Here is a 54,205-nt window from a genome sequence, read left to right on the forward strand (position 1 = left end):
CTGAGCCAGGATCAAACTCTCATGTTAATATCCTTTGCAAGATGATGCTTGCGTTTTGAAATCTTTTATACAATTCTTTAAGAATTGATGGGTTTGGTTTGTGCTGTTTAGTTTTCAAGGATCAACGTATAATTTTTCATTCTATCGTTTTCGCGACAGCAAAAATTATTATATCAAATCATTTTACATCTGTCAACATCTTTTACAAATAAAAAAAATATTTGGCGGAGAAGGAGGGATTTGAACCCTCGCGCCGATTGCTCGACCTATACCCTTAGCAGGGGCACCTCTTCAGCCACTTGAGTACTTCTCCTTGCTCACAAGCGCAAGAGTTATTATACTAAAGGGCTAATCAAAAGTCAATATGTTTTTATATGTAAATAAATGTAAAAGGAAGGCAGGTATAGGAACCTGCCCCTTATATAATAATTTTTAGTTAATATATGAAATTGCCTGTCTACCCATTTGGTTCCATGCCTCTTTAAAATCCTTTATATTGACCTTTATATTCTTTTTCGAATAAAAAGGATCATTAAAGTAAATATATTCTTTATCATATCCTGTAAGTAAAAATGCATGGAGCTTATAAGTTATTTCTACAGGCCCTGTTGGAGTTATCCAAACATCAAATTTATCCTCATCTAACTTTCTATAGGTAGTATTAGCAATAACCCAAACTGGAATTTCATTTGAAATAAAATGAAACAAGTCTTCGAATTCGCAACCAGTCAGATTTATAGTTTTACCTGGCATATATTCTTCCATTAATTTTTCAATGGGACCGTCGTAAACCCCGTATCCAGGATTATTTAATGAATACATATCCCCTACAAATCCATCATTAGGATTTCCAAAATAGACTCTCCCATCTTTAATTTCAAAAGCAGTAGTATCCTTTGCAATCTTTTCTGCAAGTTCCATTTTCCCAGATTTTATGCCTGCATAGTTAAGAAGCATTGCTAGGCTTGTTACCTCACACCCTCTTGGAAGTTCAGGTTTTTGTAAAATAACGGGAGCATCTAATATAATACTTTCTTTAATGGACTTACTATTAGACCATATGATATTTTTATTAGATTTATAGTAAATCCTTGAGTTCTCTCTTTCTTTGGCGAAAAAAATTGCTTCTGAAAAATTGGTATAATCGTTAATAAACCTATCCTCTTCATATAAAATGAATGCATCAAAATTATTCCAAATCCATTCATCTTTATCTGTTTTCTTCACATAGGTATATTTATATTCTCTAGCATATTTAATTGCATCTTCTTCTGTATTAAAGGATTTAAGTATACTATTTTTGTAATAAACATCAAACTTTACTGATTCTTGGATATTTGACTTTCTACCCATCATATTGATATTTTTCGATATTTCTATCCATTGTCTAGTATACCTAATAAACCAAACTAATGCCATGGACACTACCAAGATTCCTATCCAAAATAGAATGGTTTTTCTTTTTTTCATGTTTCTAATTCCTTTTTTATATTATTCTTCTTCTTCTTCTATTACCTTAGCAACTGATACAACTGATTCTTCATTTTCAAGATTCATTAATTTAACCCCTTGGGTAACTCGTCCCGTTTTTGAAATTTGAGATGCATGCATTCGAATAATAATTCCTTCTGATGTAATAAGTAATATCTCTTCATCCTCTGATACCATCTTTATTCCTATAATAGTACCTGTTTTTTCTGCTAAACGGTAGGTTTTAACCCCTTTTCCACCTCTTTTTTGAATATTAAATTCTTTTATATCGGTCCTCTTTCCAAGACCCTTTGAGGTAACAAATAAGATATCCCTACCTTCAGAAGATAATCCAGCGCCTATAACTTCATCGCCTCTATTTAGGTTCATAGCTTTGACTCCCATACCGGTTCTTCCTATAGCTCTTACATCTTTTACTGAAAATACTATTCCTTGCCCATTTCTTGTTCCAACGAAGATGCTCTCATCACCTTCAATGTTTTTAACTTGAATCAGTTCATCTTCTTCCCTTAGGTGAATAGCATTAAGTCCACCTTTTCTAATGTTTTGATATTCCATAATACTTGTTTTCTTTATAATCCCTTCCTTTGTAACCATCAGGAGGTAAGTTCCCTCTTTGTATTCCTTTACAGGAATAGCCGCTGTAACCTTTTCATTCCCATCTAATTGGAGTAGGTTGATTATAGCTGTCCCCCTAGCTGTTCTTGAAGACTCTGGAATTTCATAAGTCTTTATACGATATACCTTTCCTTTATTAGTAAAGAATAAGATATAATTATGGGTAGATGTAATAAATAAGTCTTCCACAAAATCTTCTTCCCTTGTTTGCATACCTATTATACCTCTTCCACCTCTATTTTGGCTTCTATAAGTATTTAAGGGCAATCTTTTTATATAACCTAGATGAGTCATGGTAATGACATTGGTCTCTTCGGTGATAAGATCTTCTAGATCTATTTCTCCCTCATCTATTTCAAATTTGGTTCTTCTTTCATCACCGTATTTTTGTAAAACAATAAGTATCTCCTCTTTTATTACACCATATAATCTTTTTTCATCCCCTAGGATTGCTCTAAGTTCTTTGATGATTTCTTGAAGTTCCCTATATTCTTCTTCTATTTTTTCTCTTTCTAACCCAGTCAAACTCCTAAGCCTCATATCGACAATTGCTTGGGATTGCTTTTCTGATAGGGAAAAAGAATCCATAAGCCTTTGTTTTGCCTCTTGAGTATTAGGAGAATTTCTTATAATAGAAATCACTTCGTCTATATTGTCTAGGGCTATCCTTAAACCCTCTAATATGTGGGATCTTTCCTCAGCTTTTCTAAGGTCAAACTGAGTTCTTCTTGTGATTACATCCTTTTGGTGATTTAAATAATGAATCAACATTTCTTTAAGATTTAAAGTCTTAGCTTCATTATTGACTAAGGCTAACATATTAATCCCAAACACATCTTGCATTTGGGTGTATTTATATAATTGATTTAATACAACATTGCCATTATGGTCTTTTTTTATTTCTATAACAATCCGCATTCCAGTACGGTCTGATTCATCTCTAAGATCGGATATTCCTTCAATTTTCTTATCTTTTACTAAATCTGCTATTTTTTCTATTAATCTAGCTTTATTAACCATATAAGGGATTTCAGTAACAATGATTCTTTGCTTATTGCTAGACATCTGCTCAATTTCTGCAATTGCCCTTACCTTAATTCTTCCTCTTCCTGTCCTATAAGCCTCTTCAATTCCCTTTCTACCTAATATGGATGCACCAGTTGGAAAGTCAGGCCCCTTTATAATGTCCAGTAATTCTTCTATATCCGTCTCTCTATCTTCATTTACATAATTATCAATTATCTTGACTACTCCATTAATTACTTCCCTTAAATTATGAGGTGGTATATTTGTTGCCATCCCAACTGCAATACCAGAAGAACCATTAACAAGTAAATTTGGAAACCTTGATGGTAATACTACGGGTTCATTCAAAGACTCATCAAAGTTTGGTCTATAATCTATGGTTTCTCTTTCAATATCTGATAAAAGCTCCATAGAAATTTTACTTAATCTTGCCTCAGTATATCTCATTGCAGCAGCACTATCTCCATCTACGGAACCAAAGTTTCCATGGCCATCTACTAAGGGATATCTAATAGAGAAATCCTGTGCCATTCTAACCATTGCATCATATATAGAGCTATCTCCATGGGGATGATACTTACCCATGGTTTCCCCCACTATACGGGCAGATTTCTTATAAGACTTATCAGGGCTTAAACGAAGTTCATTCATAGCATATAATATTCTTCTATGAACTGGCTTTAATCCATCCCTAACATCAGGAATGGCCCTTGATACGATAACACTCATGGCATATTCAATATAAGATTTTTTCATTTCTTCTTGAATCTCTATAGGGATAATTTTATCTAATTCTCTTTCTTCCATTTTACCTTCCTCTATTCTTATTAAATATCAAGATTTTTAACATATTTTCCGTACTCCTGTATAAACTCTCTCCTTGGTTCTACCTTATCTCCCATCAAAGCTGTAAATATTTCATCAGCAGCGGCAGCGTCCTCTAATTCTATCTTAACCAATATTCTAGTCTCTGGATTCATAGTAGTATCCCAAAGTTGCTCTGGATTCATTTCCCCTAGACCCTTATATCTTTGCATATTAATGCCATCTCTTCCTATCTCACTGAATAATTTTTCTAATTCTTTATCATTGTACACATAATAAGACTTTTTGCTTTTTTCAACCTTGTATAAAGGGGGCTGGGCAATGTACACATGGCCCTTCTCTATCAATTCTCTAAGATACCTATACATAAATGTAAGAAGTAATGTCCTAATATGAGCCCCGTCTACATCGGCATCAGTCATTATAATGATTTTACCGTAACGGAGTTTTTCTATGTCAAAATCTTCTGCAATCCCCGCCCCAAAAGCCGTTATCATCGCTCTTATTTCTTCATTTCCAAGTATTCTATCCAATCTCGCTTTTTCTACATTTAATATTTTACCTCTTAATGGAAGTATTGCTTGAGTTTGCCTTGATCTCGCAGATTTTGCAGAACCTCCAGCAGAATCCCCTTCTACTATATATATTTCACAAAGACTTGCATCCTTTTCAGAACAATCTGCTAGCTTTCCTGGTAAACTATTACTTTCTAACACATTTTTTCTTCTCGTTAAATCTCTGGCCTTTCTTGCTGCCTCCCTTGCTCTTGCAGCCATCAGCCCCTTTTGTAAAATAATTTTCCCAATGGACGGCTTTTGTTCTAAAAAGTACATGAGTTCTTCTGAAAAAACCGATTCCACTACCCCTCTTACTTCACTATTTCCAAGTTTTGTTTTAGTTTGACCTTCAAATTGAGGATCGCCTACCTTTACGCTAATAACCGCTGTTATACCTTCCCTTACATCATCTCCCGAAAGGTTTTTTTCATTTTCTTTGATTATATTAAATTTTCTCCCATAGTCGTTGATGGTTTTTGTAATAGCCGCCTTAAAACCACTAAGATGGGTACCTCCCTCAGTGGTATTAATATTATTAACAAAACTAAATATATTTTCTACATAACTATCATTATGTTGGAAGGCTATTTCTACTTCTACACCGTCTTTTTGTCCCTCGCAGTAAAATGCCTCATTGTACAATACTGTTTTATGTTTATTAATGTGGGAAACAAATTCCTTTATTCCCCCTTCATAATGAAAAACTTTTTCCTTTTCCTGACCTTCCCTTAAATCTTTTAAGATAATTCTTAAACCCTTTGTTAAAAATGCCATTTCCCGAAGCCTTTGCCTTAATATATCATATTGATATTGGATTTCTTCAAATATCAAGGGATCGGGTTTAAAATGTACTAAAGTACCCCTTTTCTCCGTTTCCCCAATTACTTTTAGAGATTGCTTTACCTTTCCTCTTTCATATATTTGTTCATAAATCTTACCTTCCGTAAATATTTGGACCTTTAGCCATTCTGATAGAGCATTTACAACAGAGGCTCCTACTCCATGAAGTCCTCCGGATACCTTATATCCACTACCCCCAAATTTTCCTCCTGCATGAAGGATAGTAAATACAACCTCAACTGCCGGAATATTTTTTTGGGGATGCATTCCTATTGGAATCCCTCTTCCATTATCCACTACGGTAATTGAATTATCCTCATTAATATTTATCAGTATCTCATCACAAAATCCCGCTAAAGCTTCATCCACAGCGTTATCTACTATTTCATATACTAAATGGTGAAGCCCCCTAGAGGAAGTACTTCCAATATACATACCTGGTCTTTTTCTTACAGCTTCTAAGCCTTCTAGTATCTGTATCTGGCTTTCATTATAATCTGGGGTCATTAAAAACTCACTCCTTTTCAAAATACTTTTATCCTTTTATAATTGATAACCTGCCTATTAAACTAATTCTTTTCTGTAAAGTAGCTGAAGAAATCGGGGATAAGTAAATTTTATTTTTACCCCCTGCCTCCACAAGTACAATAGATTTTATATCATCTCCCGAAACAAGAAAAATAAAATCCTCTTCTTTAGCTACATCTAAAAATTCTTTATTTACCTGTGAGCTTTCCATTACTCCTATATCAAAAATTCCTATTAAATTTTTAACCGATATTTCTATATCTGCACCGATATGCAGAAACATATATTTTCCTCCTTAATAGACCCTATACAATAATTATATTTTAGCCCATTTAAACTTTCCTTACAAGATTCCGCTGTCCATAGGGGTAACTTTCCCATTTGTGACATGAAAAAGAGAACCTTTATGGACCTTTTTTAGTATATTATCTTCGATGCCCGTACAAGTTAAAATAGTTTGTATTTCACCTATATGCCAAAGTAAATCCCTTTGCCTATTTTCATCTAATTCGGAAAGCACATCATCTAAAAGAAGTATGGGGTTTTGCCCTATTTCTTTTTTTATTAAATCAATTTCAGCCAGCTTTAAAGATAAAACTGCACTTCTTTGCTGGCCTTGAGATCCATATACCTTAACATCCGTATTATTTATTTTAAATAAAATATCATCCCTATGTGGTCCTATGGAACTATTTCCAGTTTGAATATCTTTTAATAAAACATCTTTTAGCCTTAGTTTAAAACTTTCTTTATCTATGTTTGGGGAATACTCTATTTTTAGGTCTTCTTTATTTTCTGTGATATTGTTATGAATGATAGAGGCGAGTTTACCTATTTTTTTAACAAATTCTTTTCTTGATTGTATTATTTTCTCTCCAAAAGAAATTAATTGTTCATCCCAAATGTCTAGCATGGATTTATCTGATTTATGCATATTTATATTTTTAAGAACATAATTTCTTTGTTTTAAAACCTTATAATATTGTTGAAGATTGTAAAAATATATTTTATCTAATTGACAAAGTTCAATATCTATAAATCTTCTTCTTTCTTTAGGGCTGCTTTTGATTAATTGTAAATCTTCTGGAGAAAAAATAATTACATTCATTATTCCTAATAAATCACCTAGCTTTTGTATAGGAATTCCATTGAGTGCAGCTGACTTTTTACCGTTTTTAGCTAAATGAAAGTCTATTTTATCTATTCTTTTATTTTTATGGAGCATTAATCTAATATGAGCCTCTTCTTCATTCCAGTTTATAACTTCCCTTTCATGGGAAGTTCGATGTGATCTTGCTGTTGCACATAAATAAAGAGCCTCTAGTATATTAGTTTTTCCCTGAGCATTTTTTCCATATAAAATATTTAAATGTGGATTAAGGACTAAATTAAGCCTTTTATAGTTTCTAAATTGATATAAATCTACCTCACTAATATACATTATTCCCACTCCGTTAGTTGATTATAATATATATTTTTCCGCCAACTTCCACATTATCTCCATTTTTTAGCTTTTTTCCCCTTTGATTTACTATTTCATTATTAACTTTTATTTCATTTTGGGATATGAAATATTTAGCTTCTGAACCAGAGCTTACTATGCTTGTATATTTTAGAAATTGGTCTAGTTTAATATATTCCGTATTAATTTTTACCTTTTCCAAATTTATCACCTTTCTTTGTAATATAGAAAAAGTGCGAAAAACCTCGCACTTTTTATTATAACATAGTTAAAAAAATATTACCTGTAAATTATTTTCAATAAATTTAATTATTTAATCGTATTGGTAAAATAAGATATTTATAATCATCACCATCAATTGGTCTAATGATACATGGATTTAGGGAGGATATAAATTGGATTTTTATCTCCTCATCATCTATAGCCTTTAGGGCATCTATCAAATATTTTGGATTAAAAGCTATTACTAAATCTTTACCTTCTAGATGTATTGGCAGCTCTTCTCTTGCAGTTCCCAGTTCTGTATTACATGTGATTATTATTTTATCTGGATTTATTTCGATTTTTACGGGATTCTTTTTTCCTTCCCTTGAAATCAGGGCTGCTCTTTCGATACTCATAAGTAAATCCCTACGGTTTATTTGAATTATTGTTTCGTAATCCTTATAAAAACTACTCTCATATCTTAAAAAGTCTCCTTCAAGAAGCCTTGAAACCACTGTACTGTCCCTTAAATCAAACAAGATATGTTTATCTGTGAAATATATGGATACATCATCATCTTCAGAGGATAAAACTTTACTAATTTCTCCTAATGTCTTTCCTGGAACGACGACTTCGTTTTTTTCATTATCAATTGATAATGGTGTTTTTCTATAAGATACCCTGTATCCATCTACAGATACCATATGTAAAGCACTATCTTTGATTTGAATTAATTCTCCAGTAAGTATGGGCCTTGTTTCCTCCGTAGCCACTGAAAAAATAGTTTGCCGTATAATATCTTTTAAGGTACCTTGTTTTAATGCAAAAGACTTATCTTTTTCAACCTTAGGCAATTCGGGAAAATCTGTCCCTGGTTGTCCTGCAATTTTAAACTCTGAATTGGCACATTTAATAGTAGTCATAAACTCTGAATCTACTATAATCCTAACTTCATCTTCAGGTAACTTTCTTACAATTTCAGAAAAAATCTTAGCTTCTAAGGCTATACATCCTGTTTTTTCTATATTAGCGGGTATGGTACTTTCAATGCCAAGTTCTAAATCATTTCCTGTTAATTTAAGAAGATTTCCTTCTGTTTCTAGCAAAATACATTCTAAAATTGGCAAAGTAGTTCTATTGGAAATAGCTTTTAAAACAATATTAACACTGTCTAATAAATCATTTTTCATACAGGATACTTTCATTTTGTGAATAACTCCTTTCCTCTTATAAGAGATAAATAATAAAAAGGGTTGAGTAATCATAGTAGTAGGGGGTGTGGAAATGTGGAAAAGTATAAATACCGTGAGAATTAAGGGAAAAAAGTAATCTTATAAGGTTGTGGATATAATTATTAAAATAAAAAACTTATCCCCATTTATCACAAAAAAAATTCAACAAATCAATTATTCACATTTTATCCACCGTACCTTAACAAGGGGTTGTGAGTTTATTATTTACCCGTAATTTTTTTCTCCAGTTCAATGATAGATTGTCTTAAATCACTATCCTTTTCAATCTCATTGCTAATCTTTTCGAAACCATGAATAATAGTGGTATGATCCCTTCCACCGAACTTTTCACCTATTTTGGGAAGGGAAAGGTCGGTCAATCTTCTACAAAGATACATAGCAATTTGTCTAGGAAATGCAACATTTCTAGTTCTTTTTTTAGATCTTAGTTCCTCTGGTTTTAGATTGTAATAGGAGGCCACTATTTCTTGAATTAATTCAGTTGTGATGATTTTTGGTTTATCTGCACCTATTAAATCTTTAAGGGCTTCGCTAGCAAGTTCAATGGTTATAGTTTCATTTGCCAATGTTGAATAAGCAATAATTCTATTTAGGGCTCCTTCTAGTTCACGTATATTAGAAATAATGGATTTTGCTATAAATAAAATAACATCATTGGGGACACTAAGCCTTTCCAACTCAGCTTTTTTTCTTAATATAGCAATCCTAGTTTCTAAATCAGGGGGCTGAATATCTGCAATAAGCCCCCATTCAAATCTCGAACGAAGCCTGTCCTCTAAAGTTTTAATTTCTTTAGGGGGTCTATCACTGGAAATTATAATTTGTTTGCTGTCCTCATGAAGTGTATTGAAGGTATGGAAAAATTCTTCCTCTGTTCTTTCTTTTCCTGCAATAAATTGAATATCGTCTATTAAAAGGACATCAATATTTCTGTATTTATTTCTAAAAGCCTGATTTTTATCATCCTTAATAGAGTTTATCAATTCATTAGTAAATTTTTCCGATGAAGCATACAATACTTTTGCATTTGGATTCTGGGATAAAATATAATGGCCGATGGAGTGCATTAAATGGGTCTTTCCAAGTCCCACTCCTCCATAGATAAAAAGAGGATTATATGCCTTTGCTGGCGCTTCTGCTACGGCTAGGGCAGCAGCATGGGCCATTCTATTGCTATTACCTACTACAAAAGTATCAAAAACATATCTAGGAATTAAATTACTTTGGGTATCAAGGGGGTCAGGAGTTTCTTCCCTTGAAGGTAGCGATTTTGGAATTTGTTGAAATTCATTAGAAGTCACTATATTTACTTCATACTCATAATGGACAATTTGGGCTATAGCATTTTGAATAAGACGAGTATATCGATTTTTTAGAATATCTTTAGAAAAATCATCTAATGTTTCGATTACTAAGGTATTGTCATTAAGAGTTATGGGTTTTAAATTTTTAAACCAAGTTTGAAAACTAACAGGAGAAGTTTCTGCTTCTAGAATTTTTAATATATTTGGCCATTGTTTTATTAGTTGGTTTTCCATTAGAGATTCCTCCTATAAATATAAATAAAAAAATTATATTTTTCCATATACACAGATTATCCACAACTGTGTATAAAGTTAAACAAAAATAAACAAGATGTGTATAATGATAAAAAGACAACCTACCATATAAGTAATAAAAAATATTATTAACAAGTTGTTTATAAAGTTCTAAACAGTAAAAGAAGCTGAAAAAAAATAAAAATCAGGTAATAATAATAATTATGCACAAGGTTATCCACAGATTGTGAATAAGTTGTTTATGCAAGTAAGTTATTCACAATTCATTTTTATCATAACAAAATTCTTGTGGATAATCAATAATAAAAATATTTATCCACAGTGAATAATCAACAAATATGTTTTTATATGAAGAAATAGGTTCTTGACGAGGAAATGGTTATTTAATATAATTGTAATAGTGCTTACAAATAAATGTGTGTGGGCCCATATCGACTTATGTTGATTCGTGTGTAGACAAAAAGGAGGTGCTGAGAATGAAAATGACTTTTCAGCCAAAAAAAAGGCAAAGAAAAAGAGAACATGGATTCCGCAAAAGGATGAGAACAGTAGGTGGAAGAGCTGTGTTAGCAAGGAGAAGAGCTAGAGGTAGAAAAAAATTATCAGCATAAACAAGGCCGCATCATTGTGGCCTTGTTATACTATAGGCTTTTTATTATTTCCTCCAAGGTTTTAAAACATCAATTATTTAGGAGGAGCTTTATGAAATATACTGAATCACTAAAAAAGAATTATGAATTTAGAATTGTATATAATAAGGGAACTTCCATTGCAAATCGATTTTTAGTTATGTATAGATTAAAAAATGGAAAGGATATAAATAGATTAGGAATTTCAGTTAGTAAAAAAGTAGGTAATAGCGTTATTAGAAATAGAATCACCCGATTAATTAAAGAAAGTTATAGATTACAAGAAAATAAAATTAAAAGAGGCTGGGATATAGTTATTATTGCTAGGGTTCCATCTAAGGATTTAGATTATAAGGAGATATATAAGTCTCTCACTCATTTATTAAAAAGAAGTGGAGTATATGATTAAATATATATTTTCTATCAAATTATAAAAAAGGGAAGGAATGAAAATCTATTTTGAAAAGAATTTTTCTTTTATGTATTTCATTTTACAGACGGTTCATTTCCCCTAATAAACTCCCTACATGTCGATTTTACCCTAGTTGTTCATCATATACTTATCAGGCAATAGAAAAATACGGATCAATAAAGGGATGCTATCTTGGAATAAGAAGACTATTGAGATGCCACCCCCTTCATCCAGGTGGATATGATCCAGTCCCGTAATTTACTTATTAAGGAGGAAGCAAGTTGATAGATTCTTTAGCTAAGATATTAGGAGTCGTGTTAAATCAAGTTTTCGATGTTATATATGGGTTAAGTCCTGTTGGTTCTTTGGGTATTACCATAATTTTGTTTACTATTTTTGTAAAGGTTTTAATGCTTCCCCTTATGCTTAACCAGCAAAAATCTATGAAGCGTATGCAAAAGGTTCAACCAGAAATCCAAAAAATTCAAGATAAATATAAGAATAAAAAAGATCCTGAATCACAAAAGCAAATGAATCAAGAATTAGGGGAATTTTATCAAAACAACAAGATAAATCCTTTAGGTGGTTGCCTACCTTTAATCATTCAAATGCCCATTTTTCTTGCATTATTTAGGGTACTTCAACGAGCAGGTACATATATTACAAAACTTCATGATTTATATTACCTAATAGCAACTAAAATAACCACTGTACAAGGTTATGAGGTGCTTTTAAAAGAAATAGTAAAAGACAATCCAAGAATTAAATTAAGTGAAGATACATTAAAAACAGTAGAAGGAATACAATCTATTTTGCCCCAATTAACTACAAATGCATGGCATACGATAACAAGTAAATTTCCAGGAATTCCAGCCGATACCATTGTTAATAAGGAAAACATAGAGTATTTCTTAGGCATTAGTTTGGTTGATAGCCCCAGTGATTTGATGGGACAAGGAGTTATAGTTGCTGTGGTTTTATTTGTTTTTATATCGGGCTTTACAACATTCCTTTCATCTAAAGTAATGACTATGGGAAATAAGCAACAGCAAAATGATCAGGCACTTCAGACTCAGAAAACCATGAATATGATTTTTCCACTTTTGACAGCATGGATGACTTATTCTTTACCAGCAGGGTTAGGAATATACTGGATAACAAGCAACATATTCCAAATTGTTCAGCAAATAGGCATTAATAAATATATGGAAAAAGTGGGGGAAGGTGAATAAGATATGGATTTTATTGAAAAGATAGGTAGGACGGTAGAAGAAGCAATAACTGAGGGCTTAATTGAATTAGGTGTGACGAGAGATAACGCAGAGATTGAGATACTGGATAAAGGGTCTAAAGGATTCTTAGGATTAGTAGGTTTTAAGATGGCAAAGGTTCGCTTAAGGAAAAAATCAGATTCTATGGATAAGGCAATTGATTTCTTAAAAGGTATTTTCGAAAAGATGGATCTTGAAGCAGAAATAAATGTAAAAGAAAGAGATAAGGATAATTATCTGATGGATTTAAAGGGAGAAAATATGGGAATCTTAATAGGAAAAAGAGGTCAAACCCTAGATTCTCTTCAATATTTAGTAAATCTTGTTATAAACAAAGAAAAAACTAAATTCGTAAGAATTACCCTTGATACAGAAAATTATAGGGAAAGAAGGAAAGAAACCCTAGAAAACCTAGCAAAGAATCTAGCAAAGAAAGTAAATACAACTAAACGAAATGTTGTCTTAGAACCAATGAACCCTTATGAAAGAAGAATAATTCATTCTACATTACAAAATGATAAATCTGTTAAGACCCACAGTGAAGGTGATGAACCATATAGAAAAGTAGTAATTACCCCAGTTAATAACGGAAAAAACCCAGTCTAAACTGGGTTTTTTAAAATTAAAATATAATGGAGGAAAATATGATAGAAGATACAATTGCTGCTATTTCAACTCCACTGGGAACCGGTGGAATTGGAATCATTAGAATAAGTGGTAAAGATGCTTTTGCTATTACAAATAATATATTTAAAGGAAAAAAGTTTAAAGATTTGTCCCAAGCTAGGACTCATACTATTCATTATGGGCATATTTTTGATAAAGATAAAGTAATAGATGAAGTACTAATTATGGTTATGAAGTCTCCTAATACTTATACAAGGGAGGATATAATAGAAATAAATTGCCATGGTGGATTAGTTTCTATTAGGAAGGTTTTGGATGTAGTTTTAAAGATGGGAGCAAGGTTGGCGGAACCTGGGGAATTTACGAAAAGAGCTTTTTTAAATGGGAGAATTGATCTTTCACAGGCGGAAGCAGTTATTGATGTGATTACTGCAAAAACAGAGACATCTTTAAATACTGCTATGAATCAGTTAGAGGGAAACCTATCTATAAGGATAAATGAACTAAGAAATGAGTTATTAGAACTAATGGCACATATAGAGGCTTCTATTGATTATCCTGAATATGATATAGAAGAATTAGGACAAAAAAGGCTGAAGGAAAGTATCGAAGATATAAGGATAAAGATAAATCACTTATTAAAAACTGCAGATTCAGGAAAAATTTTGAGAGAAGGGGTTAAAACAGTAATAGTTGGAAAGCCTAATGTTGGAAAGTCCTCCCTCCTAAATGCTCTTTTAAGAGAACAAAGGGCAATTGTCACAGATATTCCAGGAACAACTAGGGATGTCCTTGAAGAATATATCAATATTTCAGGTATTCCCTTTAAAATTATAGATACGGCGGGGATTAGAGAAACAGAGGATTTAGTAGAAAAAATAGGAGTAAATCGCTCTAAGGATTTACTAGATAGGGCAGATTTGGTTATATTAATACTAGATTTATCAATTAATCTAGAAGATGAAGATAGAGCTATAATGGATTTGGTGAAAAATAAAAAAGTATTAATAGTACTTAATAAGACAGATTTACCCCCTATTATAGACAAAAAGGAAATTTATAATAGATTTTCAGCCAATAAAGTAATTGAAATGTCTACAAAGGATAGAAATGATATAGAAAAACTAGAAAAAGCCCTAAAAGAAATGTTTTATACAGGGCAAATTAGTATGGATGATTCTGTTATAATAACTAATGTAAGGCATAAAAATTCCCTAGAAAAGGCGGATATAAGCCTAAAAAGTGTATTGGAAAGCATAGATATGGGTATGCCTGAAGATTGTTTATCTATAGATTTAACCAATGCCTATAAGGATTTAGGGGAAATAACAGGTCAATCCGTACAGGAAGATTTAATTAAAAAGATATTCAGTCAATTTTGCTTAGGAAAATAAAAAGAAATAGGTGATTATATGAGCTACATTGCTTCAGATATAGATGTTGCAGTAATAGGGGGAGGTCATGCAGGATGTGAAGCTGCCCTATGTACTGCAAGGCTGGGTCTTAGCACTGTTATGTTTGCAATTAGTCTAGATAGCATTGCTATGATGCCCTGTAACCCCAATATAGGAGGTACCTCCAAGGGGCATCTTGTAAGGGAAATAGATGCCTTAGGGGGGGAGATGGGGAAAAATATAGATAAAACCTTTATTCAATCTAGAATGCTTAATACAGGAAAAGGTCCTGCAGTCCATTCCCTTAGGGCGCAGGCAGATAAACAGCGTTATTCAAATGAGATGAAGAAAGTCCTAGAAAAAACCCAAAATCTTTCAATAAAACAAGCTGAAATTGTAAAAATCCATGTGGAAAATAAAAAAGTTAGGGCGGTAGAAACTTCTAATGGGGCAATCTATAACTGTAAGGCTATTATTATAGCAACAGGAACATACCTTAGGGCCTGTTGTTATGTGGGGGAAGTTGCTGAACACACAGGACCTAATGGATTAAAGGCAGCAGACAAGCTAACAGATAACCTAAAAGAATTGGGGGTTGAACTATTAAGATTTAAAACAGGAACCCCTTCAAGGATTGACAAAAGAAGCATTGATTTTTCAAAAATGGAAGAGCAGCCGGGGGATAGAAAAATCATACCTTTTTCATTTACAACAAATCCCGAGAGTATAGAAAGAGAACAGATATCTTGTTGGCTTACTTATACTAATAATAATACCCATGAAGTTATAAGGAATAACCTTCATAGATCCCCTTTATATGGAGGAGAGATTAAAGGAATAGGACCTAGATATTGTCCTTCCATAGAAGATAAAGTAGTTCGGTTTGCAGATAAGGAAAGACATCAGGTTTTCCTAGAACCTGAGGGGGAAGAAACCACAGAAATGTATGTTCAAGGAATGTCTTCCTCCCTCCCAGAGGATGTACAGGTTTCTATGTTAAGGACCCTTCCCGGTTTGGAAAATTGTGAAATAATGAGAATTGGTTATGCTATAGAATACGATTGTATAAACCCAACCCAGTTAAAACATACCTTAGAATTTAAAGAAATAGAAGGTTTATTTAGTGCCGGGCAATTTAATGGGAGTTCAGGTTATGAAGAAGCCGCGGCCCAAGGCCTTATAGCAGGTATTAATGCAGTATCTAATATACTAAAAAGAGAGGTTTTTACAGTAGATAGATCGGAAGGATATATAGGTGTCCTTATTGATGACTTGGTTACTAAGGGAGTAAAAGAGCCATATAGAATGATGACTTCTAGAGCAGAATACAGATTGCTTTTAAGACAAGATAATGCAGATATTCGTTTAATGGAAAGAGGATATAGAGTAGGGCTTATTTCCAAAGACAGATATGAAAGGCTTTTAGAAAAAAAGCAATTGATTGAAGAAGAAATAAAAAGGATGAAGGAAACAATAGTGGGAGTTACACCACAGGTTCAAGAATTACTTAAGGTTAATAATAGTACCCCATTAAGATCGGGAATGCCACTTGCAGAACTTATTAAAAGACCTGAACTTGATTATTATAAGATTAGGGCAATCGATAAAAGGCCTATAGAACTTCCGGAAGATGTTAAAGAACAAGTTAATATTCAGCTAAAATATGAAGGTTACATTAAACGCCAAATGATTCAGGTAGAACAATTTAAAAAACTTGAAAGAAAACTTCTAAAAAAAGATATAAATTATAAAAATATTAAGGGGCTTAGAATCGAGGCGGCACAAAAACTAGATGAAATAAAGCCCGTATCCATTGGACAGGCTTCTAGGGTATCAGGAGTTTCACCAGCGGATGTATCTGTTTTATTAGTATATCTTGAACAACAAAAAAGAAATAAAAATCATAAAAATTAGGAGTAGTAACATGGAATTAGTAGAGTACTTAGAAAAAGGAAGCAAATCTTTTGGAAATAGTTTAAATAATAATCAAATTAAACAGTTTCTAGATTACAAAGGGTTACTTTTGGAATGGAATGAAAAAATGAATTTAACTGCCATTACAGAAGAAAAAGAAATAATCATAAAGCATTTTTTGGATTCGATTTCCGTAGGAGGTCTCTTTGACTTTTCATCTAAAGTTAAAGTAATAGACATAGGAACAGGGGCTGGGTTTCCTGGCATTCCCCTAAAAATTACATATCCAAATATTGATATTACATTACTGGACTCCTTAAATAAAAGAATAGAGTTCTTAAAAGAAGTTGTATCTAGACTTTCCCTTATGGATGTTAATGCTATCCATGGAAGGGCAGAGGAATTGGGGCAAGATAAAGACCATAGGCATAGCTATGATATTTGTGTGTCTAGGGCAGTTGCTCATCTATCAGTATTAGCAGAATATACCCTTCCTTTTATTAAGATAGGGGGAATGTTCATTTCAATGAAAAGTACCAATATAGACGAAGAGTTAAGGGATTCCAAAAAGGCAATACAAGTATTGGGAGGAGAATTAATAGATATAAAAGATATTGACATACCCTTTAGTGATATAAGACATAGGGTTCTTTTTATAAGAAAAGAACGACCAACCCCGACAAAATATCCTAGAAAACCAGGAAAACCAAGTAAAAGCCCTATAAGATAAATGGTTTATTGTAGAAATAAGCATTATTTAGACATAAAAAATTTTTTCGTTTGATAACATACTATGCTATAATACGACTAATAGCTACTTTTCGGATTGAATTATGGGGGGAGTTAATAAATAATGCAAACATATCAGTCGAAAGAATTAAAAATACAATGGATTTCTATTGATAAAATACGTCCTAATCCATATCAACCAAGAAAAACCTTTGATAAAACATCCATAGAAGAATTAACAAATTCTATTAAACAATATGGAGTAATGCAGCCTATTAGTGTTCGTATGATAGGTCATTCAAATTACGAATTGGTTGCAGGAGAAAGAAGACTTAGGGCATGTAAAAATGCAGGGCTTAAGGAGATTCCCGCAGTACTAATAGATGTAAATGATAAGGACAGTGCCATATTGTCCCTTATAGAAAATCTCCAAAGAGAAAATCTTAATTTTTTAGAAGAGTCGGAAGCCTACCATAATCTAATGCAAGATCACGGGTTTACCCAGGAGGAATTAGCAAGAAGCCTAGGAAAAAGCCAATCGACGATAGCAAATAAGCTTAGACTATTAAGATTATCCCCTGCAATTAAAAAGGATATACTAGAAAATAATCTTTCAGAGAGGCATGCAAGGGCTCTTCTTAAACTTCCGGAAGAAGATATGCAGATAGAGGCATTACAAAAGGTTATCATCCAAGGTTTAAATGTTAAAAAAACAGAAGAACTAATAAATCAAATGATTGAAAGAATTATCCATCAGTCAGAAGAAAAAAAAGAACAAAAAATGAAAAGGGTTTTAAGGGATATACGACTATTTACAAATACAATTCAACAAGCGGTGGATTTAATTCAGCAATCAGGGCTAGAAGCTAAGTATACAATGGAAGAAATAAATGATTTTTATGAAATAAAAATCAAAATACCTATGAATTAAGGTGGTACCTAAGGTACCACCTTTTTAATTTTCTAAAAAGCTTATACAGGTTTCATTAAAATGGAGGGTTTCTTCTTCGTGGGGCATGGATTTTGATTTATTGAATATATAAGAAGAAATAGACGGTTTAATAAGCAACCATTCATCCAATAAGGATGGGGGGACCAATTCATTTTCCTTTCCCCATATAATTAAAATATCAGAAGTTAATTGATTAAGGGCATTTTTAACATTTACATTCATATATCCCCCCATGAAGGAAGCTATAGGGTATCTTGAAGAGGGACCGTTTAAATGTGCCGCACCACTATAGTTATTTAAGAGGGAAGAAGATATAAGGGTAAAAGATTTATAGAGATATCTCTTCATAAAATAAAATATATATGGCTTAGATGAAATTATTTGATAAAAACTTGTCCCTATAATAGGCATTTCTATCATAATTTTTATTAATTTTGTTTTTAAAGTAGGATAGGATTCTTGTTTTTTTATTCCTGTAGGAGAAATTAAAACTAGTTTCCTAAATAAAGAAGGAGAATATGAAGCTGCCATGGTAGCAAAAGATGCTCCTTGCGAATTAGCAATTACGGAGGCTGGTTCTTTAATAACATCTCTAATAAAATCATGTATAAGTTGAACGTATAAGAAAGCAGTATAAGTAATCTTAGGTTTTGAAGACTGTCCAAATCCTAATAAATCTATGGTATATACTCTAAAATATTTAGAAAAGTAGGGTACGTTTTTTCTCCATTCATAGGAAGAGGCACCGACCCCTATACCATGAATAAGCAAAAGGGGGGGACCATACCCTTGAACTCTATAATGAATTTTTCCAAATTTCCAAGAATAAAAATTATGTTCTTTTTTGATTTTTTGATATTTAAAAGATGAAATTAAAAATATAACACGGTTAAATAAACCTATGAAAAACATAATAAAAACAAGGTTTACTAGCTTCTTTTTTTTCATAAAACCCTTCCTCTCATTAATTTACTTACATTATCTCCTATTCATTATGAAAAGAAAAGGGGAACTTTATTTTTTATATAAAAAGGAATTAAGAAATATATAAGCATCACAATAGTAGACAATACACCAGAATCATTTAGAAATATTATTATCAGTGACATAATTAAAAAGATGTCTCGCCATCTTTTATCGTATAGACTTATATTTTTAGGCTTTAATAGTAAAATCCACTGTAAAAACAATAAAATATTTAATGGGGGTGTAATCAAAAATAAAATTATTTGCCTTATTTTAATGTATAAAATTCCTATAGCAAAATCAAACTCCATATTCTTAATCGATTGTATCCACACACCCCAATGGGTAGAGGAGGTTTGAGTCAAATCCCAAGTGATAAAAACTTTTTGTAAAAGTATAAAGGCCAAGGTGTATCCTCCTATAGCAATATATTTTATAAGGAAATCTTCCCCGAGAATAAGGGTACATAAAATAGCAGAACAAAAAAGGCATAGCATCCCCCCTACATTAGCACCATATAAAGGGGAAAAAAACAGTATACAAATAAAAAGTGATACAATAAGTAAGGAGAATGAATATTTGATTTTATTTGAGTTTATAGTATATGATATACTTAATAAAGATCCAAGAAGTATTCCAATTAAATCATTATTCCAACCATAAAATCTCGTTCCATAGAATATATTGTTAAATCCTATAGGGCTTTGATATAAAAACTTCTGAGAAAAGGTAAAGTAAGTAAGAAGGAGTATATTAAAACCCCAAATACAAATAAATATATTCTTATAACTAATCTTAAAACTGTATAAGAGTAATCCAATTACAAAGGACAAAATAATGACCAATATACTTTTTATAATTCCATTTAAGTTTGAAAAATATGATATTCCAAAAACAAATGAAAAGGCAGGAATGAGAAATAAGATATAAGAAATAAGTATAGGATGTTTTTTCGAAATAAAGAAAGACAAAAACAAAATAAACATAAAAGCAAGCAAAATAAATCTTCCATATAATAGTGAGATATTTATATCATATAGTTGTCCCAAATAATAAATAGGATTTATAGATTCTTTTAAATAATAATCTATGGAGATATCATCCCTAGGATTGATAAGTGCAATGAAATCGGAATACTTAATAAATCCTTCTTTCTTGGTTGTACTGCTATGCATTAATCCCGATAGGTTTGATTCTATAAAAAGGGGATTAATTCTTTTGGATAAAGACGTAATAATAAGTGCTGTATTAGGAGGTTTAAAATATAATATCTCATGCAAATCAGCTTCCTTAACATCTTTGATTATTATAATTGGATTGTTTGGGGTATATTCCATCTGCAAATATTCATTAATATTTATTGATAAAACATTATTAAAGCCTTTATGTAGATCCGAATGAAGACTTTGGAAGTCCTTTTTAGGATAGGCATGCATTAGGGAATAAATACCATCAAGATTAAAATTATCAAGGACTATATCGGTACCCGAATATATAGCAATCAATAATTGCTTATTAGAACTTGGATTATTAAGATGTATTAAGTTGCTAGATTTGGAGCTAGTGTCATAACCTATTAAAAAAACTAGGAATATGGATAAGATAATGATAATTATGTAATTTTTCAAGATATCACCTGCTTTGTTGGCATTTTAAATTATAAATAGGGCTTTATATAGTTTATAAATATAAAGCTAAGGATATAAAGAAATGAAATCAATACAAGAAAAAAGCAAAACAAGTAAGTAATTAAATCCGAGGTATTTTTTTTATAAATATATAAGGTCATAGAAAGTAATATGATACTAGATAAAATTAAGAACATAGGTCTAACAATCCTTTCTTTAGAAATAGGATGGGGAAAGTTTGAGTTTTTATTCATTTATAAGAAAAGAAAAAATAAGAAGGATATTAGATTAATTTATCGAATAATAATAAAGAGTGTTTTTATTTAAAAGGAGTCTTGAAATGCCACATATTAATATGGATCAACTAGATAAGATTTTAAATAGGACGATAGATAGCATAGAACAAAGTAAAAATGAAATATATGATATAGCAGAACATGCCCAAAAAGAATTTCAGCAAATGAAAAAAAAATTATCAGGACTAAAAGAAGAAATAGCAAACTCCATTAAAATTATAGAAGAATATGAAAAAGATTTAAATAAAAACAAAGTAGAACTTATGCAGATTAATAAGAATTTTAATGAGTATTCTCAGGAACAAATGAAAGAGGCCTATGATAAAACAGATAAGATTAGGATTAACCTAGCAGTAGAAAGAGAAAGAGAGCAGATGTTAATTCAAAAAAGAAATGAATTAGAAATAAGGGTAAAATCTGCAGAAAAAACCGTTAATAAGGCTGAGAATCTCATTAGTCATGTGGCAGTTGCCATGAATTATTTAACAGGGGATCTTAAAAATATATCAAGTCATATTGAGGATTTACAAGAAAAGAAGAACTTGGGAATAAAAATATTAACAGCTCAAGAAAAAGAACGACAAAGGGTAGCAAGGGAGATTCATGATGGTCCCGCCCAGTCTATGTCAAATGTAGTTTTAAAGTCAGAACTTTGTATTAAGCTTCTAGATAGAGACACTACAAAAGCAAGACAAGAACTAATCAATTTAAAAGATATGGTTAGGGTTAGTATACAAGATGTAAGAAGAATTATATATAATTTAAGGCCTATGTCCTTAGATGACTTAGGGATTATTCCTACATTAGAGCGTTATGTATCAAAAGTTATGGAAGAAAGTCATTTAGTTATTAGATTTGTTACTGCAGGGACCCCCTTTAACTTGGCTCCTATTGTATCTCTTACCTTGTTTAGATTAACCCAGGAGGCGCTAAACAATATACTAAAACATGCCAATGCAACAGAGACCATTGTTAAAATATCTTTTTTGCAGGAGTATATAGAGCTATTTATTAGTGATAATGGGGAAGGTTTTGATATTGCAGAAATCCAAAAAAAAACAAAGGATAATGGAAGCGGTTTCGGACTTTCTAGTATGCATGAAAGGGCGAAATTACTAGGCGGGGAGTTTAGTATCCGTTCTGAAATTAACCAAGGAACCCGCTGCTACATTAGAATACCCCTTAAGGCAAATAAGATGTATTATAATATAACTACACCCTAATAGATGGAAAAGAGGTAGGTAATGTGGAGAAAAATATTAAAGTCATTATTGCTGATGATCATTCTATGGTAAGAGAAGGCCTAAAACAGCTCATTGAGCTAGAAGAGGATATTGAAGTTATAGATCAAGCTGGTAATGGGGCAGAAGTTATTGAGAGAGTCTTAGAAAAAACCCCTGATGTAGTATTAATGGATATTAATATGCCTATTTTAAACGGTATAGAGGCAACAAAAAAGTTAAGAGACAAAAAAATAGAATCCAAGATTATTATGCTTACCATACATAATGAAATAGAATATCTTTTTGAAACCGTGGAAATGGGGATAGATGGATATGTTTTAAAAGATTCGGAATCTGAAGTTTTAATTTCTGCAATTAGGGCAGTCTATAAGGGAGAATCCTATATTCAGCCCAATATGGCGGCTAAATTAGTAAAGAAAATGAGTAAGATTCAAAATGATTTAGGTGAAAAAATAGAAAACAAGGAACAATTAACGAGAAGAGAGATTGAAGTGCTGCAACTTGTTACAGAAGGAATGCTTAATAAGGAAATTGCGCAAAAACTATGTATTAGTGAAAAGACTGTTAAAAATCATATATCAAATATATTCAAGAAGATTAATGTGTGTGACAGGACTCAGGCGGCAGTATATGCCATAAGAGAACATATTGTAAATATATATCAAATATAATGATATACCTTGATTTTTTTTTGGGATAAAGATACAATCATATAAGAAGCTTGGTACTCTCGTCTTTTGGCGGGAGTTTTTGATATTATTTTTATGAAAGGAAGAATATAATGGACTACAAATTACAGATTGCGGAGCTTTTGTATAATAAGTTTAGTGATTTTTCTAGAGAAGAAATAACTTCCATGGTAGAGGTTCCACCTAATAAAGAAATGGGGGACTATGCATTTCCGTGTTTTAGATTGTCTAAAGTACTTAGGAAATCTCCAATTCAAATTGCCGAGGAAACAATAAAAGATATTATAGTACCGGATTACATAAAAGAAATTAAAAGTGTTTCGGGATATATTAACTTCTTTATTAATAAGACTAATATGGCTTTTAAGGTACTATCTGAGGTCCTAAAAAGAAAAGACGAATATGGCATATCTAATATAGGACAGGGGAAAAATATAGTAATAGATTATTCGGCCCCTAATATTGCTAAGCCTTTTCATGTGGGGCATTTAAGGTCTACAGTTATAGGGGGAAGCATCTACCGTATTCATAAGGCCCTAGGATATAACCCTATTGGCATAAATCACTTAGGAGACTGGGGAACGCAGTTTGGAAAACTAATAGTAGCCTACAAAAAATGGGGAAGCAAAGAGGCGGTAGAAAAGGGCGGAATTAAAGAACTCATGCGTATTTATGTATTATTCCACGAAAAGGCTGAAAAAGATGCATCCCTAGATGAAGAAGCAAGAAAGTGGTTTACCAAAATGGAAAATGGAGACGATGAAGCCTTATCTCTTTGGAATTGGTTCAAAGATATTAGTCTAATAGAATTTAATAAGGTATATAAATTATTAGGAGTAGAATTTGATTCTTATGCGGGGGAAAGTTTCTATAATGATAAAATGGCTCCTATAATAGAAGAATTAGATAAAAAGGGGATTCTAAAGGAAAGTGAGGGGGCTAAAATTGTAGATTTGGAAGATGAAAATATGCCTCCTTGCTTAATTACTAAAAGGGATGGAAGTACACTTTATGCAACTAGAGATATTACTGCAGCAATCTATAGGAAAAATACCTATGATTTCGAAAAATGTATATATGTAACCGCCTTAGCACAGAATCTTCACTTTGCCCAATGGTTTTCTGTAATTGAAAAGATGGGATATGACTGGCATGAAAAATTGATTCATGTCCCTTTTGGAATGGTTAGTATGGAAACAGGAAAACTATCTACAAGAAAAGGCAATGTTGTTTTGCTAGAGGAAATATTAAGTGAAGCCATAGAAAAAACCCGTCAAATTATAAATGAAAAAAACCCCAATCTAGAAGATAAAGAGGAAATAGCTAAGCAGGTAGGAATAGGGGCCGTAGTATTTAATGATTTAAGTAACAATCGAATTAAAGATGTAGTTTTTTCATGGGATAAGGTATTAAACTTTGATGGCGAAACAGGGCCTTATGTACAATACACCCATGCAAGAGCTTCGAGTGTTTTGAGAAGAGCAAATACAGAGATAGATGATAATATCGATTATAATGTACTGACGGATTCTTCTTCTGTTGATGTGATAAGACTTATAGGAGAATATGGCGAAAAGATAAGAGAGGCTGCCGATAGGTTAGAACCTTCTCTTATGGCCCGTTATATAGTGGATCTCTCACAAGCATTTAATAAATTTTATCATGATAATCCTATATTGGTTAAGGAAGAAGAAGTAAAAAAAGCAAGATTGGCCCTTGTATTTGGAGTGAAAGTAGTGCTTAAGTCAGGACTTTCGCTTTTAGGAATTAAGGCTCCGGAAAAGATGTAGGAGGGGTTTCTTGAAAAAAATAAAATTATTTTATAATCCGGTATCGGGAGATAAAAGTTTTTTACTTCAATTAGATATATTTATTCAAAAGTTTCAAGGTGCAGGTTATGATGTCAGTATTTTTAGAAGCAGTAAAAAAGGGGAGATTGGTGAAGCTCTTAGAAGGCTACCAAATGAAAAATACTCTATATTAGCCGTCGCAGGGGGAGATGGGACAGTTAATGAGATGGTAGATGCCATGATTAGAAACAAAATAAATATACCTTTGGGAATTTTCCCAGTTGGCACTGCTAATGATTTTGGAAACCATCTTAATTTACCAAGGGACGTGGCCTCATGCTGTGAGGTTATTTTAAGAAATAACCTTAGGAAAGTTGATATTGGAAATGTTAACGGAAAATACTTTATCAATGTATGCAGTGGGGGGCTATTCACAAACGTATCCCAAAGTATAGACATTAACTTTAAAAATACTTTAGGGAAGTTGGCTTATTATATAAAAGGAATAGAGCAGCTCCCTAATTTTAAACCTATTCATCTTAAAATAGAAACCCCTTCTAGTAGCTTTGAAGACATGTTTTATTTATTTTTAGTATTGAACGGAAATAGTGCCGGAGGTTTTGATAGGTTAGCTAAAAATGCCTCTGTGGAAGATGGGATATTTGATTTTATAGGAATTAAAGCAGGCTCTCTCCATGAAATTGCTATATTGTTTTTGAAGATTTTAAAGGGAGAACATCTAGATGATGCTAATGTATTATTCTTAAGAGAAAGTAAGTTTAGGATTTCTTGTTTAGAAAAAGATGAGCAGTTTTTTGAATCAGATGTAGATGGGGAAGGGGGTCCAGCCTTACCCCTTGACATTGAAGTGTGCCATAAAAAACTTCAGGTTTTTGCAAACATATAAAGAGATTACAACAAAACCTAGATATCTTTTTTAGATATCTAGGTTTTGTTTCACGTGAAACATTTAGATAAATATAGAGGTTTTATTTAAAGAATATATAGTCTTTGAATACTTTTGTTCAATATAATAAAATTCATGGTATAATAAAATAAAACCCATAAGAGGTGAAATAAATTGGGAAAAATAATTGCTGTATTTAATCAAAAGGGTGGGGTAGGTAAAACAACCACAACGGTTAATGTTTCCGCAGGACTAGCAGAACTAGGATGTAGGGTACTTACTGTTGATACGGATCCCCAGGGGAATACCACCAGCGGCTTGGGAATTAGCAAAAATGAACTAGAAAAGACCATTTACAATGTACTTTTAGGACAAGTTGATATAAATAGGGTTACGCTAGACACACCTATGAAAAACCTAGAACTCATCCCTGCCAATATGGATTTGGCTGGAGCAGAGATAGAACTTTTAGATATTCCTAAAAGAGAATACCTTCTAAAAAATATTATAAAGGATATGAAAGAAGAATATGATTATATATTTATTGACTGCCCCCCGGCAGTAAATATATTAACATTAAATGCTTTAACTGCAGCAGATTCCGTATTAGTGCCTATTCAATGTGAATACTATGCCTTAGAGGGATTAACACATTTAATTAGCACCATTAGATTGGTTCAGCAAAAATTAAATTCGAATCTTTATATAGAAGGGATAGTCTTTACAATGTATGATGCTAGGACAAACCTATCCTTACAGGTAGTTGAGGAAGTTAAAAAACATTTTTCAAGACAAATATATACTACCTTGATTCCGCGGAATGTAAGGCTCGGAGAGGCCCCCAGCCATGGACTTCCAATTATGATGTATGATGAAAAATCAAAAGGAGCTGAAAGCTATAGATTATTAGTAGAAGAAATATTAGAAAGGAAGGAAGCATAGTGGCAAAAAGAGGATTAGGAAAAGGGCTTTCTGCCCTAATTTCTGATTTACCAGAAGAAGACAATAAAGGACAAGTTAAAAAAGTATCTATCAATGAGGTAGAACCAAATAAAAAGCAGCCGAGAAAGATATTTGACGAAAAAAAGATGGAAGAGCTGGCAACTTCCATAAAGGAACATGGGATTATCCAACCTCTTATAGTAATAAAAAAAGATAGTTTTTATGAAATAATAGCAGGAGAAAGACGATGGAGAGCCGCAAGAATGGCAGGATTAAAGGAAGTCCCCGTACTCATCCAAGAATACACAACTAGGGAAGCCATGGAAATTTCTTTAATAGAAAATCTCCAAAGGGAAGATTTAAACCCTATAGAAGAGGCAAAGGCTTTTGAAACACTGATTAATGCTTTTTCCCTTAAGCAGGAGGAACTGGCAAAGAGGGTAGGGAAAAGCCGTTCTACAATTGCCAACACCCTAAGGCTCCTCCAATTAGATGAGAGCATCCAAAGTCTTTTGATACAGCAACTTATAAGTGAAGGCCATGCTAGGGCTATTTTAGGACTTGCTGACAAGGATTCTCAGTTAACCGTGGCAGATAAAGTACTTAAGGATGGATTAAGTGTTAGAGCAACCGAAAAGTTAGTAAAAACTATATTGGAAAAGCCTAAAAAGAAAGAAACCTACAAAGAAATGAGCCCAATTTTTAGAGAAATAGAAGATAGGATTAAAAACATATTAGGAACAAAGGTTCAAATATCTAGAGGAAAAAACAAAGGAAAGATAGAGATAGAATATTATTCCGATAACGATTTAGATAGAATCTTATATTTAATACAGTCTATAGATAACAAAAATTTAGAGGTGAAGTAAATGAACGTCTTGGAATGGATTACAACCTATGGGAATTGGATTACAATAGGACTTGGAATTTTTTCTATTATTTTATTCATTAGTATAATAATATTATCCATAAAACTAAATAAGTTGCAAGACAAGTATGAATATTTTATGGGAGGCGGAAGTGCTAAACCCCTAGAAGCCCTCCTTATGGATTATATAAGCAAGGTAAGTAGTGTAGAAGAAGAAAATGAAAGGATTATAGAGGCCTATAAGGTTATGAGAAGAGACATAGACAACTGCATTCAAAAAGTAGGTATCGTAAGGTATAATGCTTTCGGGGATGCGGGGGGAGAGTTATGTTATGCCATAGCCCTCTTAGATGAACATGATGATGGTATCGTCATTAATGGAATTCATTCAAGGGAAAATTCTTACACCTATGCAAAACCTATAGAAAAGGGAAGATGCAATTATGCATTATCTGCAGAAGAGGAACAGGCAATACAAAAGGCCCAATTAAGAAATAAGATGCTTAGCATCTAAGCATAAAGTGCATAACAAATACCTCCATGGAAACAATATATATGGAGGTGTTTTTATGATTGTGGGAATTCAAAGGGGACTAGAAGGATATAAAAAAAGATTAGAAGAAAGAGGCTATAGGATCTATTATGAAGATGAATATAATTATCCCGTAGATGCTTATATTTATATGAACCATCCCAATATAATGGATACAGATTATGACCATGGGCCGACTTTAACTGCATCCATAGAAAAAAGATCCAATCACAAGCATAGTGGAATATTACTTATAAATGCACTAAATAAGGACATTGACCAAATAGAAGAGATTTTAAATAATAGGGTATATTCTCCCCTATTTTAAAAAAAGAGCAGCTAAATGGCTGCTTTTTGCTCTTTTATATTAATGTTATTTTTTATATAACTAAGGGCACCCCTAAAGGAGGGAATCATAAATAAGGCAACGGTAAGGGCCAGCTCTACCCCTATATAGGAAAGATTATAAAGAAGTGAATAAACAATGGCACTATATCCTTCCCAAGCATAAGAACCAAAGAAAATCCATCCAGATAAGAAAGAACAGATAAATCTCCCTGATACTCCTACGCAATATCCATATATAAGTGAATACTTGCCCTTTCTAAAAAATCCAGAAAGCCCCAAAGCCCCAAAGGCCAGAGGATAATCTAATAAAAGTTGAATTGGATGAACTACAGATGCTCCAAAAGCCAATTGTAATAGCCCATGGGTAAGTCCTGCTAAAATGCCTTCTAAAGGACCAAACCAATAACCTACTAGTACTATGAACATCATGGAAAATGGAGTAACTGAACCCCCCTGGGGAAGTGAAAACATAGTAATAGTGGATAGGACCGTCGCTAGGGCTACGGCTATTCCAGAGTATGATAAGGATTTAGTAGAAAAGTTCTTATCCTTATACAGTTTGCTTACAAAAATTGTGATAGCAATAGCGATAACAAGCATAATAGCCCCTTTACCCATAGGGGAATCAAAAAAACCTTGTAAAATTTCTTCTGAAAACATAAAAATCCTCCTTAATCTTGTCCGCAGGAGGTTTACCATATTACGCTTTCCTTCGCCAGCATTATCTGGATCAGGTACAAAGGGTTAGTGCAATGCACAATCTCAGCCAAAGGCTCCCCTAGCGGACTTATATTTAGTTAATAAAGAATGCATTCTTGTAATCAATATATATCAAATAATATAAAATGTCAAATAGGTTTGACTGGGGAGTATAAATTAAAAAAGTTTAAAACTTCATGTGTAGGATTATACATAAAGTCTTAAACCTTTTTATGAACTAGGAAGGTTCATTTTGTTTGCAAGGAACCAAATTTCTCTAGTTGATAGTTGCAATATATAACAATGTATGTAAGAATATAAACAATATTGATGAAAGTGAATTTATTAGGAAACCAATATGGAGAGGAGAATGTAAATGATTAAACTTAAAAAGTTTGTAGCAATCGGACTAGCACTAATGTGCTCAATGTCCACAGTGACAGCTAAAGGAATGGACTTAAATCTAGTTATAAATGGTAGCACTGTTGTACCAACTGTAAAACCTTATGTAGATAAGGGCAGAACTATGGTACCACTTCGAGTAATCAGTGAGAGTCTAGGTGCCGAAGTATCCTACAATCAAAACACTAAAAGGATTACTATCACAAAAGGTTCTAAAAAGATTGAAATGACACTAGGTGAGTACCAAGTAAAAATAGATGGTATAACTGAAGTCATGGACACAAAACCTGTAGTGAAAAATAATACAACAATGGTGCCATTACGTTTCATAAGCGAAGCCCTTAACTGTGATGTCGTTTATGATTCCAAGAAGTATACCGTAATTGTAACTGGTGACATTTCGTCATCTGGAGGTGGTTCTGGTGGGAGCATATACATACCCGATGCACCAGTCATCACAGACGCTTGGGGTAGAAAAAGTAGAACTACTAATCTACCTAAGAATGCGAAACATTTTCCTTATATTGCCGAGGGAGTTCCGAATTGGTGTTACGAGCAACAACCTTGGAATGATAATTTTTTTGGTACTTGGGTTGTGGATAACGGAGTGAAAAATGCAAAACAAGTTTCGGCATTTCCACTAACCGCTATGGGTAACGAAACCAGTGACATACGTAGAGCCATGTTCACTTGTTACCCACTGTTGGATGAATTTATTGATGCTCAACTAAACTTCGACTACCGAACAGTTGATGAAGAAAAATTTGTAGACGTAATGCGTCGTTCCATAAACAAGTACAGCATGAAATTAAGAACAGAACAAGCTGTTGAAGACCTTGCACGTGGTTATATCGAGTATGCAAAAACTTATAAAGTATCATCCAAGGTTGAATACCAGATATTACCAGAAACTGCATGGATTTCTGCTGACGCAGATTTATCCTCATTTAAGGTTAGTGTGTGGATGAAACTAACCCCATTAACCGTCCCCTCTGAATCAAGTAATAAGGTGTGGGATGACTTCGGTTCAATGTCAATTCAGAAAGATGGTACTCCACTCGAAACCTCAGCTTTAGAAGCAGGTAAAACATACGAAGGAATAGTAACCTACACATTCATGTATAATGATGACATCAAGGGCTACCAACTTCATTATAATGGAACCGAAGCCCTTTGTCAGATAAATCCTAAAAAAGATTTATTAAATGGTGTAGCTCCTTCAATGAAAGACCCTAATCGCCAAGAAAAGTTCTGTTATGGTTGGATGAAAGAGGGCTTGCTTTTATCCCGCTATGAACAAAAAGATTTGTGGAAGTACGAGGACTTTGACAAATAATACATTGGAGGTGTTATATAGTTTATGTGGGTCTTGTGCAAAAATTAACATTGCATGAGGCTCACTTTTTTATTATACTAGATATGAACTAGATTCATATGAACTAGATTCACGAGATACTAAATTAATACGAACCGCATTCACATGAACCCCATTCATGAAATAATAATGTATTAGTAGGTGATTAAAATTAGTAAAAAAGTAAATATAACAAAAGAATTTATAATTGAAACTGTAGGTAAGAGATATAAGTTAAAATATGAAGATATAAACATGAAAAAGATTGCAGATGAATGTGGGATATCTGTAGGACTATTGTATAAGTATTATCCTGCCAAGGATGATTTAATAAATGATATTTTTATGTCGGAATGGAATGAAATAAGAAAAGCACTAATATCAGAACAATCGAAATATGATGATGTAACTACCAAGCTTTGCCTATTGCAGTATAAAGTTCAGCATATACATAATAAATTTAGGAATGTTATTTATAATCTTTATGTAAGGGATAATTTTAATAAGTACCCTGATTTTTTCAATAGCATAGAAGAGATGATAGAATCTATTTTACAAGAGGGAAAAGCGTCTGCTAACATAAAACCTAAAATAGACATAAAAAAAATGGGTAAAATATTATCGTATAACATAATAATCTCCTTAAATGAAGAATTAGATTATTTTATATATTTTTTTAGGACTATACTTTTTTCATAGAAGATAAAAAATGTATGGTATAATATAATTTATAAGGACAACATTATCTACAATTATCTAAAATGAAAGGAAAAATAAAATGACATACAAGATGCTAGTAACAGACATGGATGACACACTACTTAATGACGACTTAGAAATATCTTATGAAAACGAAGAGGCTATAAAAAAGGCTATGGAAAAGGGAGTCAGGGTAGTATTATGTTCAGGAAGGTCTACCACCTCTATGGATAAATATCTTGAGCAGCTCAATTTGAAAGAAAAAGGACAATATGGGATATCTTGTAATGGAGCAGTAATATTTGATACTATTACCCTTGAGCCTGTGGAACAAGAAAGTTTATCAAGGGAATATGCAAAATACCTATTTTCCTTTGCCAAAGATAGGGGCCTACATATTCAAACCTATCAAAATCATGATTTGATAGTAGAAAGAAAAAATGAATATACTGATATGTATGCAGATATAACAGGGACTAAGCCCGTGGAAGTAGGAGATTTATTAAGTTGGATTAAGGAAGATGTCCTTAAGGTTCTTATTCAAGATAACCATGAAAAATTACTAGAAGTAGCCAAGGAACTAGAAAACTGGGTTAAAGGGAAGGCTCATATGTATTTTTCCAAGCCGTTTTATTTGGAATTTACCAGCATGAATGCAAATAAAGGCCTATTTGTAAAAAGGTTAAGGCAAAGATTAGGGTTTAAAAAGGAAGAAGTAATCTGTATAGGGGATAGTTTTAATGACTTATACATGATAGAAGAAGGGGGCCTTGGGATAGCTGTAGCCAACGCTCATCCCGATATTAAGAAGGTAGCCGATTATGTGACACATAATGATAATAATCATCATGTAATGAAAGAAGTAATTGAAAAGTTTATATTATAGTGAATGTTAAACAAGTACTCCTTAATAAAATATATAAAGAATGTATTAAGGAGTTTTGCTATGGAAGAATATAGGGAGATTTTAAAGAAGTTTCTTTATAACTTATTAGAGCAACTTTTGTTACTGATAATTATTATATTTATATTTGTCGGTATATATATACCCATTAGAAATACCGCAAAACAGATTAATGGTAACAGGGAAATAATCGATCAAATGAGAAAAAATAATTATGAAGTGGAAATAAAAGATAAAAAGTAGGTACATCCTACTTTTTATCTTTTATTTTCCGTTTATAAAAAAAGGACATATATCATGTTCTTTAGGAAGTTAACAAATCCTCTATAACTATATCTAAATTTTCATCCTTGCTTAAATCTATATATTGACCATCTTCTAACTCAACCAAAGGTCTAGTCGGCTTATTGGGGTAAAGATATATTATTTTTCCTTTTTGGTCTGTACTAAGATTAACCGTACATCCAATATAAAATGTAGCAATATTATTTAAAAAGGTAGACGCAATCTCGGGATCAATATTAAAAAAGCTTTCTCTAGAAATCATTTCAGCTGCCTTAAAAGGAGATATCCTTTTGTGGTAAGATCTATCCGATGTAAGGGCATCATAAATATCAGCGATGCTAATAATTTTCCCAAACAGGTGAATTTGACTTCCCTTAATACCAAAGGGGTAGCCTGTACCATTTTCTTTTTCATGGTGCATCAAAACCCCATAAGCCACATTAGGGGTAAGACCAATCATATCCTTTACGATCTCATAGCCGTGAACTGGATGTTGCTTTATTAATTCAAATTCTTTAACCGTGAGTTTTGCAGGTTTATTCAAAATCTCAAGAGGTATTTTGTATTTTCCAAGATCGTGAAAAAGGGCACTATAAGCTAATTGTTTTAAATCCTTGTCATTAAGAGATAGCCATTTTCCTAAGGTTGTGGAAAGGAGACAAACATTAACACAATGGGTATATGTGTATTCATCACAATTCTTGATGAGATTTAAACAATATAGAATATTATTTTTAGCAAAAATCTGTTCTAAAAGAGTATTGACGATGTTTCGAACAGTACTTATTTTCAAGGTTTTACCAAGTCTAACATCATAGGCAATCTGACGCATTATTTTTGTTGCTTCCTTGTAATAATCCATATACAATATTTCATCAAATTTCACGGTTCTAACTAAATTATCGCTTATTTTATCATTGACAATTTCTAAAGTATATACATATTCAACATTATGTTCTATGAGCTTATCGATTACTTTTTGCTCAAATACATATCCCTTTTTTAAAAGCATATTTCCAAAGGGGCTGTCTAAATCCTTTCCAAGGATCATTCCCGGCTCTAGCATGTCGACAAGGGTCCTTCGAATATATTCCATATGAACACCCCTAACATATAAGATACTATTATTTTATATAAAAGTAGTCTGAAAGTAAAGCAAAATCAATAAAAAAGACCTGGGCTTCAGGGGGGAGAAGCACCAGGTTGAGGGGGGATTTAGCGATGTACCTTATATTGGGTACACTTACATAATAACCAATTTGATTAACTTATATACATGGTTATTAATATTTTTTAAAAAAATTATTTATTGGAACAAAGCATTCATTATTTTGATAACATCTTCATTAATTACTTTATAAGTAATCTCCAAACCGCACCTGTCTCCTTCGATAATACCTGCAGATCTCAATTTTGAAATATGCTGAGAAACAGTAGATTGAGGGAGGCCAATACAATTTTGCATGTAAGAAACATTACAGCCATCGTTTTCTAATAGCCCCTTTACAATACAAAGCCTAGCCGGGTGCCCTAAGGCCTTTAATAACTCTGATTTTTTTTCCAATGCCTTTATATCCATAAGATCACCCCAAAATTAGTTTTAATATTATAATATTATGATAACATGAATAAGTCAATAAGATATTATTGGTTTTATGGGTATATATGGAATATGTTGACAGAAGGCAAGGCACATGTTATACTGTTCAAGTATAATAATTTGGAGAAGTACTCAAGAGGCTGAAGAGGTGCCCCTGCTAAGGGTATAGGTCGGGCTAAACCGGCGCGAGGGTTCAAATCCCTCCTTCTCCGTCCAAATAACTCTGTTTAATTTCAGAGTTATTTTTTTATAGTCTTGATTTAGAATTTTTAGACTTTCACGTAGAAATAGTTGAAAAATGGAAAAATAATTGTTATACTAGAATTTAAAAATAAACCTTTTTAGATAAAAATATATATGTGGAGGGAAGGCTATGAATGACATGATGATGAATTATCTAGCTGAGATCATAAGTAATATTTCAGATGCTCAAAGTGCAATATTGAAAGAAAAACAGCTACAGTATAAAATCACACCTAATGAAATGAGAATCATTGAAATCATTGGAACAAACTGCAAGCCTAAGATGATGAAAGATATTGCAGAACTTATGTCTATGACTAAAGGTGGAATGACATTTTTGATTGACAAGTTAGAAGAAAAAAAGATGGCAAAAAGAAAACAGAATGATTCTGATAGAAGAGTTTTATACATTGAATTAACAGATATGGGGAAAGAGGTTTTTGAGGATTATAACAGGAATAAATATGCTATTTTATACCAGTTAGTTGAAAATATGAATTCTTCCACAAAAAAGTTAGTTGCGGAGGAATTTAACAAGACATTAAAAATGATTGAAGAATCTGTTTAAAGTCCGTACATATATTATTTTTAAATTATGTATAGAACCATCTAAAAGTATCCAAACTAAGTTTGAATGGAGGTGGTTCTATGAATAATAGAGAGTCTACAGCGAACCAAGAATACAAAGGTTCCGATTTAGAAATTGCAGATCAAGTACAAGCAGAAGTTACTGCAAATAAATCCCCAGATAAAACAAATAAGTCTAAAACAGAGATGGAGTTTGTAAGTAATTTTAATCCTGATGATTTTGAAGGAGATATACGCTAATGCCTAAAGTAAAGTCTAAGACTTTACTTTTTATTTTGTTTTTCTATATTTATTTGACAGTTTATATATTAGAATATACAATCTAAATTGGACTAAAGGGCAAAAAAAGTTACAAAATAATAATTAAAATTAGGAGAGGATGAAAACAATGAGGACGCTTGTGGATAGTTTTTCATTAAGGGAAATTAATTTTGCAAAAACAAGATTAAAGATTTTACAAGTAGTAAAAGAAAGGGTCCTTGAAAAGGATTTCGAAGAGGTTACAGTAGATGAAATATGTAGGTATGCAGAAATATCTAGGGGGACTTTTTTTAATTATTTTCCTACTAAGAATGATATCTTTAAATATTATATAAGGATATGGAAAATAAAAATGGGTCTAGAAATGGCTAAGCTTAATTTTAAAGAAAAGACAGCAGAAGGAAAACTAATTGTTTTATATAGTAAACTAATAGGAGAAAACAAGGAATTTCCAGGGTTTTTTAGGAATTACTTAAAACATATCATAGATGCAAAAGAAATCGATGATGAAATAAAGCTGACCCAAGCAGAATTTGCATATGAATTTCCTGAAGAGGAACTAGATATCGATGAGATAGAAGCACTTAATAGCCTTTCTTTAGATAAGATTCTAAAAAATATTTTAAATGAAGGAATTATTAAGGGGGAGTTTAAAAAAGACTTGGATGTAGAAAATTCTTCTATGTTTCTTATCTCAATTTTCTTTAGTCCTATTATAATATACAGATTTATGAGTGAATCCTATGATTTAAGAGAGTATTATGAATACACCCTAGACCATTTGTTTCAAACTATAAAAGCATAATACTTATAAAAACAATATGCGAAGTTAACATAAATTGGCATATTGTTTTTTTCTTTGTTATTGACATAAAATAAAATATAAAATATAATTTACAGTGGGTTACAAGCAGTCCATAGTTTTAGTAAATATAAGAAAATATATAATCTAAGGGATTAGATAATCAAGGATTATAGAATCAATTATGAAATATGCACGCATAGCTCAGCTGGATAGAGCATCTGACTTCGGATCAGAGGGTCGAGGGTTCGAATCCTTCTGCGTGCGTTAAACCCCTATAGTTTCATAGGGGTTTTTTATATAGGAAGGAGGTAATCATGGGAACCTATATAAGTGCTGTAGGATTTAGCAGTATTAACAAAAAGAGGCAATGGGATATTTTAATTGATGAAGTTTTAAAAAACTCGGATAAACAACTTGTAACAAATCATGATGAAGAACATATTTTTATAGAGTACTATAAAGAATATGGAAAAGGCATGGGCGTTGTCCTAAGAGGTCTTTTAGATAATGATCAAGATATTGATTTGGAAACCTGCGATCCATATTTTGAGGCCAGGTATACAGTAGATATAGCAGAGATAGAAATTGAAGAGGAAGAAGACGATTATTTTTATTTTGCTATTTATGAGGATGAGCAAAGTGGTTCAGAAATCGTTTTTCAGCTTCAAAATATAATAGAATACCTAGAAATTAAAGGGGATAAAGAGGTATTTATTGATGGAATTAAGATTGTGGGGTTGGCATCTAAGGGAACAGTCATCCTTCCTGTAGAAAAAACGGACTCCGATGTAGAATATGAAAATGAACAAAATGAATGGAAAAAAGAGCTCTTTAAAAGAGCAAGGCAAGGGGATGAAGAGGCTAGAGAAATATTAGATATGGAAGCGGAAGAAGCAGCAGATATTATCGAAGAAAGGCTCCAAAATGAAGACTTCTTATCCGTGATAGAGGGATATTTTATTCCAATTGATTATTTAGATGCAACGTATTCTCTTTTAGGAACAATTCAAGAAGTAGAAATAATAGAAAATAACCAAACAAAAGAAAAGGTTTATTGGATGCTGGTTGAGACCATAGGTATGAAAATTGAAGTAGCAATTAATGCCAAAGAATTAGTTGGTAATCCTATGGTAGGTATGAGATTTATGGGAATGTGCTGGATGCAGGGGACAGTTATTTTTTCTTAAATTTATAATTTATGAAATCAGTACTTGACTTAGGAAACAAGTATCTGTAAAATAATTAAGGACGCCTAAAGGCGTCCCGCAATAATTTCATAAAATGTTTCCGTAGCTCAGCAGGATAGAGCGACTGCCTCCTAAGCAGTAGGCCGTGGGTTCGAATCCCGCCGGGAACAGCAAAAAGCCTTACAAATTAACTTGTAAGGCTTTTTTATGAGACAAAATGGAGGAATTCATTATGGAAAAGACTAAGTTAGTAGAAAGTACTCAAGATTCCAAAGGGGAGTTTTCATTCTTATGGAATATAGAATCCTTTAATTTTAAGGTGTAAAAGATATAGCTGTATGATACAATATATTAGTATTATTAAAAAACAAATACAGGTGTTAATATAAGGGGTGATTGTATGAAAAAGTTAAAATATTTTATTTTAGGTTTTATGGTATCTACACTTTTACTTACTAATCCAGCAGTTAAGGCAGCGGATTTCTTACAAAGCATTAAAGTAGTTTTTAGTAATATGCCCATATATATAGAAGGGCAAAAGGCTCAAATTAAGGAAAAACCCATGATATATGAAGGAACCACTTATTTACCCATGCGAAGTATTGCTAAAGCTCTAGGTAAGGAAGTACGCTATGAGGCAGATAGCCGCTCTATCTATATATATACCAAGGGTAATGAACCCGTTATGGATAATAAGAAAGATGATAATGTGGAGGATAAGATAGATTCAAAGGAATTTAACCTATACAATATATCCATAGGAGACGATAAGGAACATGTGATAAATAAGCTAGGCGATCCCGATAGACAGGACGCCTCAGAATATGGATTTACATGGTTTATATACAATAAAGATTATAAAAATTATATTCAAGTAGGTATAAAAGATAGCAAGGTAGTCGGGCTTTATACAAATTCAGCCAATTGGCAATCTAAAAAAGGTATTAAATTTGGTTCAACTTATTTAGAAGTACAAAATGCCTACAAAACCCCTCTTACCTATATCCAAAAGGGAAATACGAAGTATTACTTTAGCAATAGTATAAAGGAATCGAATACCTTCTTAATTGATGATGCCTATACAACTATTTTTTATGATATGCACAAAAATCAAACCGTAACTTCAGTCCTTATTATTGAAAAAGACACAGAACTAACCCTAAACGGCTTTTACGGAGAGGGTAGTAAAGAACTTATAAAAGCATATGAAAAACAAATATTTGATTTATCAAATGCAGTAAGAGTAAGAGAAGATTTAAAGCCATATAGTTGGGATGATTTAGCATCTAAGTCCAGTAGGCTTCATAGCGAGGATATGGCAAAGGGAGACTTTTTTGCCCACACAAATTTAAGGGGGGAAAGCCCCTTTGTAAGAATGAACAATCAGGGGATTAGATATAATATGGCAGCAGAAAACATTGCAGCAGGACAAAACAATGCCATATATGCCCATGAAGGATGGATGAATTCCAAAGGGCATAGGACAAATATCCTAGGAAAATGTGAAAGACTGGGGGTAGGGGTATACTTTGGTGGGGCATATAGCACGTATTTTACCCAAAACTTTTATACTCCAAGATAAAAATAAAAGGTTTCTATTAATTATTCTAAAAAAGGGAGATCACCATGGAAAATTCCCATGAATATTTCATGAAAAAGGCCTTAGAATTAGCTAAGAAAGCAATGGATATAGATGAAGTTCCCATAGGAACTATAATAGTTTATGATAATCAAATTATTGGTAAGGGATATAATAGAAGAAACACCGAAAAAAGCCCCTTAGCTCATGGGGAAATCGAAGCCATAAAAGAAGCGGCAAGTTTTTTAGGGGATTGGAGATTAGAAGGATGTAACATGTATGTTACCCTTGAGCCCTGCCCTATGTGTGCCGGAGCCATAGTACAATCAAGGATGGATAAAGTCATATTTGGAACAAGAAATCCCAAGGCAGGTTGTGGTGGTTCTGTAATCAATATTTTACAAGAGCCAAAGTTCAATCACCAGGTAGAGATAATAGAAGGCATATGCAAGGAAGAATGCAGTAATATTTTAAAGCTATTTTTTGCTAACATGAGGAATAAAAGGAATGAGGTGGAGGTTGACATATAACCTAAAACCTTGTATACTAAAGAATGCAACACTTAATAAGTCATAAGATTTCCGTGCTAGTCGGGGAGTTAGCGGTGCCCTGTACCTGCAATCCGCTATAGCAGGGACGATGCCTATCTGAGGCCTTATCTCCTTAGGGCCTGCCCTTTGCAAGTGGTGATGAAAATCGGGTCTTGCGCAACAGAAGTTTGTGAACCGTGCCAGGTCCGGAAGGAAGCAGTACTAAGCAAATATCTCTGTGTGCCGCAAGGGTGCCTAGTTTGAGCTAACTGCAAAGGTAACGCCTGGGGGGAATTGTCGAGGGTAGGTGCACGGATTCATATTAAATAAAAACAGATGGCCAACCATCTGTTTTTTGTTATATATATCTTATCTGCATTTGTGATACAATAACAAAAAGAAGTATTTTCCCCGAAAACATCATATAATAAAAGAGGTGTAGCCATGCCCTATATGGCATTATATAGAAAAAAAAGACCCCAAAGCTTTAAGGATGTAGTAGGACAAGACCATATTGTCACAACCTTGGTAAATCAAATAAAAACAAATCGTATTGCCCATGCCTACCTTTTTTGCGGAAGTAGAGGGACGGGAAAAACCTCTACAGCAAAGATATTTGCAAAAACAGTAAACTGTGAAGATTCCATAGATGGGTACCCCTGTGGCCAGTGCAGCCAGTGTAATCTGATGGAAGAAGGCCGTAGCATGAACATAATCGAAATAGATGCAGCTTCTAATAATGGAGTCGATAATATCAGGGAAATAAGGGAAGAAGTGAGATATTCCCCTACGGAAGGGAAATATAAGGTATATATCATAGATGAGGTTCATATGCTATCCACTGGCGCATTTAACGCCCTCTTAAAAACTTTAGAAGAACCACCTTCTTATATAATCTTTATATTAGCAACAACAGATCCCCAAAAAATCCCCCCAACTATTCTTTCCAGGTGCCAAAGATTTGATTTTAGAAGAATTTCCGTAGAAACCATAGCAACACAGCTTAAAGAATATATGGCTGAGGAAAAAATAGATATAGAAGATAAAGCAATCCACTATATTGCAAGATTAGCGGAAGGTTCCATGAGGGATGCCTTAAGCATATTAGACCAGTGCATATCTTTTAACTACGGAAAAGAGATTACCCTAGAGAAGATTTTAGAAATATTAGGTGCGGTGGATACGGATACCCTTTTTGAATTCGCCTCCATTCTTGACCAACAAAAGAGTTTAGAGGCCATGGAGTTAATAGATGATATAGTAATGAGAGGCAGAGATATAAGCCAGTTTGTTACAGATTTTATAGTTCATCTAAGGAACCTTCTTATAGTATCAGGTACTAATAACCCAGAGCATATACTAGATATTACTCTAGAGCATATCCATCTTCTAAAAAAGCAAATAAAGGAAATAGATGGCTCTAATATACTTAGATGGATTAGGATTTTTTCAGAACTATCCAACGAACTAAAATATACTGATCAAAAAAGAATTGTTTTAGAAGTATCGGTAATGAAAATCTGCCAGCCTAGGATGGATGAATCTGGGGATGCCCTTCTTAGTAGAATCAAACAATTAGAAGAAAAACTAGCTAGGAGAATAAGGGTAGAAACCATAGAAAAAACAACATCTAAGACTTCGATATCAGAAAAGGGAAAAGCAATCCCCAAAAAGCCAAAGGCAGTTTCTAGGGATATAAAAAATGGAATAGTTTTGTGGAATGATATAAAGCTAGGGTTTGACCAAATAATAAATGGCCTTCTTATTGATACAAAGGCGGGCTATTTAGAAGATGATATTTACTATATTGTATTTAAGGATTCTTTTATAAAAGAGGCAGCAGAAAAAAAGCATAAAAACGAAATAAAGAAAAAGATAGAAGAAACTCTACAAAAAGAAATTAACATTAAATTTATTTCTGTTGCCGAATATGAAAAAAAATACAAAGAAATATATGGAGAAAGCCCAGAACTCTCTGAGGAAACCGGAGAAATAGAGGAAATCATAGAATTTCTAAAAGATCAAGAAGTTCCCCTAGAAATAAAATAAAACATAAATCCCTAGCCCATAATATATTTATTTTTTTATCTACTCATGATAATATATGGAATATAAGAAAGATCTAATTCTTTAACCAATAATAAGGAGGATAACAATGGCAAGGAAAAATTTTGGCGGTGGAATGATGCCGGGAAATATGAATAACTTACTAAAACAGGCACAAAAAATGCAAAAAGAAATGGAAAAGATGCAGCAGGAGATGGAAGAAAAAAAAGTAACAGCTACAGCGGGAGGAGGAGCCGTAGAGGTAGTCTTTACTGGTAAAAGAGAACTCGAAGCCATTACCATAGACCCAGAGGTTATAGATCCCGACGATGTTGAAATGCTCCAAGACCTAATCATCGCAGCAGTTAATGAAGGCCTTCGTCAAGTAGAGGAACTTACTAATAAGCAAATGGGAAAAATTACAGGGGGAATGAATTTACCAGGGGGGCTTTTCTAAATGAGCCATTATGGAGATCCTATGGCTAAACTTATAGAAGCCTTATCAAACCTTCCGGGAGTAGGAGTTAAGACGGCCCAAAGGCTTGCTTTTCATATCATTCATATGCCCGATGAAAACGTAGAAAATCTATCTAGTGCAATCATACAAGCTAAGAAAAATATAAAGTACTGTAGTATTTGTTGTACCTTAACGGATAAAGAAAAGTGTGCCATATGCTTAGATGCCAACAGAGACGAAAAAACCATCATGGTAGTAGAAGACCCAAGAGACTTGGCAGCCTATGAAAGAACAAGAGAATATAAAGGGCTATATCATGTACTCCACGGGGCAATATCTCCAATGTTAGGCATTGGACCTAAGGATATAAAGATAAAAGAACTCTTAGAAAGAATACAAAAAGAAACTATAGAAGAAGTCATCCTTGCAACTAATCCTAATATAGAAGGAGAAGCAACATCTATGTATATTAGTAAACTTCTAAAACCCCTAGGAATAAAGGTAACAAGGATTGCCAATGGTGTTCCAGTGGGTGGAGATTTAGAGTATGTTGATGAAGTGACATTATCTAGAGCATTAGAAGGGCGGAGGGAATTATAGGTATTTATTTTTAGTTGTGTTCTCAAATGGACTTCTTTCAAAAGCCATGGCTTTATGAGGTGAAAAATACTCATAGGGCCATGCTTTTTATTATTATGTAGCAAGTAGGACTTAACCCATTTATAAAGTTGCTAGATGTTCTTTTATTACTAAATGTTTTTATAAAATTAGTCGAAATCTATAGTAGTATAAAATAGGAGAGGATATTATGGTTCGACAGATACAAGATGTGCATTTAATAATAAATCAAAACCAAATGGATTTAGACTCTTCTATGCCCCATGACTGGAAACCGGGTGAGCTTTTAGAAGGGGAAGTTATTTATAGTGAAGAAAATCATGCAATTATTGAGATAGAAAAAATGCAAATAGAAGTTAAAACTAATGAAAAGTTAGAGGATATAGGAAGTAGTATCAAGCTTGAAGTTCAAAGTATTTCTAAGGGTGAAATCCGATTAGAAGTAGTAAAAGAAAAACAAGTTAGGCCTATAAAACAATATGATAGGATACATTCTTTTTTGAGAAAAGAATCCATCCCTATATCCAAACAGAATATTGAAATTGCACAAAAGATAGCAGATGGTGGTATTCATTTAGAAAAAAAGATATTTGAGAATGTGATTGAAACAAAAAAGCAAATAGAAAAAATAATTAACACCATGGCGAAACAAGAAGCAAGAGAACTTTTAGAAAGCCCCTTTGATGTAGAAAAGATATCCTTAGATATTATTACCAGGTTTCTTTCTGATAATACAAGTGTCAAAGAAGATATTCCTAAAGAAGAGATAGAAAACAAGTTAAAAAAATTTGTTAAAAAAGAAAAAGAAACCATAGAACAGGCAATTAAGGCCTTACTCGAAAATGATCTTCCCCTTACAAGAAAAAATATTGATTCCCTCATCTTTGTGCAAGAAAAGATAAAGACAGTAAAGGATATGGAAGATAGGGCTATTTCTTGGGTAATTAAAAAAGACTTACCCAGCACCCTTAATAACTTGTATGCTTCTGTTTTTTCTAGTGGGAAAGAAGATATACGCAAAAAATCAACTACCCCCTATGAAGATGTAGGAGTAGTAGGTGCTGAAGAACACGAATTTTCTGAGGAAGAAATAAAGGCTCTTTTAATAAATCAAAAGATACCTACAGAAGATGAAAATATTAATGGAGCTAAGTTTCTTATAAAGCATAATATCGAGGTTAATAAGGGAAATGTAGAAAGGCTTTTAGTTTTGAAGAAAGAACTAGAAATTTTAGATAAAGAAAAGGTATTAGATAAATCGACCAAGCTTTTAAAAGGGGAAAAAAACCCAGGGAATGTAGAGCTATTAGAAGTTTCTCCTAAAGAAGAGGAGCCTTTAACCAAAAGAGAGGTTAAGGAACTTGTTAAGGATATAAACAATATAGATGAAGATGCAATAAAAAGAATACTAAGAAAAAATATCCCAATTAACCTTAAAAATCTTAGGAAAGAACAAAGCATTATTGACAACGAGCCGATTATAGAAGGAAAAATCAATGAAGATATTATTATAGAAAAGGATATAAATTTTATCACTGCTAAGAGACAATTAGAAGAAGTACGCCTAAAAATGACATTAGAAGCGGCTGCAAAATTAAATCAAAAGATGAATATTGATACGGCTCCCCTTAAAGAAATAGTAAAAGAATTAAAAGTCTTAGAAGAAGAACATTATAAAGATGCCTTAATAAAGGCGGGAGCTGAGGCCTCTAAAGAAAACATTAAGCAGCTAGATGAACTCTATAAAAAACTTGAAGTGGTTAATAATTTGGATGATGAAGTTTTGCCCAAGGTTATCAAAAAAGAAGTTGAATTTATTATTGATGATTTATATAATGAACAATTAATAAAAGAAGCAGCAGAAGGTTTTAAAGCAGAGGTTGCCTTTTCAAGATATGAGGAAATGGAAACAAAACCTGATAAGAGATTTAAAGATACTATAAAGGATTTTAAAGAACAGGTTAAACCCCTACTTATAGAACAAGATATAGAACCTACTAAGGAGAATATAAGATGTGCAAGAATCTTAGTCCAAAATGAAATAGAGGTGACTAAGGGAAATATTACACATCTTAAATGGCTCGATAAAAAGGTAACTTATGTAACCAAAAATCTCCATCCAGTTATAGGAGCAGAAATGATAAAAGAAGGCTTCCGTCCAGATAAAATACTCGTAGATAAAGTTATAGATTATATTAAAGGTTTTGACTATATATTAGGGAGAGACTCTAAGGATAACCTTTACGAATTTATACTGCAGATGGATGAGGAGAAGACTTTAAGTAGTGAACAAAGAGAAGGCATGATAGGAATTTATCGTATGCTTCATACAATCAGTAAAAGCAATGGAAAAGTTATAGGCTTATTGATGAAGAATGATATGAAGTTTACTTTAAATAATCTTATGGAAGGGGCAAAGTACTTAGAAAGAAATAGTTCAACTAAGCAGGATATGAATGTGCTAATAGACGATAACTTTGGATTAATTGATAGGATAAGCTTCCATGAGAAAAGTATAAGAACACAGCTAGAAAAAGCTTTTGGAGATAGAGATTATAAAAATAAAGATTTTCCTAAAATGCATCTAGAATATCTCGAAGAAATTTTAGAAGATTTTACTAAAATGGCCACACCTACTAGGCTTAAGGAATGGATTAAAGACCCTGATTTCATGAGAATGGATTTAGAAGAAGTCTATATAGAGCATATAAAAGAAGGAGTTAAACAAAGCCCTAATATAGAGTCTGATATTCCAGTTAAAGATGAAGAGGCAAAAGAATTTTTAGATACCTTGCAAAACCTCAAAAAAATAAAACAAGATACTTTAATTTTTATGGTAAAAAATCAAATTCCTATAAATATAAAAAACTTACAGGTGGTATCTTCTATGATGGAAAACCCCTTCGAATTTGGAAAAAGCCTGGAAGAACTTAATCACATATTAAAGAACACAAATAAAAAAGGGGATATTAAAAAGGTAGTAAGGGATGGGATAGAGGGTTTAAAGAGGGAAAAAACAGTAGACGAAGTCTTAGATAAGGTTAAAGAAAAAATAGAAGAAGCAAAACAAGAGTTATTGGACTCATCCTTAAACCATAGGCAAAATAGCTTTAAAACTATAAAGGATATTGAGAAAATAATGGATATCCAAAAACAAATCCAAAAACAAGAGGATTTATATCAAATACCTATGGTATTAAATGGTAAGATTACTAATATGAATGTTTATCTTCTAAAAGACAGAGAAAAAGGCAATGCCTACAAAGATAATGAAACAAGTGCCTTTGTATCCATAAAAACAGAAAATATAGGGATTGTACAAATGTATGTTCATATAAATGATAAAAATATAGATTTTAAAATAAGTGGAGAAACAAAAGAAATAACCCAGTATCTAAAAGGCTATGAAAAGGACATTAAATCTTTGATAGAAAATATCGGTTATAATGTAAGCAAAGCGCAATTTACACAAGACCTTAAAGACGATAAAGTACAAAACCCACTTATTTCTCCTATAAAGAAAAGCTCTGATTCGGATTTTGAAATAACCATTTAGAGGTGAAATATGGATAATAAAGAAAACAAGAAAATACCATCAGCACTATTTGAAGTAGTCTTTGAAATGGTAAGTTATATTGATGAAATAGATAGAAAAAAGTATAAAGACAAAAATATATTAAAGGATTCTTATAATAAGTCGATAAATAATGTAGACAAAACAAATATAAGGTAGGTGTTTTAATTGAGAATTAACCATAATATACCGGCTTTAAGAACTTTAAATCAATTAGCAAGGACAAATTCCAAGATGGATAAGACCATGCAAAGACTTTCCTCAGGCCTTAGAATCAATAGTGCTGCAGACGATGCAGCAGGTCTTGCAATAGCTCAAAAAATGGATACCCAGGTAAGAGGATTAAAACAGGCTAATAGGAATGCCATGGATGGAATTTCCCTTATTCAAACAGCAGAAGGGGCATTAAATGAGGTACATGCTATGCTTCAAAGGGTTCGTGAACTAGCCATTCAATCCTCTAATGGAACTTTAACAGCAGAAGATAGAAAAGCCATCAATGATGAAGTTGACCAATTAAAACAAGAAATAAAAAGAATCTCGGATAACATTGAGTTTAATGAAAGAAAACTATTAAATGGTGAAATCGATAGAAGAGCTTTTTCAAATAATAAAAAGGTTGCAGATATTGTATCAATGAGTGATACAGTAGATCCTGGTAGCTACACATTTACTGTGGGCAAGGCGGCTACTCAAACCTATGTAGACTCAATAGCCAAATTTGATGTGCCAACTGGGGTATCAGGAAAAATCAATATTAATGGGGAACAAGTAGAAATACTAGCGACCGATGATGCCCAAACTGCATTTGCAAAACTAAGAGATCTTTGTGATACAGTAGGAATCGATTTATTTAAATATGAATCTGGTTCAGATGAAAAGCTATCCATGGTGGTTAGGGAATATGGGGCTGTTGATTTAACCATAAAGGGAGATAAAGACTTATTAGTAAAATTAGGATTGCAAGAGGCCAATGCTAATTCTACCCCGGTTGCTGCTACTGAGGGAAACAATGTAGAGATTTCTGGGATTAGTGGAAGTTTTCCGCCAAATACAACTTATACCATAGAGGGAAACCGTATAGTTTTCCAGGCTAGCGAAGGATTTCAGCTAATTGCTGAGGGCTCCATTAATATACTAGATCCTGAAGATTTAGAAACTCCTAAAGAGGCAGGTCCAACAGGGGAGGTAACCCTTGATATTCTAGAAACTGGTCCCTTAGATTTACAAATAGGGGCTAATGAAGGACAGTTTATGCAGGTTCGTATCCAAAATCTATCCCCAACTTCCCTAGGATTAGATAATATGAATCTAAATACTACGGAATCTTCCCAAAGAACGATTACTATTGTAGATGATGCTATTGAGCAAATATCTTCTGTTCGTTCTAAGTTAGGGGCATACCAAAACCGTCTAGAGCACACCGTAGCAAACCTAGACGTAGCTGCAGAAAATATGACCTCATCCCTATCTAGAATTCAAGATGCGGATATGGCAGCGGAAATGGCAGAATACACCCAAAAGAATATTTTATCCCAGGCTGGAACTTCCATGCTTGCTCAAGCTAATCAAAGGCCTGCGCAAATATTACAACTACTTCAAGGATAAGGGGATAATCTATGATGGAAAATAAGACCGCACAGGTTGTCAATGCAAGCCCGGGTCAACTTATAGTGATTACTTATGAGCTTATTATTGGAACCTTAGAAGATGCAAAAAACCAAATTCCAGTGGAAGATGAAAAAAAGTTTAAAAGGGCTCTAGATAAAGCTCAAAGGCTTCTCAGAGAACTTATAGATGCCTTAGATTTATCCTATGATATTTCCCATGATTTAATGGCAATGTATTTATACATTAATAAGACAATAATCAATGCCTATGTGACTAGGAAAAAAGAGCCTATAGAAGAAACAATAAAGATTTTAAAAACCCTTCTTAAAGGTTGGGAAGAAGTAGCAGCCGTAGAAGAAAAAAATCCCCCTGTGGTTGAAAATGCTCAGCAAATATATGCAGGATTAACCTATGGAAAAGGAAGTTTAAACGAATCTGTAGTGGAAGAAAAAAATAGAGGATTTAAGGCATAATAAACCAAAGTATAAAAAGAGTTTATGTTAATGAGCATAAACTCTTTTTTGGGCTTTAATTTATTTTGGATAAGCCATATGAATAAAATACCAACCATTGGACTATACTTATATTAGCAAAGTTATCCAAGGAGGTATTATTTTTGAACCCTATCGTAGCCACCGGGAAAAAGGGATTTTTCCCCTTTAAATTAAAAATAAAAAAGGCATATCCACCTACAGAAGAAGAGGAAATCAAAAATGCGCTTCGAAAAATTAAAAATGAAATCGATTTGGCTTATCATAGATTTGAAAATGCTATGGACAAAGAATTAGTAGATAGCTGTATATACGAAATGAAAGCTCTTCAAAAAAAGTACGAATTCTACTTAAAGAAAGCTAAAGAAAAGGATATATCTTTATTAAAAGAATGGGAGCAGACCTCATAATATCTATTATTCAGGGGGGATACTATGGAAGGCAATGGTATTTTGATTTTTTTAATAATAGCTGGAGGTATTATTTTAACCTTTATGATTTTCCCAAAGCCTTTAAAACTTATTTTAAGGGCTATTCTACAGGGATTAGGAGGCTTAGTAGGGTTTTTTGTGTTAAATTTTATTTTATCTCCCATAGGGTGGTCAGTGGGAATTAATTGGACCACTATGCTTATAGTCGGGATATTGGGCATTCCGGGATTCATTTTTCTATATCTTTTAAATATCTTTTTATAATACCGATTTATATTTTTTGCTAACCATTGTTAAACATTTAACCATGGTAAAAACAAGAAGTATTCACATACATATAGGAATTTTAACTTAGCTATTACACCATACATATGTAAGGCAAGTTTTTACAATCACTCGAACTAATACATCCATTTTTATATTAATGGGTTCACTTATTGACATGAGATTTTTGCAATGATAGACTTAGATAGCATATAATTTCAAAGGTATACATTAGTGTGTAAAAGTAAAAATGGGGGTTGTTTTAATGGCTAATAATAAAAAAATATTATTTGTTTCTTCGGAGGCTTCACCCTTTGCAAAAACAGGGGGGCTTGGGGATGTTGCAGGGGCTCTTCCATATGCTTTAAAAAAGTTAGGAGTAGATGTTAGGATAGTTATACCAAGGTACAAATGTATTCCTAAAGAATACACTAAGGACTCAAAATTAAAAGAAGAATATACAGTTTATCTAGATTGGAGAAAGCAATCTGCCTCTATTTACGAATATGATAATGGATTGCCGGTGTATTTTGTGGAAAATGATTATTACTTTGGAAGAGAAGGCTTATATGGATATCATGACGATCATGAAAGATTTGCCTTTTTTTGTAAGGCGGTTTTAGAAATGCTTCCTAAAATAGACTTTATACCTGATATTATCCATTGTAATGACTGGCAAACAGGTCCTATTTGCATCCTTCTCAACGAAATCTATAAAAGAAATGATACATACAAATCCATATCCTCCTTATTTACTATACATAATATACAGTATCAAGGCATATTTGGGAGGGAAACCCTAAGTATGCTAGGGCTCTCTGATTGGTATTTTAATTCCGAAAGGATGGAATACTACGGGAATATAAGCTATATGAAGGCAGGGTTAATATATGCTGATGCCATAAGTACGGTTAGCAACACCTATGCAAAAGAAATAAAAACCTATGAATATGGCTATGGATTAGAAGGCATACTTCAAAAAAGAAGTAGCAATCTTTATGGCATTATAAATGGTATTGATTATAAACTATATAATCCCGAAACCGATAAAAATATTTATTTTCCATATTCTAAAGAAAATATTAAATTAAAAGAAAATAATAAAAGAGCCCTTCAAAAGGAACTTAATCTCCCCCAGAGGGATGTACCCGTTATAGGTATTGTATCTAGATTAGTGGATCAAAAGGGATTTAATTTAATAGCGGAACAAATTAATGAACTTATGAAAGAGGATATCCAACTTATAGTTTTAGGAACGGGACAAGAGGGATATGAAAACCTATTTATCTATATGGAGAAAACTTTCCCTGATAAGGTAAGAGCTAAAATCTTATTTAATCTAAATTTAGCCCAAAAAGTTTATGCAGGCAGTGATTTGTTTTTAATGCCGTCTCTATTTGAACCCTGTGGTCTTGGACAACTAATGAGTCTAAGATATGGTACTATTCCTATTGTTAGAAACACAGGGGGATTGGCAGATACCATACAGGCATTCGATGAAGAAAGAGGAGTCGGCAATGGCTTTGTATTCAACGATTATAACTCCTGGGCAATGATGCAGGAAATAAAAAGGGCCATTCATATCTATTATCAAAAAATAAGCTGGGAAAAACTAATACAAAATGCTATGGATTCCGATTATTCCTGGGAGGATTCTGCTCAAAAATATATAAATTTATATGAAACCATAGGGCATTTATAAGATTCAATCAAAGCTTTATCTGATTTACTCAAACCATAAAAAGAATGAAAATCTATCTTCCCTCATATATTTGTACAAACAGATATATGGGGGACTTTTTATGAAAAAAACAAAATCTTCTACAATGGAAATAGCTAGTGTATATATAGGAACAGTTATAGGGGCCGGTTTTGCTTCGGGACAAGAAATAATACAGTTTTTCACTTCCTATGGTTCGAAAGGAATCTATGGAATACTATTAGCGGGGGTTATATTTTCACTTTTAGGGTGGGCAATTTTAGAGATAGTGTATGTTAGAAAAATAAATGACTATCGTAATTTTATCCATCTAATGATGGGGGAATTTCTAGGAAATATAATGGAATGGATTGTTGCTTTATTTATGTTTATTATTTTTTGTACCATGCTCGCGGGGACTGGGGCCTTGCTTAGGCAGCAATTTCATATTCCTATGCAGGTGGGCATATTTCTTATGGCTGGTTTATCTGTTATAGTTTTTATGTATGATATAAAAGGAATTATAATTGTGAATTATATTTTAGCACCTTTGCTTTTAATAGGCGGTATTCTTCTTGGGATATATATTATAGTTTTTAGGGATGTGGCAGTTTTTTCATCTGCTACTTCTATATTTAGATTAATCACAAGAAACTGGATAACCTCTTCTATTTTATATGTATCTTATAATACGATTACCGCAGTAGTTATTTTAACTGGCCTTCTTCCAATTATTCATTCTAAAAAAGAAGCAAAATGGGGGGGCATTTTAGGAGGGGCAGCCCTTGGGGTATTGGGTCTTTGCGTAGGGCTTGGAACCTTAATTTACTATAACAATATAAGAAATTTAGAAATACCTATATTGGGAATTGTAATGGGTTATGGAACCTTTGCCCAATATGTATATTTCTTTGTTTTAATTGCGGCTATATTTACCACAGCAATTGCTAATGGATATGGGTTTTTAAAAAGGGTTTCTATGGAATTTAAAATGCCTTTAAAAAAGATAACCCCTCTATTTATAATAGCCTCGATGGTTTTTGCCCAAGTTGGTTTTTCAAAAATGGTAGAAAAGCTTTATACTTTATTTGGCTATGTGGGAATTTTCGAGGTATTGGTGATATTAATATACTTTATAAGTAGAAAGGTTAACAAGATTAAGAAAAGAATACTACGATAAATAGATGTTATTGAAATCATGAATAAGATATAGTACCATATATACACAAATGTCTATATTTTTTTGTTTGCCATAAGGTGAACAAATCACATTAGGGGGAAAAGACTTGGATAGGAAAGGACAAATTATTTCTCTTATTCTTCTATTTATAACAGTAGGTATTTTAATTTATTCTGAGGTTTCGGGCAGCAATCTCCACCTTTCTTTTATAAATGGAAATCAGCCTACTCTCCATTTAGAAAAAAAATGGTTGGACATAGATACTGGCAGCAATCCAATTTTTAATGTTTATTATAATGACCTTATACAATGCAGTTCAGATGGAATCAAAAGAATATCCCAAGATGGAAATGAAATTTGGAATCAGACATATTCTATGGTTTCACCTAGATTAGTGGTTAATGAACCTTATATTGTAGTGGCTGAAGAAGGCGGAAAAAAAGCATATGTGCTCAATGATAAAGGATTGCTTTATGAGAAGACAGTAGAAGAACCCATTATTTATTTTTCTATTAGTTCCACGGGATATCTATCCATTATCGGGGAAACAAAGGATGGCCATAAAATCAAAGCATATGATAGTAAGGGAAATGACATAGGCATTGATAGAACCACCTATATAGAAGATGCGGGATACCCACTATGTGCTATCGTATCCAATGATGGGAATACCATGCCTATAAGTTATTTGACCCCCACAAATAATAAATTAAAATCAAATTTAATATTTCTTGATTTGGGGGATGAAGGCATATTTAAAAAAGATCTCATAGATTTTGGTTTTAAAAAAGAAGATACAATCATACCGACCCTAATTTATTTAAAAAATAATAATTTAGTTGCCATAGGGGACGATAGGATAATATGGATTGATGAAAACAAAAAGATAAAAGAAGAGATTTTAAATAATCGTATACAATCAATTCCTTGGAACATAGAAAGCAAAAGGAATTTATCATCGTATATAGTGTTAGCTCTTGCAGAGGCAATTCCAGGGAAACAAGGGAAAGATGAAGGGAGTATTATTTTTTATAGTATGAAGGGTGAAAAAGAATATGTCTTTGATGCTAAGGGAAGTGTTACATATCTATATGGGGATAATGATATAGTTGTAGTGGGGCTTGATAGAACCTTTTACGGATTGGATACAAAGGGGAAGGAACTTTTTAAATACACTGCCTTAAAAGATGTAGTGGATATTTTGCCATTAAAAAATGGTAAAAAGTTAGCCCTGATTTCTAGGGACTCTGTAGATTTAATGGAAATTAAAAGATAAATTTGGGGGAGAGATATGAACATTATAGATGCCATTATAATATTAGTTTTTTTAGTAAATGGATATATTGCCTATAAAAGAGGATTTATCCTCTCTCTTTTTAAACTGATTTCTTTGATGATTTCTATTTTTTTAGCCAGTAAATTATATCCTATAGTAAGTGCCTTTTTAAGGAACACCACTCCCCTATACGATAAAATAAAAACCCAAATTGCTTCTACTATTTTAATACAAAATGGGGTTGAAACTAGTACTTTAACTGGGCAAAGTGATGTTATCAATAGTTTATGGACACCTAATTCTATAAAAAATGCCTTGATTGAAAATAATAATCCGGAGGTATATGGGATTTTAAATGTTGGTGGATTGAAGGAGTATATTGCAGGATACATTGCCAACATATGTATTAATATCATATCTATGATTATTGTTCTCTTGGTTGTTACTATTGGTATTAGAATCATCATAGGTATATTGGATATCATGGCAAAATTACCTATCCTCAATTCGATTAATAATCTTTTTGGGCTTGCCTTTGGATTAGTATCTGGGCTTTTACAGCTTTGGATAGTATTTACTATTATTTTTATATTTCAAGCTAATCCTACATTCGAAAAATTTTTTGTATATATGACAGAAAGCACATTAGCTAAGTTCATATATGAATACAATTTGCTTTTAGAATGGGTTATAGGATTGTTTATATAGCTTTATAAAAATTTTTATTGACAAGGAACTTTAGATTTGATATAATCATTTTTGCTGTGATTGACACAACAAGTTCAAATTGATCTTTGAAAACTAAACAGCACAAACCAAACCCATCAATTCTTAAAGAATTGTATAAAAGATTTCAAAACGCAAGCATCATCTTGCAAAGGATATTAACATGAGAGTTTGATCCTGGCTCAGGATGAACGC

Annotated in this window: 53 protein-coding genes, 4 tRNA genes, 1 other RNA gene, 1 pseudogene and 1 riboswitch; of the genes and pseudogenes, 45 read left to right on the forward strand and 14 right to left on the reverse strand. The window is 32.7% G+C overall.

Features of this window, described 5'->3' with window-relative positions:
• Positions 1–222: 222 nt before the first annotated feature.
• The 9 genes from GX308_00470 to dnaA form a co-directional block, all read right to left on the reverse strand.
• Positions 223–313: transfer RNA gene (locus GX308_00470), tRNA-Ser, on the reverse strand.
• Between the two features lie 119 nt (positions 314–432).
• Complete coding sequence (locus GX308_00475) at positions 433–1,470, reverse strand: hypothetical protein (GenBank protein NLK20569.1); 1,038 nt, start codon at positions 1,468–1,470, stop codon at positions 433–435.
• 21 nt (positions 1,471–1,491) lie between these two features.
• On the reverse strand, positions 1,492–3,942 hold the full coding sequence (gene gyrA, locus GX308_00480) for a DNA gyrase subunit A (GenBank protein ID NLK20570.1): 2,451 nt from the start codon (positions 3,940–3,942) through the stop codon (positions 1,492–1,494).
• A gap of 20 nt (positions 3,943–3,962) precedes the next feature.
• Positions 3,963–5,864: a DNA topoisomerase (ATP-hydrolyzing) subunit B gene (gene gyrB / locus GX308_00485; protein ID NLK20571.1), complete on the reverse strand. Its 1,902-nt coding sequence runs from the start codon at positions 5,862–5,864 to the stop codon at positions 3,963–3,965.
• 28 nt (positions 5,865–5,892) lie between these two features.
• The gene (locus GX308_00490) at positions 5,893–6,168 is read right to left on the reverse strand and encodes a DUF370 domain-containing protein (protein ID NLK20572.1); all 276 of its coding nucleotides are present in this window, start codon (positions 6,166–6,168) and stop codon (positions 5,893–5,895) included.
• A 60-nt stretch (positions 6,169–6,228) separates the two neighbouring features.
• Positions 6,229–7,326, reverse strand: coding sequence for a DNA replication/repair protein RecF (recF, locus tag GX308_00495; GenBank protein ID NLK20573.1), 1,098 nt, complete (start codon positions 7,324–7,326; stop codon positions 6,229–6,231).
• Between the two features lie 13 nt (positions 7,327–7,339).
• Positions 7,340–7,549, reverse strand: a complete 210-nt coding sequence (gene yaaA, locus GX308_00500) for a S4 domain-containing protein YaaA (GenBank protein ID NLK20574.1) — start codon at positions 7,547–7,549, stop codon at positions 7,340–7,342.
• A gap of 103 nt (positions 7,550–7,652) precedes the next feature.
• A complete protein-coding gene (locus GX308_00505) occupies positions 7,653–8,756 on the reverse strand; it encodes a DNA polymerase III subunit beta (GenBank protein NLK20575.1) in 1,104 nt (367 codons plus the stop codon).
• A gap of 248 nt (positions 8,757–9,004) precedes the next feature.
• A complete protein-coding gene (gene dnaA / locus GX308_00510; protein NLK20576.1) occupies positions 9,005–10,342 on the reverse strand; it encodes a chromosomal replication initiator protein DnaA in 1,338 nt (445 codons plus the stop codon).
• A 497-nt stretch (positions 10,343–10,839) separates the two neighbouring features.
• On the opposite strand from dnaA, the gene rpmH reads away from it, so the two are divergent.
• From rpmH to noc, 9 genes are all read left to right on the forward strand, one after another.
• Entirely contained in the window at positions 10,840–10,974 is a 135-nt protein-coding gene (gene rpmH / locus GX308_00515; GenBank protein ID NLK20577.1) for a 50S ribosomal protein L34, read from the forward strand.
• A gap of 91 nt (positions 10,975–11,065) precedes the next feature.
• Positions 11,066–11,401: a ribonuclease P protein component gene (gene rnpA / locus GX308_00520; protein ID NLK20578.1), complete on the forward strand. Its 336-nt coding sequence runs from the start codon at positions 11,066–11,068 to the stop codon at positions 11,399–11,401.
• Positions 11,402–11,451: 50 nt separating this feature from the next.
• The gene (gene yidD, locus GX308_00525; GenBank protein ID NLK20579.1) at positions 11,452–11,661 is read left to right on the forward strand and encodes a membrane protein insertion efficiency factor YidD; all 210 of its coding nucleotides are present in this window, start codon (positions 11,452–11,454) and stop codon (positions 11,659–11,661) included.
• A gap of 24 nt (positions 11,662–11,685) precedes the next feature.
• Entirely contained in the window at positions 11,686–12,636 is a 951-nt protein-coding gene (locus GX308_00530) for a YidC/Oxa1 family membrane protein insertase (protein NLK20580.1), read from the forward strand.
• A gap of 3 nt (positions 12,637–12,639) precedes the next feature.
• Complete coding sequence (locus GX308_00535) at positions 12,640–13,281, forward strand: protein jag (protein ID NLK20581.1); 642 nt, start codon at positions 12,640–12,642, stop codon at positions 13,279–13,281.
• 38 nt (positions 13,282–13,319) lie between these two features.
• Positions 13,320–14,696: a tRNA uridine-5-carboxymethylaminomethyl(34) synthesis GTPase MnmE gene (gene mnmE / locus GX308_00540; protein ID NLK20582.1), complete on the forward strand. Its 1,377-nt coding sequence runs from the start codon at positions 13,320–13,322 to the stop codon at positions 14,694–14,696.
• An 18-nt stretch (positions 14,697–14,714) separates the two neighbouring features.
• Positions 14,715–16,610 (forward strand): tRNA uridine-5-carboxymethylaminomethyl(34) synthesis enzyme MnmG, encoded by a 1,896-nt coding sequence (gene mnmG / locus GX308_00545; protein NLK20583.1) that lies wholly within the window; start codon positions 14,715–14,717, stop codon positions 16,608–16,610.
• A gap of 10 nt (positions 16,611–16,620) precedes the next feature.
• Entirely contained in the window at positions 16,621–17,340 is a 720-nt protein-coding gene (rsmG, locus tag GX308_00550; GenBank protein NLK20584.1) for a 16S rRNA (guanine(527)-N(7))-methyltransferase RsmG, read from the forward strand.
• A 123-nt stretch (positions 17,341–17,463) separates the two neighbouring features.
• Positions 17,464–18,270, forward strand: a complete 807-nt coding sequence (gene noc, locus GX308_00555; protein ID NLK20585.1) for a nucleoid occlusion protein — start codon at positions 17,464–17,466, stop codon at positions 18,268–18,270.
• A 24-nt stretch (positions 18,271–18,294) separates the two neighbouring features.
• Here the strand turns inward: noc and GX308_00560 are convergent, their stop codons facing one another.
• Both GX308_00560 and GX308_00565 read right to left on the reverse strand, forming a co-directional pair.
• Complete coding sequence (locus tag GX308_00560; protein ID NLK20586.1) at positions 18,295–19,239, reverse strand: alpha/beta fold hydrolase; 945 nt, start codon at positions 19,237–19,239, stop codon at positions 18,295–18,297.
• A gap of 44 nt (positions 19,240–19,283) precedes the next feature.
• Entirely contained in the window at positions 19,284–20,885 is a 1,602-nt protein-coding gene (locus GX308_00565; protein NLK20587.1) for a hypothetical protein, read from the reverse strand.
• A gap of 340 nt (positions 20,886–21,225) precedes the next feature.
• Between GX308_00565 and GX308_00570 the strand changes: the two genes are divergently transcribed.
• From GX308_00570 to GX308_00605, 8 genes are all read left to right on the forward strand, one after another.
• A complete protein-coding gene (locus GX308_00570; protein ID NLK20588.1) occupies positions 21,226–22,404 on the forward strand; it encodes a sensor histidine kinase in 1,179 nt (392 codons plus the stop codon).
• A gap of 23 nt (positions 22,405–22,427) precedes the next feature.
• On the forward strand, positions 22,428–23,096 hold the full coding sequence (locus GX308_00575) for a response regulator transcription factor (protein NLK20589.1): 669 nt from the start codon (positions 22,428–22,430) through the stop codon (positions 23,094–23,096).
• Between the two features lie 107 nt (positions 23,097–23,203).
• Positions 23,204–24,904, forward strand: a complete 1,701-nt coding sequence (locus GX308_00580) for an arginine--tRNA ligase (protein NLK20590.1) — start codon at positions 23,204–23,206, stop codon at positions 24,902–24,904.
• A gap of 10 nt (positions 24,905–24,914) precedes the next feature.
• On the forward strand, positions 24,915–25,811 hold the full coding sequence (locus GX308_00585; protein ID NLK20591.1) for a YegS/Rv2252/BmrU family lipid kinase: 897 nt from the start codon (positions 24,915–24,917) through the stop codon (positions 25,809–25,811).
• Between the two features lie 174 nt (positions 25,812–25,985).
• Positions 25,986–26,753 (forward strand): ParA family protein, encoded by a 768-nt coding sequence (locus tag GX308_00590; protein NLK20592.1) that lies wholly within the window; start codon positions 25,986–25,988, stop codon positions 26,751–26,753.
• Complete coding sequence (locus GX308_00595) at positions 26,750–27,622, forward strand: ParB/RepB/Spo0J family partition protein (protein ID NLK20593.1); 873 nt, start codon at positions 26,750–26,752, stop codon at positions 27,620–27,622. Before GX308_00590 ends, GX308_00595 begins: the two co-directional genes overlap by 4 nt.
• Positions 27,623–28,135 carry a DUF4446 family protein gene (locus tag GX308_00600; GenBank protein ID NLK20594.1) on the forward strand — a complete coding sequence of 171 codons (513 nt, stop codon included), beginning with the start codon at positions 27,623–27,625 and terminating at the stop codon, positions 28,133–28,135. It begins immediately after the preceding gene.
• A gap of 55 nt (positions 28,136–28,190) precedes the next feature.
• Positions 28,191–28,481 (forward strand): hypothetical protein, encoded by a 291-nt coding sequence (locus GX308_00605; GenBank protein NLK20595.1) that lies wholly within the window; start codon positions 28,191–28,193, stop codon positions 28,479–28,481.
• A gap of 11 nt (positions 28,482–28,492) precedes the next feature.
• Here the strand turns inward: GX308_00605 and thiT are convergent, their stop codons facing one another.
• Positions 28,493–29,161 carry an energy-coupled thiamine transporter ThiT gene (gene thiT / locus GX308_00610; GenBank protein NLK20596.1) on the reverse strand — a complete coding sequence of 223 codons (669 nt, stop codon included), beginning with the start codon at positions 29,159–29,161 and terminating at the stop codon, positions 28,493–28,495.
• Between the two features lie 30 nt (positions 29,162–29,191).
• Positions 29,192–29,291: riboswitch (TPP riboswitch) on the reverse strand.
• Between the two features lie 285 nt (positions 29,292–29,576).
• On the opposite strand from thiT, the gene GX308_00615 reads away from it, so the two are divergent.
• The 4 genes from GX308_00615 to GX308_00630 all read left to right on the forward strand — a co-directional run bounded on the left by GX308_00615 (position 29,577) and on the right by GX308_00630 (position 32,802).
• On the forward strand, positions 29,577–30,938 hold the full coding sequence (locus tag GX308_00615; protein ID NLK20597.1) for a copper amine oxidase N-terminal domain-containing protein: 1,362 nt from the start codon (positions 29,577–29,579) through the stop codon (positions 30,936–30,938).
• A gap of 273 nt (positions 30,939–31,211) precedes the next feature.
• On the forward strand, positions 31,212–31,655 hold the full coding sequence (locus GX308_00620) for a TetR/AcrR family transcriptional regulator (protein NLK20598.1): 444 nt from the start codon (positions 31,212–31,214) through the stop codon (positions 31,653–31,655).
• A gap of 79 nt (positions 31,656–31,734) precedes the next feature.
• Complete coding sequence (locus GX308_00625) at positions 31,735–32,541, forward strand: HAD family phosphatase (GenBank protein ID NLK20599.1); 807 nt, start codon at positions 31,735–31,737, stop codon at positions 32,539–32,541.
• A 60-nt stretch (positions 32,542–32,601) separates the two neighbouring features.
• Entirely contained in the window at positions 32,602–32,802 is a 201-nt protein-coding gene (locus tag GX308_00630) for a hypothetical protein (GenBank protein ID NLK20600.1), read from the forward strand.
• A 61-nt stretch (positions 32,803–32,863) separates the two neighbouring features.
• Here GX308_00630 and GX308_00635 read toward each other — a convergent pair whose 3' ends face one another.
• Both GX308_00635 and GX308_00640 read right to left on the reverse strand, forming a co-directional pair.
• Positions 32,864–33,940: an HD-GYP domain-containing protein gene (locus tag GX308_00635; GenBank protein ID NLK20601.1), complete on the reverse strand. Its 1,077-nt coding sequence runs from the start codon at positions 33,938–33,940 to the stop codon at positions 32,864–32,866.
• 210 nt (positions 33,941–34,150) lie between these two features.
• Positions 34,151–34,423 (reverse strand): winged helix-turn-helix transcriptional regulator, encoded by a 273-nt coding sequence (locus GX308_00640; protein ID NLK20602.1) that lies wholly within the window; start codon positions 34,421–34,423, stop codon positions 34,151–34,153.
• Between the two features lie 143 nt (positions 34,424–34,566).
• Here GX308_00640 and GX308_00645 point away from each other — a divergent pair.
• The 24 genes and pseudogenes from GX308_00645 to GX308_00760 all read left to right on the forward strand — a co-directional run bounded on the left by GX308_00645 (position 34,567) and on the right by GX308_00760 (position 53,992).
• Positions 34,567–34,656 (forward strand) — tRNA-Ser (locus tag GX308_00645).
• Positions 34,657–34,817: 161 nt separating this feature from the next.
• Positions 34,818–35,255, forward strand: a complete 438-nt coding sequence (locus GX308_00650; protein NLK20603.1) for a MarR family transcriptional regulator — start codon at positions 34,818–34,820, stop codon at positions 35,253–35,255.
• 80 nt (positions 35,256–35,335) lie between these two features.
• Positions 35,336–35,515, forward strand: coding sequence for a hypothetical protein (locus GX308_00655; GenBank protein NLK20604.1), 180 nt, complete (start codon positions 35,336–35,338; stop codon positions 35,513–35,515).
• Positions 35,516–35,663: 148 nt separating this feature from the next.
• Entirely contained in the window at positions 35,664–36,341 is a 678-nt protein-coding gene (locus tag GX308_00660) for a TetR family transcriptional regulator (protein NLK20605.1), read from the forward strand.
• Positions 36,342–36,531: 190 nt separating this feature from the next.
• Positions 36,532–36,605: transfer RNA gene (locus tag GX308_00665), tRNA-Arg, on the forward strand.
• A 50-nt stretch (positions 36,606–36,655) separates the two neighbouring features.
• The gene (locus tag GX308_00670) at positions 36,656–37,528 is read left to right on the forward strand and encodes a DUF3881 family protein (protein ID NLK20606.1); all 873 of its coding nucleotides are present in this window, start codon (positions 36,656–36,658) and stop codon (positions 37,526–37,528) included.
• A 96-nt stretch (positions 37,529–37,624) separates the two neighbouring features.
• Positions 37,625–37,698 (forward strand) — tRNA-Arg (locus GX308_00675).
• A 230-nt stretch (positions 37,699–37,928) separates the two neighbouring features.
• The gene (locus GX308_00680; GenBank protein NLK20607.1) at positions 37,929–39,110 is read left to right on the forward strand and encodes a copper amine oxidase; all 1,182 of its coding nucleotides are present in this window, start codon (positions 37,929–37,931) and stop codon (positions 39,108–39,110) included.
• Between the two features lie 38 nt (positions 39,111–39,148).
• Positions 39,149–39,637: a tRNA adenosine(34) deaminase TadA gene (gene tadA / locus GX308_00685; GenBank protein ID NLK20608.1), complete on the forward strand. Its 489-nt coding sequence runs from the start codon at positions 39,149–39,151 to the stop codon at positions 39,635–39,637.
• Positions 39,638–39,688: 51 nt separating this feature from the next.
• Positions 39,689–39,952, forward strand: an RNA gene (gene ffs, locus GX308_00690) — signal recognition particle sRNA large type.
• A 129-nt stretch (positions 39,953–40,081) separates the two neighbouring features.
• Positions 40,082–41,686: a DNA polymerase III subunit gamma/tau gene (gene dnaX / locus GX308_00695; protein ID NLK20609.1), complete on the forward strand. Its 1,605-nt coding sequence runs from the start codon at positions 40,082–40,084 to the stop codon at positions 41,684–41,686.
• A gap of 106 nt (positions 41,687–41,792) precedes the next feature.
• Positions 41,793–42,140 (forward strand): YbaB/EbfC family nucleoid-associated protein, encoded by a 348-nt coding sequence (locus GX308_00700; GenBank protein NLK20610.1) that lies wholly within the window; start codon positions 41,793–41,795, stop codon positions 42,138–42,140.
• The gene (gene recR / locus GX308_00705; protein NLK20611.1) at positions 42,141–42,740 is read left to right on the forward strand and encodes a recombination protein RecR; all 600 of its coding nucleotides are present in this window, start codon (positions 42,141–42,143) and stop codon (positions 42,738–42,740) included.
• Between the two features lie 208 nt (positions 42,741–42,948).
• On the forward strand, positions 42,949–46,314 hold the full coding sequence (locus GX308_00710; protein ID NLK20612.1) for a hypothetical protein: 3,366 nt from the start codon (positions 42,949–42,951) through the stop codon (positions 46,312–46,314).
• Between the two features lie 9 nt (positions 46,315–46,323).
• The gene (locus GX308_00715; protein ID NLK20613.1) at positions 46,324–46,491 is read left to right on the forward strand and encodes a hypothetical protein; all 168 of its coding nucleotides are present in this window, start codon (positions 46,324–46,326) and stop codon (positions 46,489–46,491) included.
• 9 nt (positions 46,492–46,500) lie between these two features.
• Positions 46,501–46,914 (forward strand): annotated as a pseudogene (locus tag GX308_00720) (flagellin).
• Positions 46,915–47,220: 306 nt separating this feature from the next.
• On the forward strand, positions 47,221–47,940 hold the full coding sequence (locus GX308_00725) for a hypothetical protein (GenBank protein ID NLK20614.1): 720 nt from the start codon (positions 47,221–47,223) through the stop codon (positions 47,938–47,940).
• Positions 47,941–47,951: 11 nt separating this feature from the next.
• The gene (locus GX308_00730) at positions 47,952–48,416 is read left to right on the forward strand and encodes a flagellar protein FliS (protein NLK20615.1); all 465 of its coding nucleotides are present in this window, start codon (positions 47,952–47,954) and stop codon (positions 48,414–48,416) included.
• 143 nt (positions 48,417–48,559) lie between these two features.
• On the forward strand, positions 48,560–48,844 hold the full coding sequence (locus tag GX308_00735; protein ID NLK20616.1) for a DUF2508 family protein: 285 nt from the start codon (positions 48,560–48,562) through the stop codon (positions 48,842–48,844).
• A gap of 24 nt (positions 48,845–48,868) precedes the next feature.
• The gene (locus GX308_00740; GenBank protein NLK20617.1) at positions 48,869–49,129 is read left to right on the forward strand and encodes a hypothetical protein; all 261 of its coding nucleotides are present in this window, start codon (positions 48,869–48,871) and stop codon (positions 49,127–49,129) included.
• 265 nt (positions 49,130–49,394) lie between these two features.
• Positions 49,395–50,831: a glycogen synthase GlgA gene (glgA, locus tag GX308_00745; GenBank protein NLK20618.1), complete on the forward strand. Its 1,437-nt coding sequence runs from the start codon at positions 49,395–49,397 to the stop codon at positions 50,829–50,831.
• A 100-nt stretch (positions 50,832–50,931) separates the two neighbouring features.
• A complete protein-coding gene (locus tag GX308_00750) occupies positions 50,932–52,008 on the forward strand; it encodes a hypothetical protein (GenBank protein ID NLK20619.1) in 1,077 nt (358 codons plus the stop codon).
• Between the two features lie 106 nt (positions 52,009–52,114).
• Complete coding sequence (locus GX308_00755) at positions 52,115–53,284, forward strand: hypothetical protein (GenBank protein ID NLK20620.1); 1,170 nt, start codon at positions 52,115–52,117, stop codon at positions 53,282–53,284.
• A gap of 15 nt (positions 53,285–53,299) precedes the next feature.
• Entirely contained in the window at positions 53,300–53,992 is a 693-nt protein-coding gene (locus GX308_00760) for a CvpA family protein (protein NLK20621.1), read from the forward strand.
• The last annotated feature ends 213 nt before the right edge of the window (positions 53,993–54,205 follow it).

It is taken from the genome of Candidatus Epulonipiscium sp. (assembly GCA_012519205.1).
Classification (GTDB): Bacteria; Bacillota; Clostridia; order Lachnospirales; family Defluviitaleaceae; genus JAAYQR01.

Bases quoted from the DNA above. Each gene is read 5' to 3' on its own strand.
- noc (NLK20585.1), top strand. From the start codon at position 17,464: ATGCAAACATATCAGTCGAAAGAATTAAAAATACAATGGATTTCTATT.
- GX308_00625 (NLK20599.1), top strand. From the start codon at position 31,735: ATGACATACAAGATGCTAGTAACAGACATGGATGACACACTACTTAAT.
- mnmG (NLK20583.1), top strand. From the start codon at position 14,715: ATGAGCTACATTGCTTCAGATATAGATGTTGCAGTAATAGGGGGAGGT.
- rsmG (NLK20584.1), top strand. From the start codon at position 16,621: ATGGAATTAGTAGAGTACTTAGAAAAAGGAAGCAAATCTTTTGGAAAT.
- rnpA (NLK20578.1), top strand. From the start codon at position 11,066: ATGAAATATACTGAATCACTAAAAAAGAATTATGAATTTAGAATTGTA.
- GX308_00505 (NLK20575.1), bottom strand. From the start codon at position 8,756: ATGAAAGTATCCTGTATGAAAAATGATTTATTAGACAGTGTTAATATT.
- GX308_00670 (NLK20606.1), top strand. From the start codon at position 36,656: ATGGGAACCTATATAAGTGCTGTAGGATTTAGCAGTATTAACAAAAAG.
- GX308_00700 (NLK20610.1), top strand. From the start codon at position 41,793: ATGGCAAGGAAAAATTTTGGCGGTGGAATGATGCCGGGAAATATGAAT.
- GX308_00560 (NLK20586.1), bottom strand. From the start codon at position 19,239: ATGAAAAAAAAGAAGCTAGTAAACCTTGTTTTTATTATGTTTTTCATA.
- GX308_00615 (NLK20597.1), top strand. From the start codon at position 29,577: ATGATTAAACTTAAAAAGTTTGTAGCAATCGGACTAGCACTAATGTGC.
- recR (NLK20611.1), top strand. From the start codon at position 42,141: ATGAGCCATTATGGAGATCCTATGGCTAAACTTATAGAAGCCTTATCA.
- GX308_00710 (NLK20612.1), top strand. From the start codon at position 42,949: ATGGTTCGACAGATACAAGATGTGCATTTAATAATAAATCAAAACCAA.
- GX308_00475 (NLK20569.1), bottom strand. From the start codon at position 1,470: ATGAAAAAAAGAAAAACCATTCTATTTTGGATAGGAATCTTGGTAGTG.
- GX308_00630 (NLK20600.1), top strand. From the start codon at position 32,602: ATGGAAGAATATAGGGAGATTTTAAAGAAGTTTCTTTATAACTTATTA.
- rpmH (NLK20577.1), top strand. From the start codon at position 10,840: ATGAAAATGACTTTTCAGCCAAAAAAAAGGCAAAGAAAAAGAGAACAT.
- GX308_00570 (NLK20588.1), top strand. From the start codon at position 21,226: ATGCCACATATTAATATGGATCAACTAGATAAGATTTTAAATAGGACG.
- GX308_00680 (NLK20607.1), top strand. From the start codon at position 37,929: ATGAAAAAGTTAAAATATTTTATTTTAGGTTTTATGGTATCTACACTT.
- GX308_00660 (NLK20605.1), top strand. From the start codon at position 35,664: ATGAGGACGCTTGTGGATAGTTTTTCATTAAGGGAAATTAATTTTGCA.
- GX308_00760 (NLK20621.1), top strand. From the start codon at position 53,300: ATGAACATTATAGATGCCATTATAATATTAGTTTTTTTAGTAAATGGA.
- GX308_00730 (NLK20615.1), top strand. From the start codon at position 47,952: ATGATGGAAAATAAGACCGCACAGGTTGTCAATGCAAGCCCGGGTCAA.
- GX308_00640 (NLK20602.1), bottom strand. From the start codon at position 34,423: ATGGATATAAAGGCATTGGAAAAAAAATCAGAGTTATTAAAGGCCTTA.
- GX308_00650 (NLK20603.1), top strand. From the start codon at position 34,818: ATGAATGACATGATGATGAATTATCTAGCTGAGATCATAAGTAATATT.
- gyrB (NLK20571.1), bottom strand. From the start codon at position 5,864: ATGACCCCAGATTATAATGAAAGCCAGATACAGATACTAGAAGGCTTA.
- GX308_00740 (NLK20617.1), top strand. From the start codon at position 48,869: ATGGAAGGCAATGGTATTTTGATTTTTTTAATAATAGCTGGAGGTATT.
- GX308_00605 (NLK20595.1), top strand. From the start codon at position 28,191: ATGATTGTGGGAATTCAAAGGGGACTAGAAGGATATAAAAAAAGATTA.
- GX308_00635 (NLK20601.1), bottom strand. From the start codon at position 33,940: ATGGAATATATTCGAAGGACCCTTGTCGACATGCTAGAGCCGGGAATG.
- GX308_00725 (NLK20614.1), top strand. From the start codon at position 47,221: ATGGTGGTTAGGGAATATGGGGCTGTTGATTTAACCATAAAGGGAGAT.
- GX308_00655 (NLK20604.1), top strand. From the start codon at position 35,336: ATGAATAATAGAGAGTCTACAGCGAACCAAGAATACAAAGGTTCCGAT.
- GX308_00750 (NLK20619.1), top strand. From the start codon at position 50,932: ATGAAAAAAACAAAATCTTCTACAATGGAAATAGCTAGTGTATATATA.
- GX308_00620 (NLK20598.1), top strand. From the start codon at position 31,212: ATGAAAAAGATTGCAGATGAATGTGGGATATCTGTAGGACTATTGTAT.
- dnaA (NLK20576.1), bottom strand. From the start codon at position 10,342: ATGGAAAACCAACTAATAAAACAATGGCCAAATATATTAAAAATTCTA.
- thiT (NLK20596.1), bottom strand. From the start codon at position 29,161: ATGTTTTCAGAAGAAATTTTACAAGGTTTTTTTGATTCCCCTATGGGT.
- gyrA (NLK20570.1), bottom strand. From the start codon at position 3,942: ATGGAAGAAAGAGAATTAGATAAAATTATCCCTATAGAGATTCAAGAA.
- GX308_00490 (NLK20572.1), bottom strand. From the start codon at position 6,168: ATGTTTCTGCATATCGGTGCAGATATAGAAATATCGGTTAAAAATTTA.
- GX308_00715 (NLK20613.1), top strand. From the start codon at position 46,324: ATGGATAATAAAGAAAACAAGAAAATACCATCAGCACTATTTGAAGTA.
- GX308_00535 (NLK20581.1), top strand. From the start codon at position 12,640: ATGGATTTTATTGAAAAGATAGGTAGGACGGTAGAAGAAGCAATAACT.
- dnaX (NLK20609.1), top strand. From the start codon at position 40,082: ATGCCCTATATGGCATTATATAGAAAAAAAAGACCCCAAAGCTTTAAG.
- recF (NLK20573.1), bottom strand. From the start codon at position 7,326: ATGTATATTAGTGAGGTAGATTTATATCAATTTAGAAACTATAAAAGG.
- mnmE (NLK20582.1), top strand. From the start codon at position 13,320: ATGATAGAAGATACAATTGCTGCTATTTCAACTCCACTGGGAACCGGT.
- GX308_00600 (NLK20594.1), top strand. From the start codon at position 27,623: ATGAACGTCTTGGAATGGATTACAACCTATGGGAATTGGATTACAATA.
- glgA (NLK20618.1), top strand. From the start codon at position 49,395: ATGGCTAATAATAAAAAAATATTATTTGTTTCTTCGGAGGCTTCACCC.